This window comes from Staphylococcus sp. CoH_129_LAB_1, from assembly GCF_058191515.1.
Window position 1 is genome coordinate 1 of the sequence record NZ_JBXWKZ010000016.1, and the last position, 50,840, is coordinate 50,840.

50 protein-coding genes, 1 pseudogene, 1 riboswitch and 3 other annotated features are annotated in these 50,840 nt (G+C 30.8%); of the genes and pseudogenes, 3 read left to right on the forward strand and 48 right to left on the reverse strand.

The features are described 5' to 3' along the window. Nucleotides 1–105 precede the first annotated feature (105 nt). The 14 genes from yajC to AC2FB1_RS06330 form a co-directional block, all read right to left on the reverse strand. On the reverse strand, nucleotides 106–366 hold the full coding sequence (gene yajC, locus AC2FB1_RS06265) for a preprotein translocase subunit YajC (protein WP_490674425.1): 261 nt from the start codon (nucleotides 364–366) through the stop codon (nucleotides 106–108). A gap of 16 nt (nucleotides 367–382) precedes the next feature. Then, nucleotides 383–1,522 (reverse strand): tRNA guanosine(34) transglycosylase Tgt, encoded by a 1,140-nt coding sequence (gene tgt / locus AC2FB1_RS06270; RefSeq protein ID WP_490674426.1) that lies wholly within the window; start codon nucleotides 1,520–1,522, stop codon nucleotides 383–385. 19 nt (nucleotides 1,523–1,541) lie between these two features. Next, on the reverse strand, nucleotides 1,542–2,567 hold the full coding sequence (gene queA / locus AC2FB1_RS06275) for a tRNA preQ1(34) S-adenosylmethionine ribosyltransferase-isomerase QueA (RefSeq protein ID WP_490674427.1): 1,026 nt from the start codon (nucleotides 2,565–2,567) through the stop codon (nucleotides 1,542–1,544). Between the two features lie 9 nt (nucleotides 2,568–2,576). Then, nucleotides 2,577–3,572, reverse strand: a complete 996-nt coding sequence (gene ruvB / locus AC2FB1_RS06280) for a Holliday junction branch migration DNA helicase RuvB (protein WP_490674428.1) — start codon at nucleotides 3,570–3,572, stop codon at nucleotides 2,577–2,579. Between the two features lie 29 nt (nucleotides 3,573–3,601). Next, a complete protein-coding gene (gene ruvA / locus AC2FB1_RS06285; protein ID WP_490674429.1) occupies nucleotides 3,602–4,207 on the reverse strand; it encodes a Holliday junction branch migration protein RuvA in 606 nt (201 codons plus the stop codon). 11 nt (nucleotides 4,208–4,218) lie between these two features. Further along, nucleotides 4,219–4,674, reverse strand: a complete 456-nt coding sequence (locus AC2FB1_RS06290) for an ACT domain-containing protein (RefSeq protein ID WP_490674430.1) — start codon at nucleotides 4,672–4,674, stop codon at nucleotides 4,219–4,221. A gap of 12 nt (nucleotides 4,675–4,686) precedes the next feature. Beyond that, nucleotides 4,687–5,979 (reverse strand): GTPase ObgE, encoded by a 1,293-nt coding sequence (gene obgE, locus AC2FB1_RS06295; RefSeq protein ID WP_490674431.1) that lies wholly within the window; start codon nucleotides 5,977–5,979, stop codon nucleotides 4,687–4,689. Nucleotides 5,980–6,123: 144 nt separating this feature from the next. Continuing rightward, nucleotides 6,124–6,408, reverse strand: a complete 285-nt coding sequence (gene rpmA / locus AC2FB1_RS06300) for a 50S ribosomal protein L27 (protein ID WP_002449010.1) — start codon at nucleotides 6,406–6,408, stop codon at nucleotides 6,124–6,126. An 11-nt stretch (nucleotides 6,409–6,419) separates the two neighbouring features. Further along, a complete protein-coding gene (locus AC2FB1_RS06305; protein WP_070715618.1) occupies nucleotides 6,420–6,740 on the reverse strand; it encodes a ribosomal-processing cysteine protease Prp in 321 nt (106 codons plus the stop codon). A 2-nt stretch (nucleotides 6,741–6,742) separates the two neighbouring features. Next, entirely contained in the window at nucleotides 6,743–7,051 is a 309-nt protein-coding gene (gene rplU / locus AC2FB1_RS06310; RefSeq protein ID WP_002448968.1) for a 50S ribosomal protein L21, read from the reverse strand. A 13-nt stretch (nucleotides 7,052–7,064) separates the two neighbouring features. Continuing rightward, nucleotides 7,065–7,149, reverse strand: a sequence feature (ribosomal protein L21 leader region). Nucleotides 7,150–7,203: 54 nt separating this feature from the next. Continuing rightward, on the reverse strand, nucleotides 7,204–7,704 hold the full coding sequence (mreD, locus tag AC2FB1_RS06315) for a rod shape-determining protein MreD (protein ID WP_490674432.1): 501 nt from the start codon (nucleotides 7,702–7,704) through the stop codon (nucleotides 7,204–7,206). Then, nucleotides 7,704–8,537 carry a rod shape-determining protein MreC gene (gene mreC / locus AC2FB1_RS06320; protein WP_490674433.1) on the reverse strand — a complete coding sequence of 278 codons (834 nt, stop codon included), beginning with the start codon at nucleotides 8,535–8,537 and terminating at the stop codon, nucleotides 7,704–7,706. Before mreC ends, mreD begins: the two co-directional genes overlap by 1 nt. 189 nt (nucleotides 8,538–8,726) lie before the next feature. Next, complete coding sequence (locus AC2FB1_RS06325) at nucleotides 8,727–8,855, reverse strand: hypothetical protein (RefSeq protein WP_017176153.1); 129 nt, start codon at nucleotides 8,853–8,855, stop codon at nucleotides 8,727–8,729. A gap of 79 nt (nucleotides 8,856–8,934) precedes the next feature. Beyond that, nucleotides 8,935–9,405, reverse strand: coding sequence for a DUF4930 family protein (locus tag AC2FB1_RS06330; RefSeq protein WP_490674434.1), 471 nt, complete (start codon nucleotides 9,403–9,405; stop codon nucleotides 8,935–8,937). Nucleotides 9,406–9,572: 167 nt separating this feature from the next. Between AC2FB1_RS06330 and AC2FB1_RS06335 the strand changes: the two genes are divergently transcribed. Then, nucleotides 9,573–9,752, forward strand: a complete 180-nt coding sequence (locus AC2FB1_RS06335; protein ID WP_490674435.1) for a hypothetical protein — start codon at nucleotides 9,573–9,575, stop codon at nucleotides 9,750–9,752. An 80-nt stretch (nucleotides 9,753–9,832) separates the two neighbouring features. Here the strand turns inward: AC2FB1_RS06335 and AC2FB1_RS06340 are convergent, their stop codons facing one another. From AC2FB1_RS06340 to AC2FB1_RS06360, 5 genes are all read right to left on the reverse strand, one after another. Beyond that, nucleotides 9,833–10,114, reverse strand: coding sequence for a hypothetical protein (locus tag AC2FB1_RS06340; protein WP_490674436.1), 282 nt, complete (start codon nucleotides 10,112–10,114; stop codon nucleotides 9,833–9,835). A gap of 79 nt (nucleotides 10,115–10,193) precedes the next feature. Continuing rightward, nucleotides 10,194–10,871, reverse strand: a complete 678-nt coding sequence (gene radC, locus AC2FB1_RS06345) for a RadC family protein (RefSeq protein WP_490674437.1) — start codon at nucleotides 10,869–10,871, stop codon at nucleotides 10,194–10,196. Nucleotides 10,872–10,894: 23 nt separating this feature from the next. Next, nucleotides 10,895–11,554, reverse strand: coding sequence for a prepilin peptidase (locus tag AC2FB1_RS06350; protein ID WP_490674468.1), 660 nt, complete (start codon nucleotides 11,552–11,554; stop codon nucleotides 10,895–10,897). A 281-nt stretch (nucleotides 11,555–11,835) separates the two neighbouring features. Beyond that, the gene (locus tag AC2FB1_RS06355) at nucleotides 11,836–13,104 is read right to left on the reverse strand and encodes a bifunctional folylpolyglutamate synthase/dihydrofolate synthase (protein ID WP_490674438.1); all 1,269 of its coding nucleotides are present in this window, start codon (nucleotides 13,102–13,104) and stop codon (nucleotides 11,836–11,838) included. An 11-nt stretch (nucleotides 13,105–13,115) separates the two neighbouring features. Continuing rightward, the gene (locus AC2FB1_RS06360) at nucleotides 13,116–15,746 is read right to left on the reverse strand and encodes a valine--tRNA ligase (RefSeq protein ID WP_490674439.1); all 2,631 of its coding nucleotides are present in this window, start codon (nucleotides 15,744–15,746) and stop codon (nucleotides 13,116–13,118) included. A 39-nt stretch (nucleotides 15,747–15,785) separates the two neighbouring features. Next, nucleotides 15,786–16,012 (reverse strand) — a binding site (T-box leader). A 58-nt stretch (nucleotides 16,013–16,070) separates the two neighbouring features. On the opposite strand from AC2FB1_RS06360, the gene AC2FB1_RS06365 reads away from it, so the two are divergent. Further along, nucleotides 16,071–16,628, forward strand: a complete 558-nt coding sequence (locus AC2FB1_RS06365) for a DNA-3-methyladenine glycosylase I (RefSeq protein WP_490674440.1) — start codon at nucleotides 16,071–16,073, stop codon at nucleotides 16,626–16,628. Between the two features lie 53 nt (nucleotides 16,629–16,681). On the opposite strand, the gene AC2FB1_RS06370 is transcribed toward AC2FB1_RS06365, so the two are convergent. From AC2FB1_RS06370 to AC2FB1_RS06510, 29 genes and pseudogenes are all read right to left on the reverse strand, one after another. Then, complete coding sequence (locus AC2FB1_RS06370) at nucleotides 16,682–17,749, reverse strand: AbrB family transcriptional regulator (protein WP_490674441.1); 1,068 nt, start codon at nucleotides 17,747–17,749, stop codon at nucleotides 16,682–16,684. 103 nt (nucleotides 17,750–17,852) lie between these two features. After that, nucleotides 17,853–19,136 carry a glutamate-1-semialdehyde 2,1-aminomutase gene (gene hemL / locus AC2FB1_RS06375; RefSeq protein ID WP_490674442.1) on the reverse strand — a complete coding sequence of 428 codons (1,284 nt, stop codon included), beginning with the start codon at nucleotides 19,134–19,136 and terminating at the stop codon, nucleotides 17,853–17,855. Between the two features lie 21 nt (nucleotides 19,137–19,157). After that, nucleotides 19,158–20,132 carry a porphobilinogen synthase gene (gene hemB, locus AC2FB1_RS06380; protein WP_490674443.1) on the reverse strand — a complete coding sequence of 325 codons (975 nt, stop codon included), beginning with the start codon at nucleotides 20,130–20,132 and terminating at the stop codon, nucleotides 19,158–19,160. Further along, nucleotides 20,132–20,803, reverse strand: a complete 672-nt coding sequence (locus AC2FB1_RS06385) for a uroporphyrinogen-III synthase (protein WP_490674444.1) — start codon at nucleotides 20,801–20,803, stop codon at nucleotides 20,132–20,134. The genes hemB and AC2FB1_RS06385 overlap by 1 nt, the downstream gene beginning before the upstream one ends. Before the next feature lie 31 nt (nucleotides 20,804–20,834). After that, nucleotides 20,835–21,767, reverse strand: coding sequence for a hydroxymethylbilane synthase (gene hemC, locus AC2FB1_RS06390; protein ID WP_490674445.1), 933 nt, complete (start codon nucleotides 21,765–21,767; stop codon nucleotides 20,835–20,837). A 26-nt stretch (nucleotides 21,768–21,793) separates the two neighbouring features. Continuing rightward, entirely contained in the window at nucleotides 21,794–22,606 is an 813-nt protein-coding gene (gene ccsA, locus AC2FB1_RS06395) for a cytochrome c biogenesis protein CcsA (protein ID WP_490674446.1), read from the reverse strand. 21 nt (nucleotides 22,607–22,627) lie between these two features. Further along, entirely contained in the window at nucleotides 22,628–23,965 is a 1,338-nt protein-coding gene (gene hemA, locus AC2FB1_RS06400; protein ID WP_490674447.1) for a glutamyl-tRNA reductase, read from the reverse strand. A gap of 138 nt (nucleotides 23,966–24,103) precedes the next feature. Further along, nucleotides 24,104–24,694 (reverse strand): ribosome biogenesis GTP-binding protein YihA/YsxC, encoded by a 591-nt coding sequence (gene yihA, locus AC2FB1_RS06405; RefSeq protein WP_490674448.1) that lies wholly within the window; start codon nucleotides 24,692–24,694, stop codon nucleotides 24,104–24,106. Between the two features lie 152 nt (nucleotides 24,695–24,846). Next, entirely contained in the window at nucleotides 24,847–26,109 is a 1,263-nt protein-coding gene (gene clpX / locus AC2FB1_RS06410; protein WP_490674449.1) for an ATP-dependent Clp protease ATP-binding subunit ClpX, read from the reverse strand. A 156-nt stretch (nucleotides 26,110–26,265) separates the two neighbouring features. Then, complete coding sequence (gene tig / locus AC2FB1_RS06415) at nucleotides 26,266–27,582, reverse strand: trigger factor (RefSeq protein ID WP_490674450.1); 1,317 nt, start codon at nucleotides 27,580–27,582, stop codon at nucleotides 26,266–26,268. A 154-nt stretch (nucleotides 27,583–27,736) separates the two neighbouring features. Beyond that, the gene (locus AC2FB1_RS06420; RefSeq protein ID WP_490674451.1) at nucleotides 27,737–28,654 is read right to left on the reverse strand and encodes a hypothetical protein; all 918 of its coding nucleotides are present in this window, start codon (nucleotides 28,652–28,654) and stop codon (nucleotides 27,737–27,739) included. A 12-nt stretch (nucleotides 28,655–28,666) separates the two neighbouring features. Further along, a complete protein-coding gene (locus AC2FB1_RS06425; protein WP_490674452.1) occupies nucleotides 28,667–29,278 on the reverse strand; it encodes an NUDIX domain-containing protein in 612 nt (203 codons plus the stop codon). A 181-nt stretch (nucleotides 29,279–29,459) separates the two neighbouring features. Continuing rightward, nucleotides 29,460–29,816 (reverse strand): 50S ribosomal protein L20, encoded by a 357-nt coding sequence (gene rplT / locus AC2FB1_RS06430; protein WP_002448983.1) that lies wholly within the window; start codon nucleotides 29,814–29,816, stop codon nucleotides 29,460–29,462. Between the two features lie 53 nt (nucleotides 29,817–29,869). Beyond that, nucleotides 29,870–30,070, reverse strand: coding sequence for a 50S ribosomal protein L35 (rpmI, locus tag AC2FB1_RS06435; protein ID WP_002448990.1), 201 nt, complete (start codon nucleotides 30,068–30,070; stop codon nucleotides 29,870–29,872). 27 nt (nucleotides 30,071–30,097) lie between these two features. Next, entirely contained in the window at nucleotides 30,098–30,625 is a 528-nt protein-coding gene (gene infC / locus AC2FB1_RS06440) for a translation initiation factor IF-3 (protein WP_490674453.1), read from the reverse strand. Between the two features lie 23 nt (nucleotides 30,626–30,648). Then, nucleotides 30,649–30,776, reverse strand: a sequence feature (ribosomal protein L20 leader region). A gap of 66 nt (nucleotides 30,777–30,842) precedes the next feature. Then, entirely contained in the window at nucleotides 30,843–32,336 is a 1,494-nt protein-coding gene (locus tag AC2FB1_RS06445; RefSeq protein WP_490674454.1) for an amino acid permease, read from the reverse strand. 152 nt (nucleotides 32,337–32,488) lie between these two features. Then, nucleotides 32,489–32,664: riboswitch (Lysine riboswitch) on the reverse strand. Between the two features lie 48 nt (nucleotides 32,665–32,712). Beyond that, a complete protein-coding gene (thrS, locus tag AC2FB1_RS06450) occupies nucleotides 32,713–34,650 on the reverse strand; it encodes a threonine--tRNA ligase (protein ID WP_490674455.1) in 1,938 nt (645 codons plus the stop codon). 310 nt (nucleotides 34,651–34,960) lie between these two features. Next, nucleotides 34,961–35,881 carry a primosomal protein DnaI gene (gene dnaI / locus AC2FB1_RS06455; protein ID WP_490674456.1) on the reverse strand — a complete coding sequence of 307 codons (921 nt, stop codon included), beginning with the start codon at nucleotides 35,879–35,881 and terminating at the stop codon, nucleotides 34,961–34,963. After that, nucleotides 35,882–37,252 (reverse strand): replicative helicase loading/DNA remodeling protein DnaB, encoded by a 1,371-nt coding sequence (gene dnaB / locus AC2FB1_RS06460; protein ID WP_490674457.1) that lies wholly within the window; start codon nucleotides 37,250–37,252, stop codon nucleotides 35,882–35,884. Then, nucleotides 37,253–37,723, reverse strand: a complete 471-nt coding sequence (gene nrdR, locus AC2FB1_RS06465) for a transcriptional regulator NrdR (protein ID WP_490674458.1) — start codon at nucleotides 37,721–37,723, stop codon at nucleotides 37,253–37,255. It lies immediately after the preceding gene. A 279-nt stretch (nucleotides 37,724–38,002) separates the two neighbouring features. Beyond that, nucleotides 38,003–39,028, reverse strand: coding sequence for a type I glyceraldehyde-3-phosphate dehydrogenase (gene gap / locus AC2FB1_RS06470; protein ID WP_490674459.1), 1,026 nt, complete (start codon nucleotides 39,026–39,028; stop codon nucleotides 38,003–38,005). A gap of 39 nt (nucleotides 39,029–39,067) precedes the next feature. Continuing rightward, nucleotides 39,068–39,310, reverse strand: a pseudogene (locus AC2FB1_RS06475) (hypothetical protein); the annotation flags it as partial. 320 nt (nucleotides 39,311–39,630) lie between these two features. Beyond that, nucleotides 39,631–40,230: a dephospho-CoA kinase gene (gene coaE / locus AC2FB1_RS06480; RefSeq protein ID WP_490674460.1), complete on the reverse strand. Its 600-nt coding sequence runs from the start codon at nucleotides 40,228–40,230 to the stop codon at nucleotides 39,631–39,633. A gap of 21 nt (nucleotides 40,231–40,251) precedes the next feature. Beyond that, entirely contained in the window at nucleotides 40,252–41,124 is an 873-nt protein-coding gene (gene mutM, locus AC2FB1_RS06485; protein WP_490674461.1) for a bifunctional DNA-formamidopyrimidine glycosylase/DNA-(apurinic or apyrimidinic site) lyase, read from the reverse strand. A gap of 15 nt (nucleotides 41,125–41,139) precedes the next feature. Further along, nucleotides 41,140–43,770: a DNA polymerase I gene (polA, locus tag AC2FB1_RS06490; protein WP_490674462.1), complete on the reverse strand. Its 2,631-nt coding sequence runs from the start codon at nucleotides 43,768–43,770 to the stop codon at nucleotides 41,140–41,142. A gap of 181 nt (nucleotides 43,771–43,951) precedes the next feature. Beyond that, nucleotides 43,952–45,649: a two-component system histidine kinase PnpS gene (gene pnpS, locus AC2FB1_RS06495; RefSeq protein ID WP_490674463.1), complete on the reverse strand. Its 1,698-nt coding sequence runs from the start codon at nucleotides 45,647–45,649 to the stop codon at nucleotides 43,952–43,954. Beyond that, a complete protein-coding gene (locus tag AC2FB1_RS06500) occupies nucleotides 45,649–46,359 on the reverse strand; it encodes a response regulator transcription factor (RefSeq protein WP_490674464.1) in 711 nt (236 codons plus the stop codon). The genes pnpS and AC2FB1_RS06500 overlap by 1 nt, the downstream gene beginning before the upstream one ends. A 237-nt stretch (nucleotides 46,360–46,596) precedes the next feature. After that, nucleotides 46,597–47,868, reverse strand: a complete 1,272-nt coding sequence (icd, locus tag AC2FB1_RS06505; RefSeq protein WP_490674465.1) for an NADP-dependent isocitrate dehydrogenase — start codon at nucleotides 47,866–47,868, stop codon at nucleotides 46,597–46,599. Nucleotides 47,869–47,903: 35 nt separating this feature from the next. Continuing rightward, entirely contained in the window at nucleotides 47,904–49,022 is a 1,119-nt protein-coding gene (locus AC2FB1_RS06510; protein ID WP_490674466.1) for a citrate synthase, read from the reverse strand. A 348-nt stretch (nucleotides 49,023–49,370) separates the two neighbouring features. Between AC2FB1_RS06510 and AC2FB1_RS06515 the strand changes: the two genes are divergently transcribed. Further along, entirely contained in the window at nucleotides 49,371–50,723 is a 1,353-nt protein-coding gene (locus AC2FB1_RS06515) for an amino acid permease (RefSeq protein ID WP_490674467.1), read from the forward strand. Nucleotides 50,724–50,840: the final 117 nt, after the last annotated feature.

Here is a 50,840-nt window from a genome sequence, read left to right on the forward strand (position 1 = left end):
CCCTGTAAAATACAGAGAATTAGCAGCCTAGAACATAGTGTTTTTATTAAGTTCCCATTTTAAGGGTTCAGTGCCTAGTAGTCTGGAATGTTTTTTTATTATAATTTATGATGGATCAACTTGTTTGATCGCAGGTTTTTCAAATGTCATTTCAGTCCCATGACCATTTACTGTAATCACCACTGATGTTTCATCCACAGCTTTGACTGTTCCTTTGATTCCACCAATTGTTGTGATTTTTTGACCTGCTTCAATACGACTAATCATTTCACGATGCTCTTTTGCTCGTTTTTGTTGTGGTCTTATTAAAAAGAAATAAAAAACTATAATTAAAATTATAGGCAAGATTAATGCTGAAACATTCATTATGTTGTTCTCCTTATTAAAAGTTTTTAGGGTTCTCTACATTTAGTCCATATTGTTCAAAAAACTCTGCTTTAAAATCTAATAAACGATCTTCTCGAATGGCTTGTCTAATATCTTCCATTAATTTTAGCAGAAAATGTAAATTATGAATAGTAGTAAGACGGATACCAAACGTTTCCTCTGCTTTAATTAAATGTCTAATATATGCACGTGTATAATTCTTACAAGTATAGCAATCACAATTTTCATCTATAGGACTAAAATCATCTGCATATTTAGCATTTTTTATAACTAATCTTCCTTGCGAGGTCATACATGTTCCATTTCTAGCTATGCGTGTTGGTAACACACAATCAAACATATCCATACCACGAATGCTGCATTCTATTAATGCATCAGGTGAACCTACTCCCATTAAGTATCTAGGTTTATCTTCTGGCATAAATTGAACTGTATGTTCAACCATGTCATACATCACTGGTTTTGGTTCACCTACAGATAAACCACCAATAGCATATCCAGGAAAATCCAATGATACAAGTTCTTTAGCACTTTGTTCTCTTAAATCTTTGTACTCTCCACCTTGTATTATACCAAATAATGCTTGATCTTCTGGACGTTGATGTGCTTCAAGACATCGTTTAGCCCATCTCGTTGTTCGTTCAATGGAATCTTTTACGTATTTATATTCAGCAGGCATAGGCGGACACTCATCAAATGCCATCATAATATCTGAACCTAAGTCATTTTGAATTTGCATTGATTTTTCTGGGCTTAAAAACAACTTAGAGCCATTTGTGTGGTGTCTAAATTCTACACCCTCTTCTGATATTTTTCTAAGATTACTCAAACTAAATACTTGGAAACCACCAGAATCTGTAAGAATAGGGCCATCCCAATTCATGAACTTATGTAAGCCCCCAGCTTGTTTGATAATATCATTTCCAGGTTGTAACCACAAATGATACGTATTTCCCAATATAATTTTAGCTTCAATTTGTCTTAACTCTTCTGGACTCATTGTTTTAACCGTTGCTTTCGTACCTACTGGCATGAACATAGGTGTTTCAAATGAGCCATGGGGTGTATGAACAATACCTAAACGTGCACCTGATTGCTTACATGTTTTAATGTGCTCATAAGTTACTGCTGGCATAATCTGTACCTCTCATTCATTAAATTATTAACATTGCATCTCCAAAACTAAAGAATCTATATTTAAGTTTTACCGCTTCTTTATAAGCATGTAAAATATATTCTCGACTACTAAAAGCAGAGACTAACATCACTAATGTTGACTTAGGCAAGTGGAAATTAGTAATCAATCCATCTATGGCTTTATATTCAAATCCCGGATAAATAAATATATCTGTCCAACCACTTGTTGCAATAAATTGCTCATAATCACGACGAATTGTTTCTAACGTTCTGGTAGAAGTTGTACCTACAGAAATAATTCTATGACCATTCTCTTTAGTTTGATTTAGAATATCTGCAGTTTCTTCAGTCATTTGATAGTATTCACTATGCATTTCATGATCATTGATATCCTCTACACTTACTGGTCTAAAAGTACCTAGGCCAACATGTAGTGTAATAAATGCTATATTAACACCTTTATCTTTTATTTTTTGCAAAAGTTCATCTGTAAAATGTAATCCTGCAGTTGGTGCTGCAGCAGAACCACTTTCTTTAGCATACACAGTTTGATATCGATCCGGATCATCTAAACGCTCTTTAATATAAGGGGGTAAAGGCATTTCTCCTAACTCATCTAAACGTTCTTCTAAAATACCTTCATAATGAAGACGCATAATACGTCCACCTTGTTCTAACTCTTTTATACATTCAGCAATGATTTTCCCCTCACCAAATGATAAAGTATTACCTACTTTAATACGTTTCGCTGGTTTTAATAATACTTCCCAGTCATTTCCCTCTATCCTAGTAAGCATTAGCATTTCTACCTTCGCACCTGTTTCTTCTTTTAAACCGAATAAACGTGCCGGCATTACACGTGTGTCATTTAATACTAATGTATCTCCTGGCTTAAAATAATCAATAACATCTGTAAAATGTTTATGTTCAATCTTTCCTGTCTCTCTACCTAGCACAAGTAATCTACTTTGATCTCTATTTTTTAAAGGCGTCTGAGCAATTAACGATTCAGGTAAATGATAATCAAACTCCTCAACGTTCATATTATTCCCTCATTCTTTAATTTTTTTGAAATGTTCATAGGCAAATGGTGTTGCTTTTCTACCTCTTGGTGTTCGTTCTATAAATCCTTTTTGTATTAAAAAAGGTTCATATACATCTTCAATTGTAATACGTTCTTCTCCAATAGACACTGCTATCGTATCAAGTCCCACTGGACCACCATTATATTGATTAATAATACAATTCATCATTTTATGATCAATATAATCTAAACCTTCTTCATCCACTTGTAATAAGTTTAAAGCTTGCTTTGTTGTTTCAATATAAATTTGTTCATCTTCATTTACTTGTTGAAAATCTCTTACTCTCTTTAATAATCGATTTGCAACACGAGGTGTTCCTCTTGAACGTTTAGCAAGCTCAATTGCACTTTCATCATCAATATTTGTACCTAACACCTCAGCAGTTCGAATAATAATTTCTTTCAAATCTACATCCGAATAGTACTCTAATCTTAAATGAACGCCAAATCGATCTCTTAATGGACCTGTTAAACTTCCTGCACGTGTTGTCGCGCCTACTAATGTAAATGGTGGTAAATCAATACGTATACTACGTGCTTCATCACCTTTACCAATAATAATATCTAAGAAGAAATCTTCCATAGCAGAGTATAAAACTTCTTCTACTACACTACTTAATCGATGTATTTCATCAATAAATAAAACATCACCAGGTTGTAATCCAGATAAAATCGCTGCTAAATCTCCAGGTCGCTCTAATGATGGACCAGATACAGTTCTTATATTTACTTCCATTTCATTTGCAATAATATTTGAAAGTGTTGTTTTACCTAATCCTGGAGGACCAAAAAGTAATACATGATCTAATGGTTCATCTCTTAATTTAGCCGCTTTTATAAAAACTTCTAAATTATTTTTTATCGATGATTGTCCAATATATTGTTTTAAATTAGTTGGTCTGAGTGAGAATTCGAAAGAAGATTCTTCATTGTGTAATGATTGATCTACCATTCTATCATCCATATTTATCCCCCCAGTTATCATTCATAATATTAAGATACAAGTGTTTTCAAACCAATTTTAACCGCTTCATCGACAGACTGAACAGCTGTTTTATTAAGCACTTTTTCAACTTTAGATAGTTCTCTTTTAGAGTATCCTAAAGCTGCAAGCGCTAATAACGCTTCATTAATTAAATTGTCATTTTCTTTAACTTGTCCGTCAACCTGTAATAAGGTTTCACTAGTTTCTTCTGTAATTTTAACTTTACCTTTTAAATCCAATACAATTTGTCGTGCAGTCTTTTTACCTATACCAGGAAATTTCGTTAGATAAGCGTCATTTTCATTTTCAATGGCACGTTTAACTTCGTTTGGTGTACTTGTTGCTAGAATAGCTAAAGCAGATTTAGGGCCTATACCTGTCACTTTTATTAAGCTTAAGAACATATCTTTTTCTTCTTCGCTAATAAAACCATATAGTAATTGTGCGTCTTCTCTTACAATTAGTGAAGTAAATACTTTACATTTTTGATTTAAATATTTTTGAAATCGATATGAATTGGGAGTTTGAATTTCATAACCGATACCATTTGACGTTTCTACAACAATATGTGTTGGAAACAGCTGAGACAAATGTCCTTTTATATAAGCGTACATAGATACCTTCCTTACATACTCATACTAATTAATTCAACTTTATAAACATGTTGAATGTTTCTCAAAGTGCCCATAACTTTTTCTATTGATAATGATTGATCTTTTGCACTCAAAGAGAGTGTAATCGTTGCTTTTTCTTCCATTGGAACACTTTGATGAATAGTTAAAACGGATAAATCTAATTCTGAAATAGTTTGTAATACTTGAGCAAGCATTCCTACAATATCATTAACATAGAGAATTAAGGTGAACTCACGATGTTCCAAAATCTTTTCATCTACAGGAAAAATAGTCTCTCTATATTTATAAAAAGCACTCCGTGACAGATTAAACTGTTTAACTGCTTCGTAAATGGACAGTGTTGAATCATTTTTTAAGGCATCTTTAATCTTCAGCGTTTTAACCACTGATTCTGGTAAAACGTCTTCCCGTATTAAATAAAACTTTTTATAATCTTTACTGTCCACTTAAACGTCCTCCTATTCGACGAATTCAAATTCTCCTCCAAGTATTCTAACAATATCACCATTACTACATCCACGCTCTCTAAGTGCATCATCAATACCCATAGAGCGCATTTGACGTGCAAATCGTCTTACTGCTGGATCACTATTAAAGTCTGTCATTTTGAACATACGTTCAATTGCATTACCGCTTACTACATAAGCACCATCATCATCTCTTGTAATCGTAAATTTATCTTGAGATGGTGTATGTTTATATAGTACACGATTGACTCCTGCGTCTTCGTCTTCTTCTACACTAAAGTCAATGTCTTTTACTTCTTCTAATTTATCAGCAATTGTATATAGTAATTGATCAATATTATCTCTTGTAATTGTAGAAATTGGAACAATAGTTACATCTTTGTCAATTTCTTCTTTAAATAATTCTAGGTTATCCTTTGATTCTGGTATATCCATTTTATTTGCTACTATAATTTGAGGTCTATCCTCTAATCTTTGTTTATAATTTACCAATTCTTTATTGATAATTTGATAATCTTCAAATGGATCCCTACCTTCAGAACCACTCATATCTATCATATGAACGATTACTTTCGTTCTCTCAACATGACGTAAAAATTGATGACCTAAACCAACACCTTCTGAAGCACCTTTGATTAAACCAGGTAAATCTGCCATAACAAAACTTCTATGATCAGGTGTTGAAACCACACCTAAATTAGGTTTTATTGTAGTAAAATGGTAAGCGCCAATTTTAGGTTTTGCCTTAGATACAATAGATAATAATGTTGATTTTCCTACACTTGGGAATCCAACGAGTCCCACATCAGCAAGTAGCTTTAATTCCAAGGTAACATCTAATTCTTCCCCAGGTTCTCCATTTTCACTAAAGTCTGGAGCTGGATTTCGAGGTGTTGCAAAACGTGAGTTTCCTCGGCCTCCTCGGCCTCCTCGAGCAATGACTGCACGTTGCCCTTCTTCGACTAGATCTGCTAAAACCTCTTCAGTTTCTACACTTTTAATAATTGTACCAGGTGGCACTTTTAAAACTAAATCTTCAGCATTTTTACCATGCATATTACTGCTTTGACCATTTTCACCTTTTTTAGCCTTAAAATGACGTTGAAATCTGAAATCTAACAGTGTTCTTAAGCCTTCATCAACTTCAAAAATAACTGAAGCACCTTTACCTCCATCACCACCGGCAGGACCACCAAATGGTACATATTTTTCTCTACGATAAGCCGTAATTCCATTACCTCCATCGCCAGCTTTTAGAGATATTTTAACTTGATCGACAAACATATATCTCACCTCTTTTTATATATTTTATTAATTTATCGCTAATATTATATCATTAACTCTAAAATGATAAATTCTATTATAATAACTTTTAAACAAAAAATAAAACACCAGAAGTCTTCACTTCTGGTGTTAACTAGACAAAAATTATTCAGCTACTGCATATACAGAAACTTGTTTTTTGTCGCGACCTTTACGTTCAAAACGCACAACGCCGTCGATTTTAGCGAATAATGTATCATCGCCACCACGACCTACATTTTCACCAGCATAAATTTTAGTACCGCGTTGACGATATAAAATTGAGCCACCTGTTACGAATTGACCGTCTGCACGTTTAGCACCTAAACGTTTAGATTCTGAGTCACGACCGTTTTTTGTAGAACTTACCCCTTTTTTAGATGCGAAGAATTGTAAGTTTAATTTTAACATCGGGATACACCTCACTTATAATTTAATCTGATATTTTCATTATATTCATCTTCAATCGTTTGTAAAGAAACAAGCATTGCTTGAAGAATTAATTGTGCTTGCTCATTGTTAGTGTCTACTGATCTAATATGGAAATGACCTCCATCATCATTATAATCAATATCCGGCTTTTCAGAAGTTAAACTCAAAATGGCATTTACACTTCCAAAAAGAACAGCTGAGGCACCTGCACAAACAATATCATAGCCATAATCACCATGATTAGCATGTCCATCCATAATGACGTCTGTTACTTTACCTTCATCATTAATTGAAATATCAACAGTAATCATAATTAAGCGTTGATTTTATCAATTGTTAATTTAGTATAAGGTTGACGATGACCTTTTTTACGTTTTGAATCTTTACGACGTTTGTAAGTGAAAACAGTAATTTTTTTACCACGACCTTGTTTATTTACAGTAGCAGTTACTGTAGCACCCTCAACAGTTGGAGCACCAACTTTAACTGAATCTCCACCTACAAATAATACTTTATCAAATGTGAATGAATCACCTTCATTAACATCTAATTTTTCAACGAAGATTTCTTGACCTTCTTCTACTTTAATTTGTTTACCGCCAGTTTCGATAATAGCAAACATACCTTGCACCTCCTATAATTATAAGTCACGCCATATACAGGTGATAAAATAATAATATTTTAACGCTTAAACCTGTATTTGTGCGGTTGTATGTAGCTATAAAACTACTCAACTACTGCATCTTACCATTACTTATATTCAATGTCAATCTATTATATCGGCTTTTTAAAAATTTTCAAGAATATAGGCATAAAAATAATCAATAAAACAATATTTAATATCAGTGTTGGAATAACACGAAGTAATATAAAGTTTAGTAAATCAAATTCAGCATAGCCAATGATAGAGTATATGATTGCTACAAATATTTCAAGAATCACTACGCCAACAATACTGAACCAATAAACCATCATGTAATCTCGGTAAAAAATTTTCAAGAATTTATTAAATATTGTTACTATGAATATATAACCAAACATATATAACCCATAGACACTACCAAAGTAAATGTCAGTAATAACACCTAAAAAAATACTTAATAATAAAGTAACCATAAACGGTCTATAAATTGATAAAAGTATTAGATACATTAAAGTTAAATGAGGAACTAAGATAAATGTTAAGTTGCCTATATGAAATGGAATGACTAAACCAATAAGCGCATCAAGATAAAAAACGATGATACCGATAATTATATATACGAACGTTTTCATTATCGATTCTCACTTTCATTGATATCCATATTATTACTTCTTTTCGCTATATATACATGTTGAATATCTGATAAGTTAGCTCCAGTTTTCACCCTCACTTCTTTTGCTAAACCATATTCATCATTTTCTACCTTCGTCACTTCTCCTATGTATAAGTCACTTGGCAATTGATCAGCTAATCCACTTGTTACTACTTTATCACCTTCTGAAATTTTATCTTTATTATTGATATTACTAATAATTAACTCTTGTTTTTTAATATCATAGTGATCAATTAATCCAAAAACATTTTTAGAATGATGTTGAATATTGACTGATAATTTTCCAGCTCTTGTATTCGTTGAGAGTAAATCAACTTGAGAAGAAAATTGATTTACTTTTGTTATTCTTCCTACTAAGCCATCACTTGTAAACACTGCCATGTTATTGCTTACACCAGCTTTTTTACCTTTATCAATAATTACGGTATTCATCCACTGATCTGGATTACGTGCTATAACAGCACCCGAAATTGCATCGTATTTTGAAGCATCGGTCATATCAAGTTCTTTTTTTAAGTTTTTATTTTCAGCTTCTAATGCCTCATTTTTTGCTTTTAATTGATTAACTTCTTTATTACTAGATTTGTTAGAATTAAAAAAGTTACCAATTGCTCCAGTCACAAAATTTACTGGGTAACTAATTACTCTCTGACCAAATGATACTGAGTCCCCCACATATTGCTCAGGAGGTGATTGAGTTTGTGAACGAATGGACAAACCAATCAATGCAATAAAAATAATTATTGCACAAAAAACAACAATTAACTTGTTATTTTTGAAAAAATTTATCACTCATAACACCTCTATTTTTTATTTTAAACTATTATATTCTATTTTATATTACTCTAAGATTGAAATAAAGAATAATATAAAATATTATATTCAAATAATAAAAAAGGAACAAGTTAGAATCTTCTTTAAATCCTAATACTTGTTCCTATCAAATAACATCATATTGAATTATACAATTTTCTTTTAATTTTATGATTCTTTATTCGGCTTATCTTTTTTATCTTCTTCATAGAGCGTTTCATCTTTTCTCCATTTAGAAAATAAATTTTGTGCTTTTGCTTGTTCATTTGCTTGTTTTTCTTTAGATTGTTCAGACATATATTACACCAACCTTCAAATGATTATAATATCTATTTAGACACTAACGCATTTATTTATTTTTTTCAAATTATATTTATTAATACTCATTTTGAGTTTTTAAAGTTATTGATTGTCCTAGACGATTTAATTCTTGTTCCATTTCAATTTCCGTACTAAATACTTTAATCGTCTCACTTCCGAATTTGTAAATGATAAATTCATTATTTCTTTGCCCCGCAATATAGTGGTCATTAAATCCCATTCTTCCTAAACCAGAAACTTCCATAAATTCTTTTTTATCTATAAATTTAAATACATTTCTCGTTTGATTGTCAGGAATATTTTGAAGTAAATTATTTTCTTCTATGACATAACTTTTACCATTCGTGGGCACTGGTGTTGATGTTTGGTTACTTGGCGCAGGTCCAAATTGATTATTGAGAGATTGATTCATTGGATTCCAGTCCTGTTCTCTTAAAAAAGGGGCATATTTTAATGCAAAATATACAATACCGAGGATTGCAATAACTGCTACTATATTTTTAAAAATGCTAAAAAACGTTCGCAATAAAATCCCTCCAATTTTAAATCTAAATCATTATAAATATAAAATAGGTTTTATCCATCGGTCTAAAGAAGTAAATTAAGTAAATTCTAAAGACTGATTAACATTTTGTTAAAATATATTATAATAATAAATATAACTTGTAAAATTAATTTAGAGGAGTGTGAGAAATGAACATTCTTACAATTATTTTACTTATCTTGCTTGCAGTTATACTTTTTAAAGTAGGTTTTGCACTTTTAAGATTTTTAATTTCTGCTACCTTTATCATTCTAGGATTATATTTAGCCTATCAAGGCATACTTTGGATTTTAGAAAATTTTAATGTGCTTTCAGCTTATATAAGATAATTAAAAGCTAGTTACTTTTCAATGTAAATGATTCAATCCTAATTGCTCTGTGATTGTATTTTACAAAAAGTTAACTAGCTTTATTTTCGATTGCTTTGAGACAAATATTCATAAATTTTGTATATAGCTGATAATAGTAACCCAAATATCGTTCCAGTTACTATATCACTAATGAGTAATAGATATAATTGAGTATGCGAGTGATTTACGAATACTCCGATAAAAGAAAAAATTGTTATACCAACAATTGATAACAGCACAGTATTAAACATTTCTTTTAAACGAATTGTTTTTTGTTTAATATTCAATCTCATTATGTAAATAATAGGTATTAAAATTCCTATGATTAAAAATAGCGTCATCTTGCACCTTCTAAATAATTTATTTAGGACCTATTATACTAAATTTTTAACAACGAGACTATAAAAACGTTTTAATTTCTTATACGAAGTATCCTTCTTCTACCAGACTAGTAAATTTTTGATCACCGATAATAATGTGATCGAGTAATTCAATACCTAGAATTTGACCACATTCTTTAAGTCTAATTGTAGTAGCAATATCTTCTTTTGAAGGAGTCACATCTCCAGATGGATGATTATGAATCACAATTACTGCATTACTTGAAGCTCTAATGGCAGCATTAAAGACTTCTCTAGGATGTATTACTGAAGAATTTAATGTTCCTATAAATATAGTTTCTTCTTTAATCACTACATTTTTAGTATTTAAAAATAAAGCAATTAAATGCTCTTGAGTCAAATCTTTCATTTTAGACATCATCATATCTGCGACATCTTCAGGAGATTTAATCTTTACTTTTTCAATCGAATTACGTTTATTTATTCTTTCTCCCAATTCAAAAGCTGCTTTTAATGTTACTGCTTTATGTCTCCCTATGCCTTTTATTTTTAACAAATCATTTATTGAAAGTAACTTCAATTCTTTTAAATTATTCACTTTATTAATAATCTCATTTGCAATATCAATACTTGAACATCCTTGTCGTCCAGTATTAATTAAAATTGCTAATAGTTCACTATTAGATAAACTTTTTTCACCATATTGAATAAGTCTTTCTCTAGGAAGCTCACTTTTAGCCATATCTTTAATTTTCAAAAACATCACCTTTTCTTTATTAGTTACATAATATTATCGGAAAAATTAATTAATACAATATAGGAGATTGAGATAAAAGGAATAAGTGGGATTTTATGAATCATAAAACGATACATAATAATAAAAAAAACTATACTAATTACACAAGTTAACAATAATAGATGAAGCATAAATTCATAAGTATAAAATAAAGAAAGTAAACTAAGTAATAAAATATCACCGTAACCTATACTTTTTGGATTCAACAGAAAAAATGTGTGTAATAGAAAGAAAATAATTATAAATGAAATATAATGTACTGAAGAAATATATATACCAGTAAAGAAAAAAACGAGGATTAAGTTACTGTTGATTGTTAATGTTTCAATATCAGTTATAGACATCGTTATTAACATTAAACAAGTTAATATAAAGAGAGAATAATTTATATGTATGTGTGTAAATAATACATACGGCACAATAAGAAACGATAATACTTCGCCAATAAAATAGGATCTTTTTAAAGTGTTTGAACAACATCTTGAGTGTCCTTTTAAGTATATGAAACTTAATAATGGTATTGTGTCAAACCATTTTAATAGTGTATGACAATAATCACATTGTGAACGTTGTTTGAAATATTGAAGATTTACATCCTCTACACTCGAAAATTGATATAAAAAACTAAATATCACACTACACATAAATGCTAATAATAATATTATTCTAACCACCTCTTATCATTCATTATAACTAAAATAAGGTCTAAGTAAATGTTATATTGATCGGTTACATTAAATTCATTTCAAAAAATAAACTTATCTTCTTGAAAGCATTTTAAATTTGATAAATACGAATAAATCATCTTAGAAAATAACTAGATTACTCTTAATCACATCAATTCTATAATTAATAAAAAAAGCTATAAGGAAGTTTCATTTTAACTTTCCTTATAGCTATATTTAGATATTTAAAATATTATATATTATGAATCAAATTTAACTTTCGATTTCACTTCACTTATAAAATATAAGCTACCCGTAATCAATAAACCATTACCATCATAACGATTTATAAAATCAACATAGTTATCAATATATTCGATATTATCAGTATCTATACTTTCAAGTAATTCTTTTTTAGACAAGGCTTTATGAAAATCAAATTCAGTAAAATAAAATGTACTAGCTAAGTTTTGTAATTTACTTAACATTTCCATCACAGGTTTACCTTTAATTGCCGAAAATAAAACATCCATTTTCTCAAGATCATAATAATTTTTGATTGTTGAAACTAATGCTTCCACACTTTCATTATTATGCGCTCCATCAATTATAATAAGAGGGCTTTCTTTAACCTGCTCAATACGCCCTGTCCAACAAACACTTTCAATAGCATCAATCATTTTATTAAAATCTAATTCAATAATATTTTCTTCATTCAACTCTATTAGAGCTGTAATAGCTAATGAAGCATTTTCTTTTTGATGCTCACCTATCATATCTAAGAGAATTGTTTCTAACTCATAATCTTTATATCTATAAGTAAACTCATCATCTTCAGATATAATAATGATTTCTCTATCAAGTTCAATTGGCTTTGCGTTCTGATTTTCCGCTAAACCGCGAATATATTTTAAAGCTTCCTCATTTTTCACTGCATAAATGACTGGTACATTAGGTTTAATGATTGCACCTTTATCTTTTGCGATATCTAAATAAGTACTTCCTAAAATATCAGTGTGATCTAATCCTATACTTGTCAAAATTGAAAGAATAGGATTAAACACATTAGTTGAATCATTTTTAATTCCTAGTCCCGCTTCTACAATAACGAAATCTACAGGATGTATGTCCCCAAAATATAAAAACATCATTGTTGTTATAATTTCAAATTCTGTTGCGGAGCCGAGTTCAGTTTCTTGTTCTAACGCTTCACTTACTGGTTTAACTCGTTCTACTAGTTCAACTATTTCGTCATTTGAAATTGGATAACCATTTAAACTAATTCGTTCGTTAAATGTTTCAATAAAAGGAGAAGTAAATGTTCCGACTTCATATCCATTCTCAACTAATGCAGCTCTTAAATAAGCTACTGTAGAACCTTTTCCGTTTGTTCCACCCACATGAATACCGCGAATATTTAATTGAGGATTATTTAAGTGGTTAAGCATCCATTCCATTCTTTTAACACCAGGTTTAATACCAAACTTAGTGCGCTCATGTATCCAATATAAACTATCTAGGTAGTTCATTGACAATTCTCCTATGCTTTTAATTGTTCAATTCTGTTTTTAACACCATTATATTTTTCTTGATATTTTTGTTGCTTTTCACGCTCTTCATTTATAATCTTTTCAGGTGCTTTATTAACAAAATTCTCATTTGATAATTTTTTATCAACACGGTCTAACTCTTTTTGAAGTTTGTCTAATTCTTTCTCTAAGCGTTCAATTTCTTTATCCATATCGATAAGTCCCTCTAATGGTAAAACTACTTTACCAGCAACAACTACCGCCGTCATTGCTTTTTCAGGAATATCTATATTTGTATCAATAGTTAATTCACTTGGATTACAAAATCTATGAATATAATCGGCATTTTCTTCTAAAGTTACTTTAGTTTCTTCATTTTTAGCCTGAATCAGAATAGGAATTGATTTAGAAAGTGGTGTATTTACTTCTACTCGTGATTGTCTCACAGATTTAATAATTTCAACTAATTGTTCCATTGTTTGTTTACTTTCATCAAACACAAATTCTTCTTTAACTGTTGGCCAAGCTGCTTTTACAATTGTTTCTCCTTCATGTGGTAAACTTTGCCAAATTTTTTCAGTTACAAATGGCATAAATGGATGTAACATTCTCATTATTTGATCAAGTGTATAACTTAGCACAGAACGTGTTGTTTGTTTTTGACCTTCATCTTCACCGTTCATTGGAATTTTACTCATTTCAATATACCAATCGCAGAATTCATCCCAAATAAAGTTGTATAGAGCACGTCCAACTTCACCAAATTCATATTTTTCACTTAGGTTTGTAACCGTCTCTATTGTTTCATTTAATCGAGTCAAAATCCATTTATCCGCTAAAGATAGATTACCAGATAAATCAATATCTTCTACTTTAAAGTCCTCTCCAATATTCATCAAGCTAAAGCGAGCACCGTTCCAAATTTTATTAATAAAGTTCCACACAGATTCAACTTTTTCAGTAGAATAACGTAAGTCGTTTCCTGGAGAAGAACCAGTTGCTAAGAAGTAGCGTAAACTATCTGCTCCGTATTTTTCGATGACATCCATTGGGTCTACACCATTACCGAGTGATTTACTCATTTTACGACCGTCTTCAGCTCTTACTAGGCCATGAAGAAGTACATCATTAAATGGTCGTTTACCAGTAAATTCTAATCCTTGGAAAATCATTCTTGCTACCCAGAAGAAGATAATATCATAACCAGTTACAAGAACATTCGTTGGATAGTAATGTTGGTAATCTTTTACTTCTTCATTAGGCCAACCTAAAGTTGAAAATGGCCATAATGCACTTGAGAACCATGTATCTAACACATCTTCATCTTGAGTCCAATTTTCGATATCAGCTGGTGCTTCTTCACCAACATAAACCTCGCCTGTTTCATTATGATACCAAGCTGGAATTTGGTGACCCCACCATAATTGTCTAGAAATTGTCCAATCTCTAATTTCTTCCATCCAACGGTTAAATGTATTTTCAAAACGTGGTGGATAAAAATCAATTCGATTATCTGTTTTTTGATTATCTAGTGCTTGTTGTGCAAGTGGTTTCATTTTTACAAACCATTGTGTAGATAAATAAGGTTCTACTACTGCACCAGAACGTTCCGAATGACCAACAGAATGCATATGTTCTTCAATTTTAATTACCAATTCTTGAGCTTTTAAATCTTCTACTAATTTTTTACGACATTCGAAGCGGTCTAAACCAGCATATTGATCTGCATTGTCGTTCATTTTTCCATTTTCATCCATAACAATAATGTTTTCTAACTTATGTCTTTGACCAATTTCGAAGTCATTAGGATCATGTGCCGGTGTTACTTTCATAGCACCACTACCAAATTCAATATCAACATACTCATCTGCTAAAATTGGTAATTCTCTACCTACAATCGGTAAAATCACTTTTTTGCCGATAACATCTTTATAACGATCATCATGTGGATTAACCACAATAGCAGTATCACCTAGCATAGTTTCAGGACGAGTCGTAGCTATTTCAATATAACCATTACCGTCAGCATAAGGATATTTAAAATGGTAAAAATGACCTTGAACATCTTCATGAATCACTTCTATATCTGATAATGCAGTACGTGCAACTGGGTCCCAGTTTATAATACGCTCTCCACGATAAATAATACCCTTGTTATATAAATCGACAAATACTTTTCTAACTGCTTTACTTAATCCATCATCAAGAGTAAAACGTTCTCTACTATAATCAAGACCTAAGCCTAATTTAGCCCATTGTTTACGAATAAAAGATGCATATTCTTCTTTCCAAGACCAAGCATGTTCTAAAAATTTTTCACGTCCTATATCATGACGAGAAATACCTTGTTCCTTTAATTTAGCATCTACTTTAGCTTGTGTTGCAATACCTGCATGGTCCATACCAGGTAAATACAGTGTATCGTATCCTTGCATACGTTTCATTCGAGTAATAATATCTTGTAATGTTGTATCCCAAGCATGTCCTAAATGTAATTTACCAGTTACATTTGGTGGTGGAATAACAATAGTATATGTTTCTCTAGATTCATCTTCTAGAGGTTTAAAATATTCATTTTTCACCCATTCTTCATAACGCCCCGCTTCAACTTCACGAGGATTATACTTTGATTCCATTTTCATTGATATAACCTCCTAAAATAAAAAAGCATCCTTCCTAATGTATAGGACGGATGCTCCGTGGTACCACCTAAATTCAAGACGATACCTTAATATCTTCTTGCACTTATTTATGATTAACGCTCATACACGCTTTTACCTACTATTATATATGTATTCAATAAAAGAACTTGTGGGCTACCTTCAGTTTGATCCTTATACATATTTACACCATCCATATGCTCTCTTTAATAAGTATCAAACGTACTCTTCCCAAAAAATATATTTAATTACTAATTAATAGTATAATAGAAAGCAATGATAAGTCAATCTTTTGGAGGAATATTTATGAACGCATGTGCCTTTGGAACAAAGAACCCTGTTTATTTAGAATATCATGATAAGGTATGGGGACAACCTGATTTTAATAGTCTTTCACTTTTCAAATTACTTGCACTTGAATCTCAACATGCTGGTTTATCTTGGTTAACCATATTAAAAAAGAAAGAGGATTACGAAAAAGCTTTTTATCATTTTGATCCTATCAAAATTTCAAAAATGACTGTGAAGGATATTGATGCTTTAATGACTTTTCCAAATATCATACATAATAGAAAGAAACTAGAAGCCATAGTATCTCAAGCCAAAGGTTATTTACAAATTGAAAAAGAATATGGTAGTTTCAGTAAATTTTTATGGTCATATGTTGATGGACATCCTATTGATTTGCACTATAAAACTCCTTCAGAACGTATCACTGTTGATGAAAGAGCAAAACAACTTTCAAAAGATTTAAAAGCTTATGGTTTTAAGTTTATAGGCCCTGTAACAGTATTCTCTTTTATGGAAGCGGCTGGTTTATATGATGCTCATTTAGAAGGATGTCCTTCAAAACCTAATCATTAAATATTGAAAGGAGTGAGACAGAATTCATTTTGAATTCGCTGTTTCACTCCCTTTTATTTATCATCAATTTTTTGTCGTTTTAAAAAGTAATTAATTATTGGTGCTACTAAAAATAATATAAAAAATATTCTAAAAATATGAAAACTTGATATCTTAGCAACATCTGCACCAGTAGCTATGGCAACTAACACAATTTGACTCATTCCTCCAGGCGCCCCACCTAAAAATAATTCGTTTAATGGATGATGAGTGAACAAATGAACAATAAAGACCATCAAAAATGAACCTAAAATTAAACATATATTTTGATATATAATTGCTATGGCAATGCGTCCTTTTAAATCACTTAGTAAATGTGCAATTTGTAAGCCAATTCTAATCATATAAATCACTTGTGCAGAAGCAAGAATATAGTTATCTAAAGTAAAAGTCATATGTGTAGATAAGTTCCAAACAATTAAAACAGCAATTGGAGCTAATAATTGTTTTGTTGGGAAATTTATTTTCGACATAAAGAAATAAACAATAGCTATAATAATCATAATTAAAGCAATTTGTGGAACATTTAAGGCTTTTGTTAATGGTGTTGCTTTATGAATCATTTCTTCACTAGATGATGAATTGCTAAATAAAAAAGTAATAAGTGGTACAAGTACTACTACAAAAATAACTCTAGAAGTTTGAGTCAAACTTACAACTAAGATATTCGCTTTTTTATCTTCTTCAGCCATAATTAACATTTGGCTTAAAGCGCCAGGTATAACACTCAATATAGCAGTTTCAGTATTGACTCTTGCAATTTTTTTAAAAAAATAAGCAATCAATAATGATAACGTAATGAGCAAGACAGTCACTATGACAATGATTGACCAATCATTTTTGATATCATTAATGACTTTTGACGTAAAAGTCGAACCGATTTGTACTCCGAGTAATACTAAGCCAATTTGACTAATCCAAAATGGCCATTTGACATTTAATTTTAGCACTTTAACCACAATAATCGAGGCTATAATAGGCCCAAACATAAATGGCAAAAGTATATGAGATGCTTTTAATATTAAACTAATTATGATTGCTATTAATAATAAAATAATATTATTTAGCCAAATTCGTCTCAAACATTATCACTTCTTTCTATACTAAAAGCATTTAAATTAAAAAAAGTGGAACGGTGATATAATCTCATCTTTGTTCCACTTTTATTATATTAACTTTTAAATATTAAACAATTCTGCTTAATGCATTATCAAAAGCATGAATCGTTTTTTCGATATCTTCTTTAGTATGTGCAGTAGATAAGAATGTTCCTTCAAATTGAGAAGGTGGTAAGAATATGCCTTCTTTAGCCATTTCTCTATACATATTACTAAATAGCTCTAAATCACTTTGATTCGCTTCTTCAAAGTTGGTTACAGGTCCTTTATTTAAGAAATAACCAATCATAGAACCAGCTCTATTTACTGTAATAGGAACATTGTGTTTAGCAAATACCTCTTTAAGTCCTTTTTCTAATATATCGCCTAATTCTTGGAAATACTCATATGATTCAGGCGTTAATTGATTTAGTGTTTCATAACCACTTGTCATTGCTAAAGGATTACCAGACAGAGTTCCCGCTTGATAAATATTACCTACTGGGGCAATTTTATCCATAATTTCTTTTTTGCCTCCAAAAGCACCTACAGGTAAACCACCGCCAATCACTTTTCCTAAGCATGTGATATCTGGTGTCACACCAAAATAACCTTGAGCACAGTTATACCCTACTCGGAAACCTGTCATGACTTCATCAAAGATAAGTAAAGAACCATATTCTTTAGTGACTTCCCTTAATCCTTCTAAGAAACCTTTTTTAGGAGGAACAACCCCCATATTTCCTGCAACTGGTTCTACTATCACACCAGCAATATCATCTCCATAATTTTCAAATGCTACTTTAATCGCCTCTAAATCATTATAAGGTACTGTAATTGTGTTTTTAGCTGTGCCTTCAGGTACTCCTGGTGAATCTGGAAGACCTAAAGTTGCTACACCAGAACCTGCTTTGATAAGCAAAGAATCACTATGTCCATGATAGCATCCTTCAAACTTAACGATTTTATTTTTACCAGTATAACCTCTAGCAAGTCTCAATGCCGCTAAAGTAGCTTCAGTACCTGAAGAAACCATTCTTACTTTTTCAATTGAAGGCACTCTTTCAATTACAAGTTCAGCTAATTTATTTTCTTCTAGTGTTGAAGCACCAAAACTAGTGCCTTTATCTACAGCATCATGTAATTTACTAATGACTTGTTTATTTTTATGACCTAAAATTAATGGTCCCCAGCTTAATACATAATCAATGTATTCATTGCCATCTATATCATAAATTTTCGAACCTTCACCATGATCCATAAAAATTGCTGGTGTATCTACTGATTTAAATGCTCTTACAGGGCTATTGACACCACCAGGCATAAGTGTTTCAGCAATGTGCATTGCTTCTTGTGATTTTTCATAAGTCATTAACTCGTTCCTCCTTAACCATTATTTATCTAAGTAACGGCAAATATCTTTCGCGAAATAAGTAATAATCATATCTGCGCCAGCACGTTTCATTGATACCATTTGTTCCATAACTATACGTTCCTCATCTATCCAACCATTTAGTGACGCTGCTTTTGTCATAGCATATTCACCACTAACATTATATGCAATAACAGGAATATTAGTATTATTTTTTACATCTCTAACAATGTCTAAATAACTTAAAGCTGGTTTAACAATCATCATGTCTGCACCTTCTTTTAAGTCACTTTCTAATTCTCTTAGCGCTTCTAAACGATTGGCTGGATCCATTTGATATGTTTTTCTATCTCCAAATGAAGGAGCTGAATCTGCAGCATCTCTAAATGGTCCAAAGAAACTAGAAGCATATTTAATGCCATAGCTCATAATTGGAACATTATAGTAACCTGCATCATCTAAACCTTGTCGAATTTCAGTAACAAAACCATCCATCATATTGCTTGGAGCAATAATATCAGCACCAGCTTCAACTTGAGAAATTGCTGTTTTAACTAATAACGGTAAAGATTTGTCATTATCAACATCATGAGTATGATCGTCAATCACACCGCAGTGACCATGATCAGTATATTCACATAAACAAGTATCAGCAACAATTAATAAATCCTTATGAAGTTTTTTTGCTCGACGTGTTGCCTCTTGAACGATACCATTATGATCATATGCACCAGAACCTACTTCGTCTTTTTCATTAGGTACGCCAAAGAACATAATCGCTCTAATGCCTAACTCATAAGCTTCATTAATTTCTTCATCTAATAGATTTAAACTTATTTGGTAAACACCCGGTAACGATTTAATTTCACTTTTAACATTATCTTTTTCTACTACAAAGATTGGATAAATTAAATCTTCTTTTCTAATATAATTTTCTCTTACTAAACTTCTCATTGTAGCTGAAGAACGTAATCTTCTATGTCTATCGAATTTCATTATTTATTCCTACTTTCTAAAAATGTGTTTATTAATGCTTCAGAAGTTTGTTTATCTGCAATATAAGGTTCATAACCGTATGCTCTTATGCTATTTGCAGTTTGTTGACCTATAGCATAGTAATTTTTAAAATGCTTAGGAAATGCCTCACTAAAATAATAACGCACTGCAGATGAACTTGAAAATGTTAATGCTTCAACTTGATTATGTTGAATTAAATTGATAACTTCAATAATGTTTTCTCTATTAGGTATAGGCGTATACAAGTCAATTTTTACAACATTATTATATTTAGAGAGAAATTGTTGCAATTTTGGTCTTGCCAGTGCACTACTTGGAATCAAAATAGATGAATTTTTTAAATTTAATCCTTCTAACAATCCTTCTTGTGAATAATCATTTGGTATAAAGTCTATATTTATACCTAAACGTTTACATAACTGTGCAGTTTTAGCACCTACTACTGCAACATGTTTTACATTAATGTACTCTAAATATTTATAAAATAAACGTACAGCATTCTTTGAAGAAAAAATAAGCCAGTCATAATCATGATGCAAGAGTTGAGTATCAAATTCAAGTGATTGAATTTTAATAAATGGCTTATGAATAACATCTACCATATTACTTTGTACTTTACTCGTTTGCGTCATAACTATAACTGGTTTCATTTAACTATAACACCTCTACTATGATTTAGTATTATTGTGGTGCTTCCTCGTTTAATTTTCTTATAATTTCATATGCACCTTGTTCTTTAAGAATCTCACTTACTCTGTTGCCTAATTTTACAGGATCAGTCCCTACTTCAGTGTGTTCATAACGCTCTTTACCATCTGGCGTCATGATTAAACCTGTAAACTCAATTTCTTTATTACTGTTGTATTTCGCATATCCACCAATTGGAACTTGGCAACTTCCGTCCATTGCAGCTAAAAATGTTCGTTCAGCTGTCACACAATTTGCCACTTCATCATTATGAACTTTTTTAAGTAACTCGAGTAGTTCAGTATCATTACTGCGACACTCAATTCCAAGGGCACCTTGACCAATTGCTGGTAGTAATATGTCTTTATCTAAATAAGTTGTTACTACGTCATCAGACCAGCCCATACGTTTAAGGCCTGCTGCTGCTAAAATAATAGCATCATAATCTTCTGTTTCTAATTTATTTAGACGTGTATCAATATTTCCACGGATCCATTTAATTTTAAGATGAGGATATTTAGATAATATTTGTGCACCTCTTCTTAAGGAACTTGTACCAACTATACTATTTTTAGGAAGTTCGTCTAACGGCACGTGATTTTTAGCAATGTAGGCATCAAAAGGTATTTCCCTATCAGGAATACAACCTAATGTTAAACCCTCTGGGATAATACTAGGAACATCTTTTAATGAGTGTATTGCCATATCGATATCTGTATTAAATAGTTCATTTTGAATCTCTTTAACAAATAGGCCTTTTCCTCCAACCTTAGATAGTTGTTGATTCACAATTCGATCTCCCTTTGTGACAATCTCTTTAATTTCAATTTCTAAAGATGGATTAATTGCTTTTAATTTATCAATGAATTGTTTACTTTGCGTTAAAGCAAGTTTACTTCTACGTGAACCCACAACTAATTTACGCATAAATAAGGCCCCCTACATAAGATTTTTTAATTAAAATGAGTAGTAAAAAATAAATTTACCATACATAGGCAAAATATCATAATATTAAAATAAATTAAATAAATTGAGATGATTTTCTTTTTTAAATACATAACGATATATCCTGTATAAAGAAGCGTAATAATGACAGACAACATAACCTTCGGATCTTTAAATATTGACACACCAACTGCATATATTCCCCATTGAGCAATTAAAATAACACTCAATATTAATATCACTAAACCGCCTACAGTTGAGTAAAAGACTATCTTTTCTAGAGTTGCCACACTACCAATTCTAAAATATTTCTGATTAAAATTTTTCTCCTTAAGGTTTTTATATTGAATGATGTATAGCAATGCATTTACAAATGCAAGTGCAAAAAAAGCATAACTCAATACTGCAAGACCAACATGTACAAGTAATAATTCGTTTATAACTTTTACTCTTTGTATACTCTTTGTATAATGTTCAGGTCTAAATGTATTCATCATTAATAAAATAAATCCAATTACATTCAGAAAAAACACAGAAAAACTTAAAACTTTAACAATATTTAAAACTAAAGAAATAGATATAATGATCCATGACAAGAAGAAGAAAACATCAAATATGGAGTTAAGTAATATATTACTATGTGAAGTAATATACATAGACAAAGAGATTGTTTGCAAAAACCAAACAATCCCTAAGGTATAAATTCCAAGTACTCTAACCTTATGACTTTTCTTAACAAAGTCTATAAAATAACAAAGAATGCTAATTAAATATATAATTAATATAATTTCATGAAATCTAATAAATAGTGTTTCCTGCATATTCTCACCATTTTAATATGCTTATTCAAAACTAAAGATATGTCGTATTGAAAGTTCCTTTTCTTTTTTGCGATCTTTCATCGTTTTATAAGGATCTTCAGCTTCAATATCAAATATATTTTGAAATAGCTCTAATTTTTCATTACTCTTTTTATCGTTACTCAATTCCTTAGCCTGCTTAATAGGATCTTTTAACATTTGATTAATTATACTTTTAGTATGTTTTGAAATGACTGTTCGTTCTCGATTTGATAGATTAGGTAATTTTCTATCAATACTATCCATTGTTTCAGCTTGAATAGTCATTGCTTTTTCACGTAAAGCTCTTATTACAGGAACTACACCCAACATATTTACCCAGTCATTATGTGCTTTAATTTCAGCAGGAATTTTATTAGAAATAGCTTCAGCCGCCATTTGTCGTTCTTTTAAGTTAGCATCAACTAAACCTTTTAAATCATCTACATCATAATTAAATACATAATCACTTAAATCATGACATGGCTCAATATCACGTGGTACTGCTATATCTAATAATAACAGTTTAGATTTTCTATATGATAATGCTTGGTTAATCATATTTTTAGTAATCATATAATCTGGTGAACTAGTGGAACTAATAACGATATCTGTTGAAGCTAATAAACTAGGCAAAGATTCCAGTTTATCATAACTTACATGATGTTTTTCAGCTAAAATTTTAGCTTTACTTTCTGTACGATTTACAATTGTAATATCATCAATGCCTGAGCCAAGTAAATTTAATAATGATAATTCACTCATTTCACCTGCACCAATAATAATAGCTTGTTTACTTTTTAATTTACCTAACACTTTTTTCGATAATTCCACAGCAGCATATGAAACACTCACAGCATTATCTGCGATATCTGTTTCATTATGTGCTTTTTTAGCAAAAGTAATTGCTTGTTTAAATAGATGATTAAAGATAGTTCCAGTTGTTTTTAAATCTTGTGCTAAGAAAAACGCCTCACGCATTTGTCCTAAAATTTGTGTTTCTCCTAACACAATTGAATCTAAACCTGAAGTTACACGCAATAGATGCTCTACTGCTTCGTCCCCCACTTTCACTTCAGACATTGCCTTTATATCATCTACTTCGAATCCAAATGAACGAGCTAAAAATCGTTGAATATAATATCGTCCAGTATGAATTTGATCCACTACAGCATATACTTCTGTACGATTACATGTCGATAATATTACGTTTTCTAAAATCGCTTTAGTTTCGAATAAATCTTCATTGGCTAATCGTAAGGCATCATCTCTAAAAGCAACTTGCTCTCTTACAGCTACATCAGCAGTACGATGATTTATGCTAATAGCAATAAAATGCATTTATAACGCCCTCCATATACTAACAGTATTGTTAGTATAACACATTTTAAAATGAATTTAAGTTGGATGCTCAAATAAATTAGAAACATTCTAATTTGAAGTCAAAATTTCGTCACTTAATTACTCAATATTCTTTTTTTAATTTATATAGTTAGAAATAATATCCCAAATATATTGTTGTTTAGAATTTTGAATTGAAGAATAACTAATAATCGTGTCATTAGGATCTAAATCTAATTTTTCTTTTATATTTTTTATATGTTTCTGAACTTTACCTTTCGCAATTTTATCTTCTTTAGTACAAACAACTAATGTTGGAAGATCAAAATGTTTTAAATAATTATACATTAATACATCATCTTCGGTAGGATTATGTCGTAAATCTACAAGTTGAATGACTAAACCTAGATGTTCTCGTTTGGTTAAATATTCTTCAATCATTTTTCCAAATTTTTCACGCTGTGATTTACTTACTTTTGCATATCCATATCCAGGAACATCGACAAAGATAAGTTGTTCATCAATATTATAAAAATTTAAAGTCTGTGTTTTTCCGGGTTGCTGTGAAGTACGAGCCATATTTTTTCTGCCAATCATACTATTAATAAAAGAGGACTTCCCTACGTTAGAACGTCCACTTAAAGCAACTTCAGTTAAATTGGTTTCAGGATATTGTTCTTCTTTTACTGCACTAATTATTAATTCTATATTATTTGGGTTAATATTCATATTTAAACACCTCTTCATTGTTATAGCTGCTTTATTATAATATAAATGTTTCAAAATCTAAAATTTTAAAAAAATGAATATGTATAAAAATAAGGAAGTAGTTTCGAATTCTAATGAATTCTATCACCACTTCCTTATTTTATGATTGCGAATTAAGCTGATGTTTTAGTACCATTCAATAAATTGCCCTCTGAATCGTACAATTCAGGTTCAATTTCATCATTAATTGTTTGATCAGTCACTATCACTTTAGCAACATCCGTTGATGAAGGAACATCATACATAATATCAATTAAAGATTCTTCTATAATCGATCTTAATCCACGCGCTCCTGTTTTTCGTTCAATTGCTTTTTCACTGACTGCCGCTAAAGCTTCTTCTGTAAATTCTAATTCAACGTTATCAAGAGCTAACATTTTGGTATATTGCTTAACTAATGCATTTTTAGGTTGGGTTAAAATATTTTTAAGTGCTTCCACGTCTAATGTTTCTAAATTAGCAACAATTGGTACACGTCCGATAAATTCTGGGATTAAACCATACGCTTGTAAATCTTCAGGACGAATTTGTGCTAATAAAGCTTCTTCATTATACTTATCAGCTTCGTTACTAGCAAAGCCAATGACTTTTTCACCTAAACGACGTTTAATCACTTCATCTATGCCATCAAACGCACCACCTAATATAAATAGAATATTAGTTGTGTCAATTTGAATCAATTCTTGGTTAGGATGTTTACGTCCACCTTGAGGTGGCACACTTGCTGTTGTACCTTCTAAGATTTTGAGTAACGCTTGTTGCACACCTTCACCAGATACATCACGTGTAATTGATGTATTTTCAGATTTTCTAGCAATTTTATCAATTTCATCTACGTAAATAATTCCTTTTTCTGCTTTATCAATATCAAAATCAGCAGCTTGAATCAAACGTAGTAAAATATTTTCAACGTCATCACCAACATACCCAGCTTCAGTTAAGCTTGTTGCATCTGCAATAGCAAATGGTACATTCAATGTTTTAGCAAGTGTTTGAGCAAGTAATGTTTTACCACTACCAGTTGGCCCAATTAAAGCAATATTACTTTTTTGTAACTCAACATCATCTTCATTTGGACCTAATTGTTGAATACGTTTGTAATGATTATAAACGGCAACTGCTAAAGATTTTTTAGCTTTTTCTTGGCCAATAACATATTCATTTAAATGGTCCATAATTTCTTTAGGCGTTGGTAATTCAGTAAATTCTTCTGAAGTAGTTTGAGCTAACTCTTCTTCAACAATTTCAGAACATAATTCGATACATTCATTACAAATATATACACCACTACCTGCTACTAATTTTTTTACTTGATCTTGGTCCTTACCACAGAAAGAACATTTTAAATTTTCTTCGTCTTCATTAAATTTAAACATTCATTTACACCTCTATCCTTAAACGACTATACTAGATAGCATTCTACAATGCAAATTGATAGTTAACAACTAAAATGCTTAAAACATATAGTAGCAGATACATATAAATGATGCACCTGCTACTAATTTTAAACACTATATCAATTTAAAAGTTTATTATTTGTCTTCTTTTTTATCGTCTTTAGCTGACTCTACATATTTAGCATTGTCTTTTAATAAGTCAATTACTTTTTGAATACGAACATCATTTTTAATGATATCAGTATTACCAAGAGTTTGTTTAATATCTTCAACTGAGATATTAAATTGACCACTCATTTTTTCTAATTCTTTGTCAATATCTTCATCTGTAACTTCGATATTTTCTTCATCTGCAATTGCTGATAGTGTTAAGTTTGTTTTAACACGTTGCTCTGCATCATCTTTCATTTGATCTCTTAATTGAGATTCATCTTGGCCAGAGATTTGGAAATAAGTTTGTAAGTCTAAACCTTGTTGTTGAATTCTTTGACCAAATTCTTGAACCATACGATCTAATTCAGTGTCAATCATAGCTTGTGGAATATCAATAGTTGTATTTTCAGTTGCTTTATTAATTGCTTCTTCTTTTTCAACATTTTCAGCATCTTGTGCTTTTTGTTCTGATAAACGTTTGCGTAAGTTTTCTTTATATTCGTCTACTGAATTAGCATCTGAATCTAATTCATTTGCGATTTCATCAGTTAATTCAGGTACTTCTTTGTATTTAATTTCATTTACTTTAGTTTTGAATGTAGCTTCTTTACCAGCCAATTCTTCAGCGTGATATTCTTCAGGGAATGTTACAACAACATCTTTTTCTTCTCCAGTTTTAACGCCTACTAATTGATCTTCAAATCCTGGGATAAATGAACCTGAACCGATTTCTAAATCATAACCATCAGCTTGGCCACCTTCAAATTGTTCACCATTCACATAACCATCAAAGTCAATGTTTACAGTATCTCCTTCTTCAACTGCACCATCTTCTTTAACAACCATATCAGCCAAATGGCCTAAACTATGATCAATTGCGTCTTGTAAATCTTTATCAGTTAATTCAGAATCTTGTTTTTCAATTTCAAGACCTTTATAATCTCCTAATTTAACTTCAGGTTCAACAGTAACTGTTGCTTCAAATTCGAAATCTTTACCTTTTTCAATTTGAGTTACATTGATTTCAGGTTGAGCTACTGGATTGATTTTAGTTTCTTCAATAGCTTCACCATAAGCTTCTGGTAAAAGAATATCTACTGCATCTTGATATAATGCTTCAACGCCAAAACGTTGTTCGAAAATTGGACGAGGCACTTTACCTTTACGGAAACCAGGCACGTTAATTTGTTTAACCACTTTTTTAAATGCTTGATCTAATGCTTTATTTACTTTTTCTGCTGGAACAGTAACTTTTAATAATCCTTCGTTACCTTCTTTTTTTTCCCAAGTTGCTGTCATGTATAAATACCTCCATGCTTACATTTTTAATTTTTTCAACTTCCCTATTATATCATAGGTCCAATATGGACACAAACAATGTTTTATAGGGGCTTGTTAATAATAATTCAACTTTACTGAATAATTTAAATAAACTAAAATGATTTGCTCATATTTAATTATCTAACTGTTGAATAAATGTTAGTAATTCTTGATTAACTTCACTTATTTCTATACCAATCATTGACTTAAAATAAACATCGTAAGCTATTACCCAATCTTTTTCATTATAAAGCGAAAATATATCAATTGGATATAGTTTAATTGAGTGATTATTCATCACATATAGTGCTTCATTTTGAATATTCAAAGCTCCATCTTCTAATTTATCTAGTACTTTTGGAATAACAGAAGTTTTTAAATCTGTATGTTCTAAACCTTTTAATTTTGCAGGTATGATGTTCACTTCATAGCCATACTTCTCAATTTTTATTTCACTATCATAATTCGCAAAGCGTAAATATTCTAGCATGAGACTTTTTAAATTATAAGATTCTATTTGGCTAGACAATAATAAACCAACTGTCTTTCTAAACTCATAATGTCCGTTATCAATAAGTTTAATTATTAATTTAGTTTGACGATTTAAATCTAAACTAAAAAATTTTGATAATAATTGACTAGAACGGTTTTTATCTTCATCTAATTTAGATTGTGCATATTCTTTTAATGGAAAGAGCGCCATCCTAGTTTTATGTTCTTTTACTTCATTAATAATTTGATTAATGACCTCAATTGCTTCAAAATTCTGATTTAAACCTATTAATGCCTCTATATAGTAAATGATAAGTTCATCGTAATGGGGTATACCTTTTTTTAAAAAAATAATTGCTTCTTCTCTTAATTCTAAATATAACTCTAATTCATTTAACATTTCACATTTAATCAATGATAATTGATTGTCTAATTCAAAAGAGGCTTCATATATATCAAATAATTGATACATTTCTTTATATTTATTTTGTTGTTTTGCATTTAAAATATTATGGTACAACTTTTGCTTTGATTGAGGGAAAGGGATAATGTCAGACATATTGAGCCCCCTTTATTTTAAATCTTTTAAAATTAACGCACTCCATGATTCAAAATGATTTAAATCATTTATTTTATCTTGTGATATCCAATTAATTTTTAAAGTGTCCGTTTCTTTTACTTCTACATCACTAGATTTTACCTTAATTTTAAAAACAACACCTATATGAACTTTTCCAACTTCATTAGTATCATCATTAATAAAACCAATATATTCCATATTTTGAGATCTATCTTCAGTTAACCCCACTTCTTCATGGAGTTCTCTTTGTGCATTCACTCTTAAAACTTCATTAATTGAATCCGCACCAACAACATTGTTCATATGTCCACCTACACCTACTGAAGATTGACCATGTAAGCGTTCTTCCCCGCCGCCACTTAAACGTTGGTATACTAAGATTTCATCATTTTCATTTTCTAAAAGACAATACGAAATGAGTTGTTTGTAAGATGGATTGTCTTCCATATCTCCACGTCTTTTTACTTCATAATTTTTAAACGCATCAAATATTTCTTCACCTTGACTTTGGTTTTTCGATAAGAATCCATTAAATGCATTTTTTTCATTATTAAATAATATTTCTCTTGATACGACAATTATTTGTTCATCAAATTTAGACATAGCTAACTCCTTGAAAGTAATATTCTTTTTTAATAGTTTAACAAACCAATGATTTAAATCTCAATTATATTTAACTGGTTCTTTTACTTATCATATTTCTATTAAAGAATACTTGATGAATAAAAGTAAATAAAAAAGCCAATAAGGATTTATAATCACCTTATTGGCTTTTAAATATTAATTATTTTAAAGCATCTTTAGCTTTTGATACTAATTCACCGAAAGCTTTATCGTCTGAAATAGCAATTTCAGAAAGCATTTTACGGTTAATATTAATGTCAGCTTTTTTCAAGCCATTCATTAAACGAGAGTAGCTGATGTCATGTTGACGAGCAGCTGCATTAATACGTGTAATCCATAATTTACGGAAATCACGTTTACGTTGACGACGGTCACGGAATGCATATTGACCTGATTTCATAACTTGTTGTTTTGCTACTTTATATAATGTATGTTTTGAACCGAAGTAACCTTTAGCTAATTTAATCGTTTTTTTACGACGTGCTCTTGTTACTGTTCCACCTTTAACTCGTGGCATGTTGAATTCCTCCTTAAATATATCGCTTTATCATCGTTCGAAAGTAATATTAATTATTTTTTGTAAGCTAATAATTGTTTTACGCGTTTCATATCGCTTTTAGATACTAATTTAGCTTTACGTAATTTACGTTTTTGTTTAGTATTTTTATTTGCAAATAAGTGAGATGTGAAAGCTCTAGAACGTTTTAATTGACCTGAACCAGTTCTTTTAACACGTTTAGCTGCTCCACGGTGAGTTTTCATTTTTGGCATGATTCATTTCCTCCTAATAAAAATAAATTATTTTTCGTTTACAGGCGCTAACATAATGAACATTTGACGCCCTTCCATTTTAGGTTTTTGTTCAACAGTGGCAATATCTTTACATTCGTCAGCAAATTTTTCTAAAACACGTTGACCAATTTCTTTGTGTGTAATTGCACGACCTCTGAAACGAATAGAAACTTTACATTTGTCTCCTTTAGTTAAGAACTTACGTCCATTTTTCAACTTAGTTTGGAAATCGTGTTCCTCAATAGTTGGACTTAGACGAATTTCTTTAACATTGATAACTTTTTGTTTTTTCTTCATTTCTTTTTCTTTTTTCTGTTGTTCGAATTTGTATTTACCATAATCCATAATTCTTGCAACAGGTGGTTTAGCATTTGGCGCTACAACTACTAAATCTAATTCAACTCTTTCAGCCATTTCAAGAGCTTCTTTTTTAGATTTAACACCAATTTGGTCACCATTTTGGCCAATTAAACGTAATTCTTTTGCGCGAATTTTTTCGTTAACTTGCGTTTGATCTTTTGCTATGGTTGACACCTCCCAAAATTTTACGAAATTTTCCCAAGCAAAAAGAGCGGACAATATTTGCCCGCTCTTCACTCATACACAATAATTGTGTGACATGATTAACCTGCCAACAGCTTAATGCGTCGCTACAGGTGAGAAACGGGTGTTTCTACTTGGTTCGTTTCGTAATCAACGTTATTAATCATATCAAGTTTTATTATGCATGTCAATCATTTTTTTACATTTTTTAATGATGCTTTACTTCATCCATTGATACATCTTGACTTAAATCAACTTCTTCGAGAGGTATTTTTTTAGTTTTGTATCTTAATTTATGATAAATAAAGAATACTAAAAATACTGGAATACCCATATACGTAATAATAAATCGATTAAGATCGAAGTTCCCTGTTTTGATGAAATCCACATCTTGTCCAACAATCACAATCACACATAATATACCTGCAAATATTGGACCAAATGGGAACCATTTAGCTTTATATTTTAACTCCGATTTACGATGATGTTGAACATTAAATGCTCGTCTAAAGCGATAGTGACTTACTGCAATACCTACCCAAGCGATAAACCCTGTCATACCGCTGGCAGCTACAATATATTCATAAGCATTGCCACTTAATTTTTGTACTAAGAAAATAATGACTACAAGTATACCAGTAGCAACCAATGATAAATATGGCACACCATGTTTATTTGTTTTACCAAACGAAGCAAAAGCTAATTTGTCTTTACTCATTGAATATAACATACGTGTTGATGCATACATACCTGAATTACCAGCTGATAATACTGAAGTTAAAATAACTGCATTCATAAATGAAGCAGCGAATGCTAATCCTGCATTTTTAAAGACAAGCGTAAATGGAGATGTTGCAACATCGTTATCTCCGCCCATTAAAGCATTACTATCATAAGGAATTAACATACCAATAACAAAGATGGCTAAAATGTAAAATAATAATATTCTCCAGAAAACTTGTTTAATTGCTTTTGGTACAGCACGTTCTGGATTCTCAGATTCTCCAGCAGTAATACCTATTAATTCAGTACCTTGGAATGAGAAACCAGCAACTAAGAATACACCTAGGATTGAAAGTAAACTACCGCCAAGATTTCCACCTAGGATTGGCCCATCACCTTTAGTAAATGTCTCAAATCCTACAAAATGTCCACCCATAATTCCTAATATAGTTAAAATACCGATAATTATAAAAATAATTACTGTAATCACTTTTATAAGTGCAAACCAATATTCACTTTCACCATATACTCTTACAGATAAAGAATTTAATGCGAAAATAATAACTATAAAGATACAACTCCATACCCATGCTGGAATCCCCGCCATAGGTGTCCAATACTGAATGACTTGCGCTGCAATCGTTACATCTGCCGCTACAGTAATTACCCAGTTAAACCAATAGTTCCAACCTAAAGCAAATCCTAATGATGGATCTACAAATCGTGTTGCATAGGTACTAAATGAACCTGAAACAGGTAAATACGTCGCCATTTCTCCTAAAGAAGTCATTAAAAAGAATACCATAGCTCCAATAATTGCATATGCGATAAGCGCACCTAATGCACCAGCATCGTGAATAGCACCACCAGATGTCATAAATAGGCCTGTACCAATACAGCCTCCCATTGCAATCATAGAAATGTGACGATCTTTTAACCCTCTCTTCATACCGTTATCTTGATTTTCAACTTTACTCATATAAGCTCCCTTTCCTAATGTAGAGGTTAGCTAAGTATTTATTTGTTATGTGAAGATAATTAACATACTTAATTTTTATAAATGATATGTAAATCAAATTACAAATTAAAAAATAGGTACATACCGTTAAGATATGCACCCATTACTTAATCTATATCGGTAGCACATCACAAACTGTGACAGTACAGTTTCTATTCGATAACTGTCCCAACAAATCATAAGTATGGTTATCATTTGTTTCGGCATCTTTACCTTTCATACTTTCAACATACGTTCCATATCAACTTCTGAAGTATTACTTTTTAAAGATGCAACCTCTAACTCATTTTTATTTAACTACTTTGTAATATACATTAAGGATATTATTTTATCAAGACTATCTACGTTTTTTTAGACGAATTTCATCTACTAAGTTCCAGATAAATTCATCTCTTTCTATTGTTTCTTGATCTTGTGATCCATACTTACGCACATTTACTTCGTTGTTTTCAACTTCTTTATCTCCCACTACAATTTGATAAGGAATTTTTTGCATTTGTGCTTCTCGAATTTTATAGCCCATTTTTTCGTTACGATCATCAATCTCTACACGAACGCCTTGAGATTTTAATTCGTCTTGTAAATTTCTCGCATAGTCATAATGTAAATCTACATTTACAGGAATAATCTCAACTTGTTTTGGAGCTAACCATGTTGGGAAAGCACCTTTAGTTTCTTCAGTTAAGAAAGCTACAAAACGTTCCATAGTTGAAACTACACCACGATGAATAACAACAGGACGGTGATTTTCACCATCACTACCAATATATGCTAAATCAAAGCGTTCAGGTAGTAAGAAATCAATTTGTGCAGTTGAAAGTGTTTCTTCTTTACCCATTGCAGTTTTAACTTGAACATCTAATTTAGGACCATAGAATGCTGCTTCTCCAATGGCTTCAACATATGGTAATCCCATTTCATCTACAGCTTCTTTAAGCATAGATTCAGCTTTATTCCACATGTCGTCATCGTCCATATATTTTTCTTTGTCTTCAGGATCTCTGTAACTTAATCTGAAAGTGTAATCTTCGAAACCAAAGTCTTCATAAACATCTTGTATCATATGAACAACACGTTTGAATTCATCTTTAATTTGGTCAGGACGTACAAAGATATGAGAATCATTTAAAGTCATACCTCTTACACGTTGTAGACCTGATACTGCACCACTTGCTTCATATCTATGCATAGTTCCTAGTTCTGCAATACGAATTGGTAACTCACGATATGAATGTGGCTTATTATTATAAACCATCATATGGTGTGGACAGTTCATTGGACGCAATACCATTTCTTCAGTTTCATCTAATTTCATTGGCGGGAACATATCATCTCTATAGTGATCCCAGTGACCTGAAGTTTTATAAAGATCAACATTCGCTAATACTGGGGTATACACATGATCATATCCCATGCTTACTTCTTTATCCACAATGTAGCGTTCAATTTCACGACGGATTGTTGCACCATTTGGTAACCATAGTGGGAGACCCGCACCAACAAGTTGACTATTTGTGAATAATTCTAAATCTTTACCTATGCGACGGTGATCACGTTCACGACGTTCTTCTAACATTTCTAAATGTGCTTTTAAATCTTTTTTATCAAAGAAAGCAGTACCATAAATACGTTGTAACATTTTATTGTCACTATCTCCACGCCAATATGCACCTGCAGTAGAAAGTAATTTAAATTCTTTAATTTTTGAAGTAGATGGTACATGAACACCGCGGCATAAATCTGTAAATTCACCTTGAGTATATAATGTCACATTCTCATCTTCAGGAATCGCATCAATTAATTCTAATTTATATGGATCATCTTTAAAGAAATCTTTAGCTTCTTCACGAGAAACCACTTTACGTTCAATTTTATGATTTTCATTAACAATTTGTTTCATAGTTTTTTCAATTTTTTCAAAGTCATCTGATGATACTTTCTCATCCATATCAAAGTCGTAGTAGAATCCACCTTCAATCACTGGACCAACACCGAATTTAACATCTCCATAAATTCGTTTTAATGCTTGAGCCATTAAATGAGCAGTAGAATGACGTAATACCTCTAGAGCTTCGTCGCTACCGGGTGTAACAATTTCAATTGCCCCATCTTCTTCAAGAGGTCGAGTTAAATCAACTAGTTGATTATTGAATTTTCCTGCTACAGCTTTTTTTCGAAGTCCAGGACTGATTGATTGTGCAATATCTTCTGTTGTAGTTCCTTTGTCAAATGATTTTGAATTGCCGTCTGGAAACTTAATATTAATTTGTTCCATTTTTAAACCCTCCATAAATTTTATTCTATGATCGCTGAAGAAAATAAAAAAACTCCTCCCTATAAAAGGGACGAGTTTGTCGCGGTGCCACCCTAGTTATCTAGACATTTCCTAGATATCTCTTCATAAGATAACGGTCTTGAGCCGGACACTGATTACCAGTATCTAAATATGAAGGAGTAATAATTTAATGTATCAACCAAATTCTCATCAATGATTGGCTTGCTGTATGATAGAGATTAAATTATCATATCTTCATTTATTTCAACGATTTAGATTTATCTTTATTATACATCACACATTATAAATTTCAATTATTTCGTAAATTTTTTCCATCTAAATAAAATTCGTTTGCTAAACTTTTAATACGTTCAATAATTCGAGCAGCTTTTGTTATTTCTGCACCTTTATTTGAAATAGATAAATGATGTTCTAATTCTTCTAAATTAAGATTTGAACTAAAGAATGTTGGTAATTCATGAACCATGCGATAATGTAATAAGGGCCCTATTACCTCATCTCTTACCCATGTTGTAACATCTTCAGCTCCAATATCATCTAACATTAATATATTTGCTTCTCGTATACGCTCTAACTTTTCATTATAACTTCCATCTTTAAAACCACCTTTTAATATACGAATGTATTCAGGTAAGTATACTATCGTAGATGGTACATGTTTTGACTTAAGCTGATTAGCGATGGCTCCTAAGATAAAAGATTTACCCGTTCCAAAAGGGCCTTGTATATAAAGACCTTTTACGTGTTCACCATTAACTAACTTTTTACAAATATCGTTGACTTCCATAGCTATTTCAAGTCGACTTCTGTCGTTAGTATAAATATCTTTCACTTTAGCATTCAACGTATCACGTTGCATGTGATGAGCTGTAATAAGTTGTGAACTTAGGCGTTCTTCATCATATTTGATTTTGCAAGGACATAGTCGATAACGAACTTTAATACGCTCATTTTCTATATATAATTCTGGAACATGACCTTTAACAAAGTTTGGACAGTGGGCATAATCATGTCCATCGTAATGTTTTTGTTGATCTTTATATTCTTGAAGTACGTTCAAATCTTTATCAATCATTTCATTGGTAAGTTCTGATTGGTGTTGATTTAAAAATTGTTTAACATCATAATCATTTATAACTTGATTTTTTATTTTAGCAATTCTTTTGTTTAAATTATCTTGATTTTTTATAAGTTTACTAAATGGTTTCATCTAATCCTCCCAATCTTGTTCTAATTGAGCACGAAACGCTTCTCTATCTTTTTCAAATTGCGCATCATTATTTTTAGGTTTTTCAACTTGTTGACTTTTGTCTTTTAACCATTTTGGTGTTTTTTCTATTGAAACAACTTCACGTTGTTTATACTGACGTTTAGCCTTTTTAGTTGCATTGTCATTAATTTGTTGATTGGTTTTAAGCGCATAATCATATGCTTGTTGTGCTGTTTTTATACCTAGCTTTTTCCAATTCGAAGCAATCTCAAATATATAGGATTTAGGAAGCTTCATTTCATTCTTAAGCATTACAAATTGTAATAAAATATTTATAACACCAAATGACAGTTTCTCGCGCTCAATCAACTCTTCTACCATTCTCTTTTGCTGTAAAGTTGGTTCTGATTCTGACCAAGACGCTAGCATATCGATAGGACTTGTGTCTTCTAATAACTTAAACCAATTATCATTTTCCTTTGAATCATCGGTAGTTTTATTTTGACTCTGTGGTTGTTCTAAATGATTAGAAGGGTTAGCTTTAGTTTGTAACTTTGGAAGCTGTTGTTGATGCTCAATTAAGTAATGAGACCTTGCTTGTTTTCTCATTTCTTCAAATGATAACGTTTGATTTTGTGTGATAGAGTTAAGAATGATTCGTTTCATAGAAGTAGGCGTTAAACCATATAAAGTAGCCAATTGTAAAATTAATTGTTTAGCCTCTTTAGTAATGATTTCTCCACTTATAAAATGATGTTGTAACATATCTCTTAACATATCAAAATCAAATGATTCATTATCTAAATCTATAGTGGCAGATTGATTTTCCTTTTGTATCGTTGAGGCATCAATAGATATATTTTTATGTGGAACCTTGAATACATCAGTAAATTTACGCGTTACTTGTTGAAATGATTTTAGATTTGGTTCATCTTTTTCAAAATACGCTTTTAAGTCTTTATATCTTTGATTATCAACTGCATTGTATAAGTATATAGATAACATTGGATCATTGAAAAATTGATACGCAGTTGGAGGTTGTATCAATTCATATATAAAAAAGGATTGATTACTATCATGTTTTACAAATGTTTTAACTAACCCTATACCTTCAAGTAAATCCATATATTCACGAAATTCTAATAAATTTATCTTAAGCTCATTCATAATTGTATAATGCGTAAGAACTGTATCTTCAACTTCATCGATAAATTGGTTCATAAAATGATATACACCAATAGCTTTAAAACCAATTAATGGAATGTACAATCGATTTAATATCTCTAATTGTTGATGATTAAAGAAAAAATGCCGATATACTTTAAATCCATCGTGTGGACTTAAACCATACTCATACGATTTAAAACTCATTTATGAATCACTCCGTTTGTTATCATCCAAAATACCTTGCATCGACGCCAATAATTGATCCACATCTTTAAACTCTTTATATACTGACGCAAATCGTACATAAGAGACTTGATCAACATGCATGAGTAAATTCATCACATGTTCACCTATATCTCTAGATGAAATTTCTGTATGACCTTCATCGCGTAATTGCCATTCTACTTTATTAGTAATATCTTCTAGTTGTTGAAATCTAACCGGTCTTTTTTCACATGATCTTACAAGACCATTTAATATTTTTTCTCTTAAAAATTGTTCACGTGTTCCATCTTTTTTGACAACAATAAGTGGACTCACTTCAATATGTTCAAATGTTGTAAATCTTGTCCCACAATTCTCACATTCACGTCTTCTACGTATTGCGTTAGCTTCATCAGCATGTCTTGAATCTACCACACGTGAATGTGTGGCGCTACATTTTGGGCATTTCATATCTGTCACCCTCTTGAATAGATTATGCTCCATTATACTATAAAAACGATTTATGATAAAAGAACTCATATACATCGATAATAAATTGATACAACTTAACTATCTAAATATATAATAGAATATAAAAAGGAAAGTGAAATAGAATTGAATATAAATTCTAGTTTCACTTTCCTATACATGAATTATTAAAACATCTCATTTAATTCTAATTTATAAAATTGATAACTTCATATTAGATTATCCACTCTAAAATATGAAACCTTTAGTCCTATTCAAAACTTAAACTACAGTCACTGTAGATTGTTCTACTAATTGTTCACCAATAAGTTCAGCTACTTCTACCACTCTATTAGAATACCCCCATTCATTATCATACCAAGCAATCACTTTCACTTTATGATCCCCCATTACAATTGTATTCTCAGCATCGATAATAGCTGAATGTGGATTAGTATTAAAATCAACAGATACTAAAGGTGCATCTTCTACTTCTAAAATACCATCTAAACCTGAATTGCGAAACGCATTGTTAATTTCATCAACAGTTACCGATTTTTCTAAATCTACGACTAAGTCAACTAATGAAACATTTTTTGTTGGAACACGTAAAGCTAATCCATGAAGTTTACCTTCTAGTTCTGGTAAAACTTCTTTTAATGCTTTTGCTGCTCCAGTCGAAGTTGGAATAATACTTTCATTACATGAACGTGCTCTTCGTAAATCTTTATGAGGGTTATCAATATTTTTTTGATCATTAGTAATTGCATGAACAGTAGTCATTAATCCATTTACAATACCAAATTGATCATTTAAAACTTTAGCAACTGGTCCTATACAATTTGTTGTACATGAAGCATTACTAAAAATGTCATAGTTTTCAACATCTAATTTATCATCATTTACCCCTTTAACAATCATTTGGACATCTCCACCTTTTGATGGACCGGTTAATAATACTTTTTTAGCACCGGCATGAATATGTCCGATTGCTTTATCACCATGATTAAATTTGCCAGTTGCTTCAATAACAATATCTATATTTAAATCCTTCCATGGTAAATTTTCAGGATTTCTATCTGACACTAACTTAATGTCATGGTTATCAACACGGATACCACCATCAATTGGTTCTACTTTTTTATCATAGCGTCCATGTGTTGTATCATAGTTAATTAGATGCGCAATTGTTTCAGGTGGATAGCTTGCATTAATAGCAACTACATTTAAGTTTTCATTATGTAATGCAATTCTTAATACCATTCTCCCTATTCTACCCATACCATTAATTGCAATATTTGTTGACATTTAAAGCACCCCTTGTTTTATATGTTATACTTTATGAAATTAGTATAACATAATAATTTTCAAACGAAAGCGTTTTCTAAAAATAATGTAATTTTTATATTTTAAATTTATGTAGCTAATATATTTTTGAATAAATAAAAAAGAGTCTGAGACATAAAGTTTCTGGATAAGTGAAAAAGACAAGTTCTATTGAAATAATATAGAACTTGTCTTTTCCATAAATTTTTTATTATTTTCAACTTATTGGGTTGCTCGTTTTCTAATATTGAGTACCATTAGTAGAGTAAGTTAAGTCATGTTATATTCTTTATATAAGGAACCTTGTTAATTTAGTTTATTGGTATTTATTAATTGATACGAAAGGATCTTATTTTTTAAGTATTAAGTATTTCAATGTAAAATTACATATAAACACAAAGTATTTTGGCGAGACTTTTGTGTGAACAGAACAAGCTGAAGACTACAGGCTGAATCTATCATCTAAGAAAGCGAGCCAACAATACGTAGTATTGTAAATAAAGAAGCCAGTAAATGAATTTATAATACACTCATTTACTGGCTATTTTGCTAGGGATTATGTCCCAACCTCTTTCTCCTTATTACTAATTAATGTACCCTTTTTCAATTAATAGTTGCTTAAGATGTTTTTCTAATTCGGATTTACTTCCTAAATTATCTAAAACATAATCAGCCATTCTACTTTTCTTGTCGATTGATATTTGACTATGAACTCTCGCTTTTGCTTGATCTAAGTCTAAATTGTTTCGTTTCATCAAACGTTCAATTTGTACACTTTCAGATGCGTAGACTAGCCATATTTCATCCACAGTATCTTGTAAATTATTCTCAAATAGAAGCGGAATATCCATAATTACATTATATCCTTGTTGTAAATACTGTTGTTTTTCTTGTTCCATAATCGTTCTTACAATAGGATGAACAATCTCATTAAGCTCTAATCGTTTTTCTGGATGATTAAATACTAATTCTCCAATATATTGTCGATTCATTTCTCCATCACTCGTGATTGCTTCATCACCAAAAGTGGCTTTAATTTGTTCTAAGCCAGTTGATCCTTTTTCTACTGCCTTTCTTGAAGCTATATCTGCATCGACAATTTTAAATCCATATTCTGACAATAATTTAGAAACTGTTGACTTTCCAGTAGCTATTCCACCTGTTAATCCAATTACTTTAGGCATTTGTATCACCGCTCACTTTATTTATTTCTGACAATATGGGCAAAAATGACTATTTCTAGATGCTATTACTTTTTGTTCAATGTCATGGCCACATACTTTGCATGTTTTTTGTTTATATACATTTAAATGTAATTGCATTTCTCCTGTTTTTCCATCTGCATGACGGTAATCTGAAATGCTCGTTCCTCCATTATCTATACCCTCTTTTAAAACTTCTTGCACATAATAAAAGAGCATTTGTCTTTCTTGATGAGAAGTCTCTTTAACTTTTCTAGCAGGATGAATACCAGCTCTAAACAATGCTTCACAAGCATAGATATTTCCACATCCTGCTACGATTTTATGATCCAGTAACATTTGTTTAATAGGTTTATTCGCTACTTTTTTTTGAGATAAATAGTGATTAAAATGTTGTAACGCTTCTGCATCAAAAGGCTCAGGCGCTATTTCTAAAAATGAAGGATAATCTTCAAATGAATTTAGATTTCTAATCTCACCAAATCGACGTATATCTGAAAATACTAATTTTTTCCCATTATTTAAATGGAAAATCACGTGCCAATGTTTACGATAGTTGGGGATTGCTATATCAGATAGGTGATTAACAATGAAAAATCCACCGGCCATACCTAAATGACTAAGTAACACACGTTTACGATTATGTTTTTCAATATGAAAAACAATATATTTACTTCTTCGTTCGACTTTAATTATCTTATAGCCTTCGCAATTCAAACGAAAACCATCTAAATTCATTCCTTTGATAATCGTTTCTTTATTCTGACTTTTACCTTCAATTACTTTTTTAGAAAATGAAATACTTTTAATTGTAGTATTTACAATAAAAGGTTCTATTCCCCTTTTAACGTGTTCAACTTCTGGTAATTCTGGCATTATTCATTCCTCTTTCTATTTCGCATCATACCAAGTAGGACCATAATTAGAGTCTACTTTTAATGGAACATCTAGGTCTAATGCATGTTCCATAATATCTTCAACAAACGAACTAAATTCTTCAACTTCAGACTTAGGAACTTCAAATATTAATTCATCGTGTACTTGTAAGAGTAATTTAGCTTTGTAAGAAGTATGTTGAATTTGTTTATCAAATTCAACCATGGCAAGTTTAATAATATCAGCTGCACTTCCTTGAATTGGAGTATTCATAGCTGTGCGTTCCGCAAAACCTCTTACATTAAAATTACGACTAGTAATATCTGGAATATAACGTCTACGATGTAATAATGTTTCAACATAGCCATTGGCTTTGGCATCTTTAACAATGTCACTCATATATTGCTTAACTCCAGGGAAACTAGCTAAATAATCGTCAATAAATATTTTTGCCTCTTTACGTGTAATATTTAAGTTTTGACTTAAGCCGTAATCACTAATGCCATAAACAATTCCAAAGTTTACAGCTTTGGCTTGTCTACGCATCAAATCAGTGACTTCCTCCGGTTCAACACTAAATACTTTTCGTGCAGTAGCAGTATGAATATCTTGTCCATGAATAAATGCTTCTTTTAAACTGTCATCTTGTGTAATATGTGCTAACACACGTAATTCAATTTGAGAATAGTCTGCAGATAAAATAACACTATCTTCAGATGTAGGTTTAAAAGCCTTACGTATTTTACGCCCTTCTTCAAGACGAATAGGTATATTTTGTAAATTTGGATCAACTGAAGATAATCGTCCTGTTTGTGCTAATGTTTGATTAAAACGAGTGTGTATACGTTTATCATTACTAATGACTTTTTGTAATCCTTCTACATAAGTAGATTGTAATTTAGCTAATTGACGATATTCTAAAATATCATTAATGATTGGATGTTCGTTTTTTAACTGTTCTAGAACATCTACAGCAGTAGAATAGCCTGTTTTTGTTTTTTTAATTACAGGTAGTTTTAATGTTTCAAATAACACAACCCCAAGCTGTTTAGGTGAATTAATATTAAAATCTTCTCCTGCTGCATCATGAATACGCTGAACAAGCAATTCTAATTTCTCTTGTAATTCTTGTTGCATACGTTGTAAATCATTCACATCTGTATAAATACCAATTTCTTCCATTTCACTTAAAATGCGTGCTAAAGGAAGTTCCAAATCTTTTAGTAAGTTCATTTGTTGATGTGATTCTAATTCTTTTTCCATTAGAGGTTTCACAGCATCAATAGATTTAGTAATAGATGCAATATGTGTATTTAATATTTCAGTATTAGGAACTTGGCGTTTTTTTCCTTTTCCATAAACAGATACATCTTCCTTAACGTAATTTTGGTGGTAGTTTGTTACGACAGAATAAACATCATCTATAGTTCGTGATGGATCGATAATATAGCTTGCTAACATCGCATCAAAAACAATATTTTGAATATTGATATTTAATCTATGTGCTATAACAAATGTTTTTTTTGCATCGTAAACTACTTTTTTAGAGTTCTCATTTTCCAACCATTTAATAAGTTCTGGATAATCTTTAATATTATCTATATCAACAACTATATAACGTTCTTTATCGTAAAAACCAAATTTTAAAATATCATCTTTTAAATAATTAGAACCGTCTATTTCAAAATGAATCACCGCTTCATCAAGATGATTAAAATCTACATACTCAAATGTAGGTAAAATATCAAATGAAATATGTTCTTGCTCTAACTCAGAGGGTTCATTATCTATATCTGATAATAGCTGTTTAAATTCTAATTTCTTGAAAAGTTCAATTTTTTCATGATTATCCTCGGTATCATTTAATTGAGTGTCATCTAAAGTTACTTTAATCGGACTATGACAATTAATTGTAGCAAGTTCCTTACTCATTAATGCATCTTCATGACTGAGTTCGAGCTTTTCTTTTAATTTTTTACCTGATACTTTATTGATATTTTCATAGACGCCTTCTACAGACTCAAATTGATTTAAAAGTTTAATTGCTGTTTTTTCTCCTACACCAGCTACACCGGGTATATTGTCTGAATTATCTCCCATTAAACCTTTCATATCAATAATTTGTGTAGGTTTTAAACCATTGTATTTTTCTGCTATAAATTCTGGAGTATAGTAATCAACATCTGTAATCCCTTTTTTAGTATAATAGATAGTCACATTTTGAGTCGCTAACTGTGTTAAGTCTCTATCTCCAGTCACAATAATAGTTTCAAAACCATTTTGGTCTGCTTCTTTACTAAGCGTACCAATAATGTCATCTGCTTCGTAATTTTCTAATTCATAATGTTTAATATGATAAGCATCTAACAATTGGCGAATATATGGGAATTGTTCACTTAATTCAGGTGGTGTTTTTTGTCTCCCACCTTTGTATTCACTAAATTTAGCATGTCTAAAAGTCGTCTTACCTGCATCAAATGCTACTAAGAAATGCGTGGGTTGTTCTTCTCTGATAATTTTTTCGAGTAATTTGGCAAACCCAAGGACTGCATTTGTATGAATACCTGCTTTATTAGATAAAAGTGGCAATGCGTAAAAAGCTCTAAAACTTAAACTATTGCCATCTATCAATACTAATTTATTCAAATTTTAAACCTCCAGAATGAGTTTAACTATATTTTAGCACAAACCTTTAGTCATAACGACTGAACGATATTTTACGAATTGATAAAATATAAAGTCCTACAAGTATAGGTCGCTATAACATTTTAAAATATAAATCTATATTTTAAAATGTAGGTGATCTATACTTGTAGGACAAAAATCTTCATTCAATTTTATCTATAAATGACACTCTAAATAGTGATCCTTTATTCAATTCACTTTCGACCATGATTGCGCCGTGAAGTGCTTCTACAATATGTTTTGTAATAGATAATCCTAATCCAGTTCCTCCAGAATCACGACTTCTTGCTTTATCTACTCTATAAAATCTCTCAAAAATATGCTTTTGATCTTTTTTATCTATTCCTATGCCATAATCTTGAACTTCTAAATTAACCTTTATATCTTCTCTGTAAACTCTAACAATAACTTTATTATTTTCATATGAATAGTTAATGGCATTTGAAAGTAAGTTCGTTATAACTTGAGATAACTTTCCTTCATGAGCTTCAATAATAACATCGTTTTCTATTTCAGACATAATAGCGATATTTTTATTTTTAGCTTGAGTCTGAAGATTATGTATTGTATTACATGCTAACTCTGAAAGATTTACATAAGTAGTCTCAATTTCAGTTTGTTGTTCAATATGAGATAAATCTAATAAATCCATGACAAGTGATTCTATACGATTTGATTCTTTTAAAATAATATTTAAAAACATATCAAGAGATTGCTCATCATTCTTTGCACCTTCAATCAAAGTTTCTGCAAAGCCTTTAATTGAAGTAATTGGAGTTTTAAGTTCATGTGAAACATTTGCAACAAACTCACGTCTTAAGTTCTCTAATCTCTTTAAATTAGTAATGTCGTGTAACACAACAACCATACCTTGAAGTTTCTTTTTTGATTTACTTAAGATGGGAATGCAAGATACTTCAAAATATTTTTGATGAACATCATTAATGTATAACTCAATTTGTTCATGTAACGGCTTTTCAATTTTAAAGCTCTCAATAATAAGATGTTGAATTTCTTTGTCTAAATGTACAGTATAATCTTTGTTTTCGACTTTACTATCCGGTTTGAATACCTCATAGTATGCATGGTTTGCAACAACAATTTCACCTTGCTTATCTATCATTAATACCGAACTAGGAATATTTTCTAATGTTGTTTTTAGACGATTAGATTGCATTTTTTGTTTATTATTTAATTTTTGTAATCGTCTAGCTAAATCATTAGTAGTAACAAATAATGCTTTTGTTTCTTTTACATTACTTTCAGGTACTCTAACATGATAATATCCATCAGCAATTAACGATGTTGCGTAAGTAACTTCATTGATAGGTCGTATGTAAGTACGATTGATACTTCTTACAGCTAAATAAATAGCAATTAAAACAATGATTCCAATTAATGATAAATACTTCCACATATTTTTTTGTAATTCTAAAATTTCAGTATTAATACCACTTATGTATATTGTTTTGTTATTTACAGTATTTTTGTACGTATAATCAACTTTATCTTTATTTTTATGATATATAATATTTGATGGATTAGCTGCATTATCGATATTATGATTAATTTGATGGTCATTGCCTGTTTGATATAACACATGTCCATTTTCAGAAATTTCTACAACTACATTTTGATTTTGTGCTATACGCTTAATATCTGACTGTTTATTTTGATTGTTTAAATTTATAATATTTTCCGATAGATGATTTAATTCTTTAGTTTGAGTTTCAGTTAATATTTGATAAATTGTATGATGAAGAATGGCACCTAAGCCTATAAAACTAATGATAGTTATTGTACATAGTAGAAGTAATAATCTATGATGAAATTTAATCATTAAGCTTTAGGTCTTTCTAATTTATAACCTAATCCACGAACTGTTTTTATTAACTTAGGTTGTTTAGGATTTTCTTCTAATTTATCTCTTAAATGACTAATATGAACATCTACTATTCTTGAGTCTCCAGCAAACTCATAATTCCACACTGAATTTAACATATGTTCTCTAGTAATAACGCGTCCTTGACGTTCTATAAGATAAAGTAATAACTCAAATTCTTTTGGAGTAAGTTCAAGTAAAGTATCATCTCGATAAACTTCAAAGAATTCAGGGCGTATTCTAATATTATCTATTATAATATCTTCATCATCCCCGTCATCTTTAATCACTTCATTAGCAATTTGTGAACGTCTTAAAATAGCTTTTACTCTTGCTACAACTTCTCTTGGAGAGAAAGGTTTAGTCATGTAATCATCTGCACCTAATTCTAAGCCTAAAACACGATCAAACTCATCATCTTTAGCTGTTAACATTAGAATAGGTACAAGATTTTTATCAGAGCGAATCGTTTTACATACCTCGATTCCATCTTTTTTAGGTAACATGACATCTAGTACAATCAGTTCAGGTTTAACCTCTTTAACTTTTTCTAGTGCTTCTTCACCGTCATACGCTACCTCTACAATATAGCCTGCTGTTTCTAAGTTATATTTTAGTAACGTTACTATTGATTGCTCGTCATCAACTACTAATACTTTTTGTGACATGATGTGCCTCCCTAAATAGAATTAACAATCTCACTTTTATTATAACTGAAGTTTAAATAAAAATAACATACAACATATTGAATTTACATAAACTTAACATTTTTTAATTATTTTCTATTTATTAAGAATATATTTTATTATTTTTGATTTGATATTAACTTATAATGAATAAAAACAGTCTAAGACATCAAGAGCGGTCTCAGACTGTTTTATCATAAAAAATTATAATAATATTTTTTATTTTAAGTTTTTAATAAGTTCATCTGCAAATTCTGAAGTTGATACTTCAGTAGCCCCATCCATTAAGCGAGCAAAATCATATGTCACAATTTTAGAAGCAATTGTAGCTTCAATAGCATCTGTAATTTTATCAGCCGCTTCTTGCCATCCTAAATGTTCTAACATTAATACAGAACTTAACAATTCAGATGATGGGTTCACTTTATTTAAATTGGCATACTTTGGTGCTGTACCATGCGTTGCTTCAAAAATAGCATGCCCAGTTTCATAGTTAATATTAGCACCAGGAGCAATACCAATTCCTCCTACTTGTGCAGCAAGTGCATCTGAGATATAGTCACCATTTAAGTTCATTGTAGCTACTACATCATGTTCTGCTGGACGAGTTAAAATTTGTTGTAAGAAAATATCTGCTATTGAATCTTTTATAATGATTTTACCTTCATTTTCAGCGTTTTGTTGTGCTTCATTTGCAGCATCTTTACCATCTTTTTCAGCAATTTCATCATATTGTTGCCAAGTAAATACTTTATCAGCAAATTCGTTATGAGCTAAATCATAACCCCATTGTTTAAATGATCCTTCAGTAAACTTCATGATATTACCTTTATGAACTAATGTTACTGATTTACGATTATTGTCAATGGCATATTGAATAGCAGCTCTTACTAAACGTTCAGTTCCTTCTTTAGAAACTGGTTTAATACCAATACCTGAAGTTTCAGGGAAACGAATATTTGTAGCAGCCATTTCATTTTGTAAGAAATCGATAACTTTTTTAACTTCTTCAGTTCCTTCTTTAAATTCGATTCCAGCGTAAATATCCTCAGTATTTTCACGGAAAATAACCATATCAACATCTTGTGGACGTTTAACTGGTGAAGGTACACCATTAAACCAACGTACTGGGCGAAGACAAGTAAACAAATCTAGTTCTTGTCTTAATGCTACATTTAAAGAACGAATGCCACCACCAATTGGTGTAGTTAATGGTCCTTTAATTGCGATTAAGTATTCTTTAATTGTATCTAAAGTTTCTTTAGGTAACCATTCGCCAGTTTGATCATATGCTTTTTGCCCGGCTAACACTTCTTTCCACTCAATACGCTTTTCACCGTTATATGCTTTTTCAACCGCTGCATCAATAACACGACTAGCTGCTTTCCAAATATCAGGACCAATACCATCACCAATAATAAAAGGAATAATAGGTTCATTCGGTACATTTAATAATTCATCATTTGATCTAGTGATTTTTTCTGCTGCCATTATAAAAGCCTCCATAAATTAATTTTTCAAATATTTTATCTTTCATCAATTGATACATATTTACGATTTGTTTCTCCGACATATTTAGCACGTGGACGAATGATTCGATTATCACGATATTGTTCTAAAATATGAGCGGTCCATCCTGCAGTACGACTCACGGCAAAGATAGGTGTAAAAATATCGTGTGGAATCTCCATACTATGATAAACAGTTGCACTAAAGAAGTCGACATTTGGAATTAACCCTTTTTCATCGTGCATACGTTTTTCAATAGCAAGAGAAATTTCATATAATTCGCTTTGTCCAGTTTCAGAAGTTATTTTTCGACTCATTTCTTTTAAATACTTAGCACGTGGATCGCCATCTTTATATACTCGATGACCGAATCCCATGATTTTTTCTTTGTTAGCAAATTTCTTATCTAAATAATCATCTACTTTATCAAGTGATTTAACGTCTGCTAACATTTTCATTACTTGTTCATTTGCTCCCCCATGTAAAGGCCCTTTTAATGAGCCTATTGCTGCTACAATACCTGAATACATATCAGATAAAGATGATACTGCACATCTTGCTGTAAATGCTGAAGCATTGAGTTCATGATCAGCATGTAATATTAATGCTTTATTAAAAGCTTCAACTTCAGTAACAGATGGCAATTCCCCTTTTAACATATACAAGAAATTCGCTGCATAGCTTAAATCAAAATTTGGCTTAACAGGTTCTTTTCCTTCTCGTACACGTGAAAATGCTGTAACTAACGATGCAATTTTTGCTTGAATACGAATGGCACGATCTTTTCGACTTTCATCTGTTTCTTCTTCCGCATCGGGATCAAAGTGTGCAATATATGAAACAGATGTACGCAGTGCAGTCATTGGATGTACATTATCAGTAGCATATTCTTCAAAATGTTTATATACCCTTGGATTTAATGTCATATATTTTTTAAGTTTTTCTTTTAATTCGTCAAGTTCTTGTTGTGTTGGTAATCTATAATTCCATAATAAGAACATAACTTCTTCAAATTGAGCGTTTTCAGCTAAATCATCAATATCATATCCTGAATAAGTTAACTGACTGTCAATAATTGAACTAATTTTAGTTTCAGCTGCGATAACCCCTTCTAAACCCTTTTGTAATTCTGCCATAAGTAATTCCCCTTTTCTTTTACATAATGTAATGGCTTTCATAAATATTATATCTAAAATCATAAGTTTTGTGAATAATTATATATATGCTTTGCACTTTAATTAGTAAATTATTAAAATATTAATATTTATTATAATGAGGATAAACATTGCTATAAAGCTATTTAAGGTTATTTAGAGTAAGATTATTTGTGTGAAAATAATGAATATTTTAATTATTTATCAATAATGATTACCTTTTATTAACTCAATATTAATAAAATTTTTAAAAAAAATTTAGAAAAATAATTGTCGAATTTAATTTATAAGTGCATAATTAATATTAATCAAATGTAAGGGAGTTGTCTTATGGCTGAAGAAAAATTACAAAGAGGATTAAGTAATCGTCATGTACAATTGATTGCCCTCGGTGGCGCTATCGGTACTGGACTATTCTTAGGTGCAGGTCAAACTATCGCTATAACCGGACCTTCTATCCTATTAACCTATATCATTATTGGATTCATGCTATTTATGTTTATGAGAGGTCTTGGCGAAATCATCATACAAAATACTCGATTTAAATCATTTGCTGATGTAACAAACGAGTATATTGGGCCATTCGCAGGATTCGTTACTGGGTGGACATATTGGTTATGTTGGATTATAACGGGAATGGCAGAAGTAACTGCAGTTGCTAAATATGTTAGCTTTTGGTTTCCAACAATACCAAACTGGATTACTGCTCTGTTTTGCGTATTAATATTAATGGTTTTTAACTTATTAAGTGCAAAATTATTTGGCGAATTAGAATTTTGGTTTGCTATTATTAAAATTGTAACTATTATAGCTTTAATAATAGTTGGTGCAATAATGATTTTATTTGCATATAAAACACAATTTGGACATGCAAGTTTAACTAATCTTTATAAACATGGTATTTTCGCCAACGGAACATCTGGTTTCTTTATGTCATTCCAAATGGCTTTATTCTCATTTGTTGGTATTGAAATGATTGGGGTAACTGCTGGTGAGACTAAAGATCCAGAAAAAACAATACCTAAAGCGATAGATGCAGTACCAATCAGAATTTTAATTTTCTATGTTGGTGCTTTAGCAGTTATTATGTCTATTATCCCTTGGGATAAAGTAGATCCAAATGAGAGCCCATTTGTTAGACTGTTTTCATTAATTGGTATTCCATTTGCAGCTGGATTAATTAACTTTGTAGTATTAACTGCTGCTGCCTCATCTTGTAATAGTGGTATCTTCTCAAATAGTCGTATGTTATTTGGATTATCTGAACAAAAACAAGCGCCTACTATATTTAGAAGTACTAATAAACAAGGTGTGCCACATATCGCAATTATTGTATCATCTGCGTTATTATTGGTAACAGCATTATTAAATTATATTTTTCCAAATGCAACACTAGTATTTACTTATGTCACAACAGTTTCAACAGTATTATTTATTATCGTATGGGCATTAATTATTTGGGCTTATATTAATTATCACAGAAAAAATCCTGAATTACATAAAAAAGCAAAATTCAAACTTCCTGGTGGTAAATACATGGCCTACATTATTTTAGTATTCTTCGTATTTGTATTTTGTTTACTATTTGTAAATGCAACAACAAGAAACGCTATTTTCTTAACACCTATTTGGTTTATTATTCTAGGATTTATGTACTTAAGATATAAAAAAATAGCGAAATAAAATTAAAATATCAATAATAAAAAGAGTATCTGGCGAATTCGTGGACTGACCCCAATTAGTGGGAATGATATAAAAACACTTTCGTTGAATTCATATTAAAATGAATCATGCGGAGGT

What these genes read in the sequence shown, in the direction of transcription:
- coaE (WP_490674460.1), bottom strand. Translation starts at nt 40,230, where the DNA reads ATGCCTAAAGTAATTGGATTAACAGGTGGAATAGCTACTGGAAAGTCA.
- AC2FB1_RS06510 (WP_490674466.1), bottom strand. Translation starts at nt 49,022, where the DNA reads ATGGCAGAATTACAAAAGGGTTTAGAAGGGGTTATCGCAGCTGAAACT.
- icd (WP_490674465.1), bottom strand. Translation starts at nt 47,868, where the DNA reads ATGGCAGCAGAAAAAATCACTAGATCAAATGATGAATTATTAAATGTA.
- AC2FB1_RS06445 (WP_490674454.1), bottom strand. Translation starts at nt 32,336, where the DNA reads ATGAGTAAAGTTGAAAATCAAGATAACGGTATGAAGAGAGGGTTAAAA.
- AC2FB1_RS06360 (WP_490674439.1), bottom strand. Translation starts at nt 15,746, where the DNA reads ATGAAAATGGAATCAAAGTATAATCCTCGTGAAGTTGAAGCGGGGCGT.
- AC2FB1_RS06305 (WP_070715618.1), bottom strand. Translation starts at nt 6,740, where the DNA reads ATGATTACTGTTGATATTTCAATTAATGATGAAGGTAAAGTAACAGAC.
- dnaB (WP_490674457.1), bottom strand. Translation starts at nt 37,252, where the DNA reads ATGAGTTTTAAATCGTATGAGTATGGTTTAAGTCCACACGATGGATTT.
- AC2FB1_RS06350 (WP_490674468.1), bottom strand. Translation starts at nt 11,554, where the DNA reads ATGTGTAGTGTGATATTTAGTTTTTTATATCAATTTTCGAGTGTAGAG.
- rplT (WP_002448983.1), bottom strand. Translation starts at nt 29,816, where the DNA reads ATGCCACGAGTTAAAGGTGGAACAGTAACAAGAGCACGTCGTAAAAAA.
- yihA (WP_490674448.1), bottom strand. Translation starts at nt 24,694, where the DNA reads ATGAATATTAACCCAAATAATATAGAATTAATAATTAGTGCAGTAAAA.
- AC2FB1_RS06325 (WP_017176153.1), bottom strand. Translation starts at nt 8,855, where the DNA reads ATGTCTGAACAATCTAAAGAAAAACAAGCAAATGAACAAGCAAAAGCA.
- dnaI (WP_490674456.1), bottom strand. Translation starts at nt 35,881, where the DNA reads ATGAAACCATTTAGTAAACTTATAAAAAATCAAGATAATTTAAACAAA.
- hemL (WP_490674442.1), bottom strand. Translation starts at nt 19,136, where the DNA reads ATGACTTATGAAAAATCACAAGAAGCAATGCACATTGCTGAAACACTT.
- ruvB (WP_490674428.1), bottom strand. Translation starts at nt 3,572, where the DNA reads ATGGATGATAGAATGGTAGATCAATCATTACACAATGAAGAATCTTCT.
- hemA (WP_490674447.1), bottom strand. Translation starts at nt 23,965, where the DNA reads ATGCATTTTATTGCTATTAGCATAAATCATCGTACTGCTGATGTAGCT.
- AC2FB1_RS06335 (WP_490674435.1), top strand. Translation starts at nt 9,573, where the DNA reads ATGAACATTCTTACAATTATTTTACTTATCTTGCTTGCAGTTATACTT.
- AC2FB1_RS06385 (WP_490674444.1), bottom strand. Translation starts at nt 20,803, where the DNA reads ATGAAACCAGTTATAGTTATGACGCAAACGAGTAAAGTACAAAGTAAT.
- AC2FB1_RS06365 (WP_490674440.1), top strand. Translation starts at nt 16,071, where the DNA reads ATGAACGCATGTGCCTTTGGAACAAAGAACCCTGTTTATTTAGAATAT.
- rplU (WP_002448968.1), bottom strand. Translation starts at nt 7,051, where the DNA reads ATGTTTGCTATTATCGAAACTGGCGGTAAACAAATTAAAGTAGAAGAA.
- queA (WP_490674427.1), bottom strand. Translation starts at nt 2,567, where the DNA reads ATGAACGTTGAGGAGTTTGATTATCATTTACCTGAATCGTTAATTGCT.
- ruvA (WP_490674429.1), bottom strand. Translation starts at nt 4,207, where the DNA reads ATGTACGCTTATATAAAAGGACATTTGTCTCAGCTGTTTCCAACACAT.
- AC2FB1_RS06425 (WP_490674452.1), bottom strand. Translation starts at nt 29,278, where the DNA reads ATGTCTAAATTTGATGAACAAATAATTGTCGTATCAAGAGAAATATTA.
- obgE (WP_490674431.1), bottom strand. Translation starts at nt 5,979, where the DNA reads ATGTTTGTCGATCAAGTTAAAATATCTCTAAAAGCTGGCGATGGAGGT.
- AC2FB1_RS06500 (WP_490674464.1), bottom strand. Translation starts at nt 46,359, where the DNA reads ATGTCACAAAAAGTATTAGTAGTTGATGACGAGCAATCAATAGTAACG.
- ccsA (WP_490674446.1), bottom strand. Translation starts at nt 22,606, where the DNA reads ATGCAGGAAACACTATTTATTAGATTTCATGAAATTATATTAATTATA.
- tig (WP_490674450.1), bottom strand. Translation starts at nt 27,582, where the DNA reads ATGACAGCAACTTGGGAAAAAAAAGAAGGTAACGAAGGATTATTAAAA.
- mreD (WP_490674432.1), bottom strand. Translation starts at nt 7,704, where the DNA reads ATGAAAACGTTCGTATATATAATTATCGGTATCATCGTTTTTTATCTT.
- clpX (WP_490674449.1), bottom strand. Translation starts at nt 26,109, where the DNA reads ATGTTTAAATTTAATGAAGACGAAGAAAATTTAAAATGTTCTTTCTGT.
- gap (WP_490674459.1), bottom strand. Translation starts at nt 39,028, where the DNA reads ATGTCAACAAATATTGCAATTAATGGTATGGGTAGAATAGGGAGAATG.
- thrS (WP_490674455.1), bottom strand. Translation starts at nt 34,650, where the DNA reads ATGGAACAAATTAATATTAAGTTTCCAGACGGCAATTCAAAATCATTT.
- AC2FB1_RS06420 (WP_490674451.1), bottom strand. Translation starts at nt 28,654, where the DNA reads ATGTCTGACATTATCCCTTTCCCTCAATCAAAGCAAAAGTTGTACCAT.
- hemC (WP_490674445.1), bottom strand. Translation starts at nt 21,767, where the DNA reads ATGCGTAAATTAGTTGTGGGTTCACGTAGAAGTAAACTTGCTTTAACG.
- AC2FB1_RS06355 (WP_490674438.1), bottom strand. Translation starts at nt 13,104, where the DNA reads ATGAACTACCTAGATAGTTTATATTGGATACATGAGCGCACTAAGTTT.
- AC2FB1_RS06515 (WP_490674467.1), top strand. Translation starts at nt 49,371, where the DNA reads ATGGCTGAAGAAAAATTACAAAGAGGATTAAGTAATCGTCATGTACAA.
- rpmI (WP_002448990.1), bottom strand. Translation starts at nt 30,070, where the DNA reads ATGCCAAAAATGAAAACTCACCGTGGAGCAGCTAAACGTGTTAAAAGA.
- tgt (WP_490674426.1), bottom strand. Translation starts at nt 1,522, where the DNA reads ATGCCAGCAGTAACTTATGAGCACATTAAAACATGTAAGCAATCAGGT.
- rpmA (WP_002449010.1), bottom strand. Translation starts at nt 6,408, where the DNA reads ATGTTAAAATTAAACTTACAATTCTTCGCATCTAAAAAAGGGGTAAGT.
- AC2FB1_RS06340 (WP_490674436.1), bottom strand. Translation starts at nt 10,114, where the DNA reads ATGACGCTATTTTTAATCATAGGAATTTTAATACCTATTATTTACATA.
- mutM (WP_490674461.1), bottom strand. Translation starts at nt 41,124, where the DNA reads ATGCCAGAATTACCAGAAGTTGAACACGTTAAAAGGGGAATAGAACCT.
- nrdR (WP_490674458.1), bottom strand. Translation starts at nt 37,723, where the DNA reads ATGAAATGCCCAAAATGTAGCGCCACACATTCACGTGTGGTAGATTCA.
- pnpS (WP_490674463.1), bottom strand. Translation starts at nt 45,649, where the DNA reads ATGATTAAATTTCATCATAGATTATTACTTCTACTATGTACAATAACT.
- yajC (WP_490674425.1), bottom strand. Translation starts at nt 366, where the DNA reads ATGAATGTTTCAGCATTAATCTTGCCTATAATTTTAATTATAGTTTTT.
- hemB (WP_490674443.1), bottom strand. Translation starts at nt 20,132, where the DNA reads ATGAAATTCGATAGACATAGAAGATTACGTTCTTCAGCTACAATGAGA.